The following is a 56,664-nucleotide window of genomic DNA, read 5'->3' as shown; positions in this document are numbered from 1 at the left end:
CAGACGCCTGCTCTTCTACCCGAGATTCTCGGCTCGGAGCCTATCGCCTACCGCTTATCGCCTATAGCCTGATTGTTTCGCCACAAAGAGGCGCCAAAAGGCACGATAATATACACAAGGCGGTTCTACAGGAGGTAGCAGAGAGCGCAGAGGCTTCGGCGCCGGAGGCGCCGAGTTGAAGGTGGTGGGGTTCGAATGCCACAGATCCTCCCTTGCCTCTGTTGTCTCCTGTTGAGACATATCCGGTTCGGATCTGAGCAATCAGAGGTATATAAAGGATCGTTGTTTTTACCTCAGATTACTCGGATCAAGGCAGGATATGGGTACTGAATCCAAGGCGGTCGCGCAGGAGGTGGCGGGGGGCGCGGCGGTCGTGGCGTCGTGGGCGGCGGGTCTATGGTGATGGGGCGCAAGGAGCCAAGGTTCGGCGCGAAGCCGCCGGGCGGCCCCTTCTTCAGTTTTCGCGCAGCCAAACTGGCGGGGCGAAAACGGGTGTAACGGATAGGAAAATTATGTAACGGCTGGTTTTGCTGTTGCACGAGTCGGCTGCGGCGGCTTGCGTGCGGGGCATGTTTTCGGCGCGGCGGAACGTGAATAAATACCGGGCTGGCCCGGGGCGCGTGCGGCCGCAGAAACCTCTGTCCCGCCTCGCAGGCGAGGCGGCTTTATCAACCCCATGAAATCCATCGCAGCCCTATCGATTGTCCTCACCCTTTCCGCCGGCGCCCTCCTGGCCGAACCGGCATCCACCCCGGCGGGCAATGTCATGCCGGCGCCGGCGCAGGCGCGCTGGACCGGCGGGCGGCTGGCGTTTGACCCGAGCTTCACCGCGGTGGTGCAGGGGGCGGACGACGGCCGGGTGCGCGGCGCGTTGGACCGGATGCGCCGGCTCTGGGAGCTGCGCACGGGCCTGACCTTGGCGCGGAGCGAAGCCGCGTATGCGGCGCCGGCGGCCGGCGTGAAACCCACGCTGGTGATCGAGTGCCAGGCGCTGGCGCCGGTGGTGCCAAAGGTCGGGGAGGATGAAACCTATACGCTGGACGTCACGGCCGACCAAGCGGTGCTGCGGGCACCCACGACGACGGGCGCGCTGCGCGGACTGGCGACGCTGACGCAGATGCTGCAGGCCGACGCGACAGGTTGGATGCTACCGACGGCGGAGATCAAGGATGCGCCGCGGTTCGCGTGGCGCGGGCTGCTGATGGACCCGTGCCGGCACTGGCTGCCGGTCGAGGTGATCAAGCGCAACATCGACGGCATGGCGCTGGCGAAGTTGAACGTGCTGCACTTTCACCTGACGGAGGACCAGGGCTTCCGGATCGAGAGCAAGGCGTTCCCGAAGCTGCACGAGCTGGGCTCGGACGGACTGTATTACACGCAGGAGCAAATCCGGGACATCGTGGCGTACGCGGCGGCGCGGGGCATTCGCGTGATGCCGGAGTTTGACGTGCCCGGCCACGCGACGACCTGGGTCGTGGCGTATCCGGAATTCGCGAGCGCGCCCGGGCCGTACCAGATCAACCGCCGGCCGGGGGTGCACGATCCGGTGCTCGATCCGACCAACGAGGAGTTGTATCCGATGCTCCAAAAATTCTTCGCGGAGATGGCGACGCTGTTCCCCGACGAGTACATCCACATCGGCGGCGACGAGAACAACGGGAAGCACTGGAAGGCGAACGCGAAGATCCAGGAGTTCATCCGGGCGAACAACCTGAAGGACAACCCGGGCCTGCACGCGTATTTCAACCGCAAGCTGCAGGTGATCGTGTCGGGCCTCGGCAAGAAGATGATGGGGTGGAATGAAATCCTGCACCCGAACCTGCCGGCGGGCACGGTGGTGCACTATTGGATGGGCGCGACCGGGCTGGTCGACGCGACGCGGATGGGTTTCGGCGCGGTGCTGTCGCGCGGCTTCTATCTCGATCACCAGCTGCCGGCGGCGACGATGTACGCCAACGACCCGGTGCCGGCGAACACGAAGCTGACGCCGGAGCAGCAGGCGCGCGTGCTGGGCGGCGAGGCCTGCATGTGGGCGGAGTGGGTGACGGAGGAGACGGTGGACTCGCGCATCTGGCCGCGGGCGGCGGTGGTGGCGGAGCGGCTGTGGTCGCCGCGGGAGGTGAACGACGTGCCGGACATGTACCGCCGGCTGGCGCTGATGAACGCGCGGCTGGATGAGCAGGGCCTGCGGCACGAGATGAACCGGGACATGATGCTGCGCCGCTTCGGCGACGGCGTGAGCATGGCGGACGCGCGGCGGGTGCGCGAGGCGGCGGATCTTTTCGAGGCGGGCACGCTGGGCGTGCGATTCAAACAGAACCCCACGGTGACGCAGGCCACGCCGCTGACCGGTTTCGCGGATTGCACGCGGGCGGACAGCGCGGCGGGCCGGCGGTTCGCGGCGGACGTGGAGGCGGTACTTTTTGGCGACGCGGCGACGACGCGCGCGGCGCTGACCGAGGCGCTCGGCGGCTGGCGTCAGCTCGGCCAGGACCTGGCAGCCGGCCGGATCGCGCCGGCGTCGCCCCGGGTGCGCGAGCTGGCGACGCTGGGTGAACAACTGGATGCGGTGGCGGCGATCGGGCTCGAGGCGGTGGCGGCGCTGGACAAAGGCGCGGCGGCCGGCTGGAGCGAAGCGCAGCTGGCGGCGCTGGTAAAGTTGGGAGACCCGCGGCTGGGCGTGACGCTGCCGATCGTGAAGCCGGTGCGGCTGCTGGTCGCGGCGGCCGGGCAGGCCGCGGCGCGGCCGACGCTCCCGGCGGCCGATTGGCGGCGCCAGGTGGAGAAGGCGGCGACGCCGCCGGCGCCGAAAAAATGACGGAGGTGTCGCAACGAGTGGGGCCGGCCGCGGGGCCGGTCCCGGCCTCCACGCTGCCGGCCGGGGAGGGCGGGGTGGAGCTGGAGCGGGTTCTGCGCACGCTGGTGGAGACCAAGGCGTGGGACCTGAGCCGGCCGCTGCCGACGACGCGCGAGATCGGGCAGCGGTTCGGCATCTCGAACGCGACCGTGTGCCGGCTGCTGATTCGGCTGAGCGCGGAGGGCCTGATCTGGCGCCGGAGCAACGGCCGCTACTTCCTGAACGAGAGCCGGCGGGTGTTTGAGAACGAGCCGTACGCGTGCCTGCTGCGGCGGTTGAAGAACTGGAGCCGCGTGTACCAGGGCGTGATGGGCGGGTTCAGCCAGGCCTTTGCGCGGGACCGGGCGTCGATGCTGTTCGTGCACAACGACACGCTGGTGCGGCATGCGGATACGGCCCATCCGCCGGTGCATGCGGACGCGGCGGAGCAGCGGGCGGCGCTGGCGGAGTTTTGCCGCGGGTACGAGGGGCGGTACCGTGGGGTGTTGCTGGACGAAGTCTGGCGGGACGACGTGTTGCGGGAGTTCTTGTCGCAGCTGGGCGCGGCGGTGATCACGTGCCGGCCGACGACGGTGGCGGGGCTGTCGAGCGTGAGCGCGGATTTCGGGGTGGGCGCGCTGCTGGCGGTCGGGCACCTGTTTGCGCGCGGCTACGAGGAAATCTGGCTGGCGGTGCCGTTTGCGAATTCGGCGACGGTGGACGTGCAGACGCGGGAGACGCTGGCGGCGGCGGCGATGCTGGGAAAGCCGATCGCGGCGCGAAACGTGGTGTCGGTGGCGACGCCGGTGGAACGGGAACGGTTCGTGGCGCGGCTGGTGGCGACGCGGGCGCGCGTGGGGGTGTTTTGCCTGGAGGACAACATGAGCGTGCTGCTGCGGGAGGCACTGCAGCAGGCGGGGCTGGCGTGTCCGGTGCGGGTGGGGCTGTTGTCCGGGATGGGCACGGACCTGGTGACGGAGCGGCGGATTTCGACGCTGCGGATCGATTACGAAAAGATCGGGGAGACGGCAGGGGAGATCCTGGCGTCAGGGAAGGTGCGGACGGTGCGGATCGCGCCGGAGCTGGTGGTGGGCGGGAGCAGCTGAACTTTGTTTTTTGCCGGCGGCAAAAAACAAAGTAAGTGAGGGCCAGGCTTGGCGCCGGCGGAGCCGGCTCGGGCGATCTTTCTCTTACTCCTACTCTTACTCTTTCTCTGCAGTTTTCGCTCCGCGAAAACTGAAGTGGGTATGGTCTTCGGCGCCGGCGGAGCCGGCAGCAGCTCCTACTTCGGTTATCGCGGAGCGAGCCAGCATAAAGCCTATAGCCTACAGCCTATTGCCTATAGCCATTGGCCACGAAGAGGCGGGTAACCACGGAGTTCGGGTTGGGTTTGGCCGCAAAGAAGCCAGAAGGCGCAAGAAGGAGCCGCTGATCGCGCGGCGGGTATTCGCGTCAGCGAGAACTGCGGGAGAGGAGCTCGCGAGCGCGGGCGGAAGTCGGGTCGCGGCGGAGCACCTCGTTGAGCTCGGCGGTCGCCTCGGCCGGGCGGCCGTTCTCAAGCAGGGTGGTGGCGAGGTTGAGGCGAAAATCGATCTCGTCGGGCGCGGCCTGGACGGCCGCACGGAAGTAGGCCTCGGCTTCGGCTTTGCGGCCGAGTTGGGAGAGTATGGCCCCGCCATTGTTCCAAGCGTTGCCGAAGGTCGGGGCGAGATAGACGGCGGTGTTGAAGTGTTCCAGCGCGGCGGCGGCGAAGCCGCTATTGAGGAGGGTGACGCCCTGGTTGAACTGACCCTTCGCGAGGGTATGGGCGTTGCCCCAACGCTCCAGGTTCGTGTTCTCGATGATCGGGAACCGGTGGGGCGGGTGCTGGAAGACCTGGACGTGGATCGATCCATCGGAGGCCGAAAAATCGGCGCGGTAGCGATCCCGGCCCAGATTAAAGGCCAGTTCAGTGATGCGGCTCGGGTGGCGGTCCTGAAAGTGCCACTCGGTCGCGAGGAGCACGTGGCGGCCGACGATCTCGGGATCGGAGAACAGCATGAACGGGACACAGCGGAGGTAGAAGGGGCGAACTTGGTCGATGCCGGTGGCGACGACATAGGCGCTGGAGATATTGGTTTGGAGGAACTCGGTCCGGGCGCGGTCGACGTTGGCGGCCAGGATCGGGCCAAAGCGGAGCACAGGTATTTGGACAGCCATTACGGCCAAGAGCAGAACCGCGGGGACCAGCCAGGCGCCGCGGGGAAGCCGGCGGTCGGGAGCGGTGATCGCGGGCCGCCAGCGGCCGAGCAGGTGTATGAGCCCGGCAAACGCAGTGAGGAACGTGAACGGAGCGTGGAACGTGAGAATCCGTTGCGGCCACTCCGGAATCGGAGCCGCCGGGGAGTCGACGGAAAGAAGATAGCAGAGGCCCACGACGGTGTTGAGTACCGCGAGCATGCGGAGCCAAAGCGAGCTGCGGCAGCGCCAAGCCAGGACGGGGGCGATGGCGAAGCCGATCAGGTGCAGGCTGCCCATGACCCAGAAGAAGACGGTGCTGGTCCAGGGCGTGGCGCCAAAGAGCGTCCGGACGAGCAGGGCGTCCATCGTGAACAGGTTCGTCACACGCAGCCACATCTGAGCCGGGTCGACGGTGAAGAGGATCTTCAGGCTGGCAGTGGCGGAGGCTTCGGAGGCGGGGCTGTCGCGGACGATGACGAAGCCGAAGAGCAGGACGGCGCCGGCAAAGGCGAGCGTTTGCCGACGGTGACGCTGCACGAACAGAAAGCGGAGACCGCACAGGATGAGCGCGAACGGCAGGGCGAAGGGGTGGCAGATGAGGCCGAAGCCGATGAGCAGCGCGATGGGGAGGCTGGAGCGCCGTTCGGGCTCGGCGGCTTCGCGCAGGACGAGGAACGTGGCGAGCCCGACACAGGACGCTCCGAGCGAGAACGCGAGCGGGCCGCCCCAGATGAAAACGCCGTCCCAGAACGCGAGGGTGCCAAGCGCGATGCCGACGCTGCGCCACCAGCGGTTCTCCACGAGCCGTTCGAGTGAGCGGTAAACGATCAGGAAGCAGGCGCCCGCCTGGAGCAGGTAGAGCGTTGCGATCTGGTACGGAGCGGCGACATGGAGGTCGGTGAGGAGGCGCGATAGCGCATAGTGTCCGACGTAAGTGAACTGGAAACTGTAGGTGTGAACCGGGCCGTACGAGAGCTGCGGCGGGTAGGAGTTCATCCCGACGAAAGCGACGAGATCGATGAGTGGTACCCAGGGCCCGTAGATGAGCACGGGGAGGATGAGCGCGAGGACGGCGCCGAGGGCGACGTAGGCGGGGGCGGTGGGCCGGAAACGGGGCGAAGCGGACACCGGCCCTGAAGCGGGCGGAATGTTCGGGTTCAAAGTGGGGCGACGGAGAGTTAGCGGAGAATTCTGGTTTTTGCCGGCGAAAAAAACAGGGGAGGGCTTTGGGGCGTGGAAAGCGCCGGCCGCAGCCGCGTGCCCTGGAGCGCGGAGGCGCTCGGGATGCCGGCAGGTTGCGTTTGTAGGGTGGGTTTCGAGGGTGGCTTTCTGCACATCGTTTGACGACCCGGGAGAACCCTAGGCGACACCCTAGACGCGGTCGGGAGTTGGGGCGGAAATGCCTGGGTGGATCCCCGGGATTGAAATCTGGGGTGTATTAGTAATCAACGAGTTACGAGATTTTTCCACTACAGAAGGTCCTGGGGGCGCCGCTAACGAGGGCGCCATGCCGAAGCCCACTCTCACCGCCCTCCTCACCACCCTTTTCCTGCTCGTCGCGACGTCGACGGCCCAGGCGACGACCCCGGTGCAGGTGGCGACGATCCCGGTGGCGGTGGCAGGGCGCGAAACGGCGGCCACGCTGGATCTCAGCCCGACGTCGGATCTCTCATCGCAGGAAGCGCAGATGCTGGCGGGTGCGATCTCGCAGATGAGCGGGCGCAATGTGTCGCTCGGGCGGGTGCAGGCGACGGGCAGCATGCGGCCCTATTTCGACGAGAATTCCGTGCTGCTGCTCGAGGCGACGCCCTTCGCGGAGCTGAAGGTGGGCGACGTGGTGACCTTCTATGATGCGAAGCGGAAGACGCAGCTCGTGCACCGGCTGGTCGAGAAGCACGGCAACGTCTTCTACGCGCGCGGCGACCACAACAAGCGGATGGATTCGGTGTATGTGACGCCGGAGACCTATCGCCGCCGGCTGGTCGGCGTGGTCTATTCGAAGCCGGACGTTTCGCGCGGCGGGATCCGGGTGGCGACGAGCACGATGCCGGTCAACACGGCCGGGCTAAACTGAAGCGCTTCTCGCGGACGCGAAAGCGCGGGACGATTGGGCGATGGCGCGGAGACCGCGGCCGGTTACTTCGTCGGCCGCAACGTTTGCAGCAGTGTGAGGGCACGCGCGTCGCCGGGATTGATCGCCAGCACTTCCTCGGCGTGCGTGACCGCTTCCTGCGACCGGCCGAGCTCGGCCATCACGAGCGCAAGATTCATGTGGGCGTCGACCGACTTGGGGTCGCGCTGTAGCGCGGCTTCGAAGCACAGCATCGCATCCTGCGGGTTACCGGCGCGGAAAAGCGCCGCCCCGGCATTGGTCCAAGCTTCGACGAAGTCGGGCTGGAGGTACACGGCGGTGTTGAAGTGTTGGAATGCGGCCGGATAGACACCGGCCTGGAACAGGGCTACGCCCAGATGAAACTGATCATGGGCGAGCACGGACGGCGTCATCCACGTCGTTGCATTCGTGCGTTCGCTGACGGGAAAGCGGTTGGATGGCTGCTCGATCAGTTGCACCGCCATGACCTGGCCCTGCGCACTGAATTCCGCGAGGTAGTGCTTCCGGCCGACCTGAAACGCCGCTTCGGCGAGGCGGGTGGGATGCCGCGGTTTGACATGCCATTCGGTGCTGAGCAACAGATTGCGGGCGACGATTTCGCGATCGGAGAAGAGCACGAAGGGCACTGCGCGCAGATAGAATGGATGGACGTTGTCCATACCCGATACCACCAAGTAGGCATTGGTCACGCCGGTCTTGAGGATGTCGTCGCGGGTCTTGGCGATATTGGCGGCGAGCGTGCTGCCGAACCGAAAGACCTGCGCGTGGGTGAAGACGGCGAAGGCAAGAACTAGCCCCGGCACGAGCCATGCGACCCGAGGGACACGCCAGCCCGCTCCCGCCACGCCTCGGCCCTGCTGCATGACGTAAAGGAGGCCAACGAATCCAGACATGTAGGTGTATGGTGCATACAGGGTGAGCACGCGCTGGGGCCACTCCCCGATGGGCGCGCTCGGCAGGTCGCGGGAGAATACATACAGGACGCCGGCGCAGGTGTTCAGCGTCGCAAGCATCCGGAGCCAGGTCGATTGGCGTTCCTTCACCGCGATGTACGGAGACAGCACGAAGCCGACGAGATGCAGGATGGCGAAGACGAAGAACGTGATGAGCGATCCGCTCGGCGTGGAGCCAAAGAGGGCCGTGGCGAAGCGGGCGTCCTGGGTGAAAAGGCCGCTGAGGCGCAGCCAGATTTCGGCGGGATGAAATCCAAATAGGAGGCGCAGACCACCTTCGGCGTCACCAACCTCGGCCGCGGGGCTGTCGCGAAAGATCACGAAGCCGAACACCAGCACCAGCGCCGCGAGGAAGACCGTGTGTCGCCGACGGGCGGGATCGAACAGAAACCGGACGCCGCACAGAACCAAGGCGAAGGGCAGCATGAACGGGTGGCAGCAAATGCCGAACAGAACGAGGAGCGTGACGGGAGTGCTGGCATTTTTGCCCGACTCGGCCGCATCACGGATGGACAAGTAGGTTGCCCAACTGATGAAGGCTGCGCCCATGGAGTGCGCTAGCGGGCCGCCCCAGAGAAAGATGCCGTCCCAGAATGCGAGGGCGCCCAGGGCGATCCCGACTGCCCGGAGCCACGGATCCCGCACCAGTCTTTGCAGCGAACCGTATACCACGCCGAAGCAGATTCCCACCTGCAGCAGGTAGAGCAGGGGAATCTGGAAGCGGATCGGCAGCAGCAGATCGCAGCAAAGGCGGGACAGAGCCAGCACCCCGACATACGAGAACTGGAAAACGTAATGATGCAGCGGGCCGTAGGACAACTGCGGTGGGTAGGAGTACATGCCGACGAAACCCACCAGATCGATCAACGGGAGCCACGGGCCGAGCAGGAGCACCGGCGCAACCAGGGCCACGATTGCGCCCAAGGTAACGATGCTCACTGGGGTCCACCGGCGCGGGCGAAGTCGCTGCAATTCTGCCGAGGGCGGCGGCGTTGGTCTTGTAGTGGCGTGGCTCGGTTTCGATTCAGGCAGATTCACGTGCTTTGCCCTAACGTGACGCTGTGGATACGAAGTGACGCAATCCAAGAATCTCGGCGCACGGGACCAGATGCGGGTAAACGCGAGTTGACGCAAGCCGAGGTCGGCGGACACGATGTCGGTCAACACGGCCGGGCTGAACTGAGCATTTTTCGCGGGACGCGAAGAAAGAAGGAGCGCGGCAGGTCTTGCCGAGCTCGTGCCCGCCTTCGCCTAAGGCTACGGCGCGGCATTTTTCTTTCCGCGCGCGGAAAGAAAAATGGTGGAGGTGGCGGGAATTGAACCCGCGTGCCCCTGACCTTCGCGCGCCGCGTCTACCAAGTATAGCGTGACTTTGATCTCGCTGGTGCCACGCGATCACGCGCGCTTGAGCACCCGCCAGTCCCCGGATGGAAGATACGACGCGCGGTCCGCGAACCGCTCCGCGCGCTATTCCTGCTGTCGTCGTTAGTTCCAGCTAGCAGGTGTCGCTAGACCAACGTGGCTGACATTAAGCAGCCAGAGGCATTTCTTCAGTTTTGCCGTTTATTGTTTCGCAGGGGGATTTACGAGAGGCCCACGACTCTCGACTGGCAGCGGCGCACTCCAACCAAGGGTAGAATCCAGAACACCCCCGAAAATTGAACGGCGCGGCGCAACGGTCTGGCCCAGGGGGCCGGGGTTGTGCTCGCACCTGCCGGCGCCGATGGCGCCGGCGTGCAACCCGTCAAAGAACAGCGCGCACCATGCGGCGATCGCCGCTGAATGCAACTTTGGTTTTCGCGGGCGCGAAAACCAAAGTAAGTGGGGTTCACGTCCCGGCGCCGACGGGCGCCGGTGGTAGCGCCTATATAGGTTATCGCGGCCGCGATAACCTCTTACGAGAACGAGAACGATTCCGGCGCCGCAGGCGCCGGCTTCAGCTCCCCCATAGGTTATCGCGAGAGCGAGAACCTGCGATAACCTTTACGGCAGGGTGAATTCGAGCTGGGCGCGGAGGTCGCGGGACGAGCTGCCGACGGCGAGGACGAACTTGCCGGGCTCGGCGACCCACGCTCGCCGCGCGGGATCGTAGAACGAGAAGGCCTCGCGTCCGAGGGGCAGCGTGACGACCCGGCGCTCGCCGGGTTGAAGCTGGACCTTGCGGAAGGCCTTCAGCTCCTGCGCGGGGCGTGGCAGGCTCGCCTCGACGTCGCGCACGTACAACTGGACCACCTCGGCGCCGGCGCGCGCTCCCGTGTTGGTCACCTCGACCTCGACGGTCGCGAGCGGCCCCTTGGCGTCGGTGCCGGGCACGACGCGCGCGCCGCGGTAGGCGAAGCTCGTGTAGCTGAGGCCGTGGCCGAACGGGAACAGCGGCTCGATGGCCTTGGTATCGAACCAGCGGTAGCCGACGAGCAGGCCTTCGGTGTAGGTGACGGTGCCGTCCTTCCCCGGCCACGCGCCGAGGGCGTGCGCGGGGGAGTCGGCCAGCTGCCGGGGAAAGGTGCACGGCAGTTTGCCGGAGGGATTGACGTCCCCGAAGAGCACGCGCGCCACGGCGTTCCCGGCCTCCATGCCGCCGAACCACGCCTGCAGCACGGCGGGGGTGCGCGGCAGCCACGCGCCCATGCTCACCGGCGAGCCGGAGACGAGGACGACGACGGTGCGGGGATTGGCGGCGACGATGCGCTCCAACAACGCGTCCTGGCCGTACGGCAACGCGAGCTCGGTGCGGTCGTCGCCCTCGCAGTCGTTGCCTTGCTCGTGATTGAGCCCGCCGACGAACACGACGGCGTCGGCGGCGCGGGCCGCGGCGACCGCACGCTCGGCGAGTTCGTCGGCGCTGAGTGGCGCATCCGGTTTCTGGGGACGCGTGCTCAGCCGATCGGAGTTCGGCGCCTCGTAGCCGAGGGCGTGGATCACGTTCACCGTGCGGCCGACGCGCCGGATGATGCCCTGGAGGGGCGTCACCTCGTAGAGCGGCTTGACCTCGGAGCTTTGGCCCCCGTGCGCCTGGGGGCGCGTCGCATTCTCGCCGATCACGGCGATGGTGCGGAGCTTGGTGGCGTCGAGCGGAAGGAGGCCGCCGGTGTTCTTGAGGAGGACGATCGCTTCTTCGGCGACGCGGCGGGCGACGAGCTGGTGGGCCTTCGTGTTGATCGCCCCGGGCGCGCGGCCGTCGAGTCCGCCGGTGGCGATCAGGACGCGGAGGTTGCGGCGGACCTTGTCGTCGAGCCCGGCCAGCGGGAATTCGCCGCGCGCGAGGCCTTCGCGGTACGGGCCGGCGAGGAACCAATCGGCGTAGGCGCGCTTCTCGGTACCCATCTCGAGGTCGAGCCCGTGGCGGGCGGCCTGCGCGGTGTCGTGGGTGCCGTTCCAGTCCGACATCACCAGCCCCTTGAAGCCCCACTCCTGTTTCAGGACCTGGTTGAGGAGGTAATCGTTATGGCAGCAGTGCTCGCCGCGAAACTTGTTGTACGCACCCATGACGGTCCACACACCGGCCTCGGTCACGGCGGCGTGAAAGGCGGGCAGGTAGATCTCGCGGAGCGTACGTTCATCCATCTCGACGTTGATCGAGTTGCGCAGCGTCTCCTGGTTGTTGACCGCGAAATGTTTCACCGACGACGCGATGCCGCCCGACTGCTCGCCGCCGATGAAGCCAACGGCGATCCGGCCCGCGAGGAAGGGGTCCTCGCCCAGGTACTCGAAATTCCGGCCGCACAGCGGGGAGCGCATGATGTTCACGCCGGGCCCGAGCACGATGTCCTTCCCGCGGGCGCGCGCCTCGGTGGCGATGGTGGCGCCTTCGAGGAAGGCGAGCTCGGGGTCCCACGTGGCCGCGAGGGCGATGCCGGTGGGCATCGCCGTGGAGAAATCATCGGTCCGCCCGGCGGCTTTGAACGTGTCGCGCTCGATCTCCTCGCGCACGCCGTTGGGGCCGTCGGTCAAATGCCGGACGGGGATGCCCAGGCGCGGCACGCCGGCGGTGGTGAACTTGGAGTCGCCGTGCAGGAGCGAGACTTTCTCCTCGAGCGTGAGCCGGCCCAGCAGGTCCTCGACGCGGGCCTCGAGTGGCGCCGCGGGATCGCGGTACACGGGTCGGGCGTCCTCGGCGGCGCGAGCGGCAACGGGGGACAGGAAGGCAAGGAGTGTCAGGAGAACCAGGGACGGGTGCTTCATCGGAAAATGGGGCGGGGCGGTTTGCGGCGGGCGCGCCGCAGACGGAATCGGGGAAGGCCCATCGCATCGTTCGGCAAGGTGGCGTCAACCTCGCGGACGAATGGCGGGTGGGTTAGCCACCAAAAGGCGCGAGAAGGCACGAAGAAGAATACCGCGGATCGGCAAGGCAGGGGGGCCGCAAGAAGGCGCAGAAGGCGCAAAAGCAGGGGAGCGGTGGGCGATAGGCGATAAGCTATAGGCGCTTAGCCCAAGGCGGTCTCGCAGGAGGCAAGCGAGGGCAGGTAGGGGCAAAAACGTTCTCGTTCTCGAACGGGTTTTGCGTCCGCCGGGCCCACCGGGCTTGGGAAAAACGGGATGGTCGGGTCCCTCAATCCCTCGAGAGAACGAGAACGAGAAAGAGAACGAGAACGATTAGGAGGAGGTTGCGGGGAGAGGGGGAGTGGGATTTGGGTTGGGGGCGTATGAGCTGGGAACCTACGGAAAAGGAGTTTGCCTCGGTGATGGCGGCGGATGGCCAGCACCGGTTCGAGTATTTCATCCATCGCGTGTGCGAGGCGCGCGGCGCTTGGGCGCTGGCGAACGACGGCTGGGCGAGCGTGCAGGACGAGTCGGGCACGACGCTGATCCCGCTCTGGCCGCATGAGGCTTATGCGGCGGCGTTCGCGGTCGGCGGCTGGGCCGGCTTCACGCCGAAGCGGATCAGCCTCGATGATCTGCTCGAGGAGTGGCTTCCCGGGATGCGACGGAAGGAGATGCAGCCGGCGATTTTTCCCGTTCCGAGCGGCAGTTCAGTTATTGTGAGCGTCGACGACCTGGAGGAAAACCTCCGCCGGGAGCTCGCGACGGTTTACGGAAGAGAAGGCTGAATGATGAAGGCGGAAGGCTGAAACCGGAGGCCGGGAGCCGGAGGACGGAGGACGGTCACGGAGGGCACGGAGCTCGGAGGAGCTCACGGAGTGAAGGAAGCCTGTAGCCGGAAGCCGGAGGCCAGCCGGAAGCTAGATGTCAGAGGTCAGATGTCAGCCCGCCACGGTGCGTGGTGCGTTCGGGACATCCGGTCGTTCGGCCGTTGGATAGGCCGGATAATGATGCCTCGCGGTGGGACGGGGCGGAGGGCCGCGATCACGCGGCGGCGGGGCGGGGCTCGAGGGTGAGGAGCTTGGCCACTTCCTGCAGGAGCACGTCGTTGGTGAAAGGTTTCACGATGTAGCCGCGGCTACCGAGGGAGACGGCCTGTTCGGCGGTCGTCTTCTGGCCCTCGGCCGTGAGCATGATCACGGGGATCTGGGCGAGTTCGGGGTCGGCGTGCAGCCGGGCGAGCAGTTCCATGCCGGTCATCACGGGCATGGTGACATCGAGGAGAATGAGGTTCGGCTTGGACTTCGCTTTTTCGAGTCCCTCGACGCCGTGGCTCGCTTCGATGACCTCGCAATCGAACCGCTTGAACGCGTTGCGGATGATGATGCGGACGGTCTTGGAGTCGTCGACGGTGAGGATCGTGTGCGCCATGAGTCAGTCCTGCTGGATAATGATATCGGTCGCGATGCCGTGGTCGTGACAGCGGAACTTGTAGATGTAGCGCTTGGCCGACTTGAGGGTGTGGTCGACGGCGAAATCCGTGCCGCGCACGATGGAGGGAAGCGTCAGTTTGCAGACGAAGCCGACCTCACCGATCGTATTCTTGAAGACGCCGACGATCATGTTGGCGAGCTCGCCCCAGGAATCGCTTAGTACGCCGGATTCAACGACTTCCGCGGGCGTCATACCCAGCATGTTGGCGCTGATCTCCGTGGCGATCGTGTCGTCGACGTGGATGTTGATGATGCCCTCGAGGTCGCCGATGAAGCCGACGGAGGCGACGAGATGCGGCCCCTCGATGTTCTCCGGGCGGGAGTGCAGGGGGGGATTGGGCGTGCGGCCAGCGGCCTCGGCCTTCTCACGTGCCATGGTATCAAGAACTTCCGTGACTCCCTTCACGATGGCGCTTTCGACGAGCGTGTCGGGGATGTCGGCGGTCATTGGCATGGCGGGATTCTGGTGTGTTCGGCTCGTTTGGCCGATCCCGTAGGGAAAATATTACGCAGAAGCTGCGAAGAAGCGGACGATGGTGCAGGACAACCGCTGGCTAATTTCGTGCGCCGAGCCGTTACCCGAATCGAGGTTTGGAGCTGCAAGCGGTTGGCTACGGCGGCGTCGGCGGGTGGACGTGCTTGAAGGGTCACGGACGGCATGGAGGAGGTCACGGACTGTGGGGGACACGGAGTTCACAGAGGACGGAGGAGGTCACGGAGGAAGTCAGGGGACTGGGAGCGGGGACGCGGGAGGCGGCAGGATGGCGAAGGACGGCGAACGACGGGAGCGCGTGAATGAGTCGGGGTGGACACGGAGGGCTCGGAGAGCGGAGGAGGGCACCGAAGGAGGTCGGAGGAGCGGAGCGGAACGAGGAGCGGTGGCGGCGGGCGCGGTTTGAGGGGTATCGGGTTTATCGATTCACGCCGCGATGCGGCGGTCGGGTACGTTGGCGGGCATGATCAAGACTCGTTACTCGTGGGGCGTGGCCGGCATCGCGGCGCTTTGCCTGAGGCTGGCGATACCGGCGGTGGGTGCCGCGGAGGCGCCGCTCCTGCCGCCCTTGCCGCCGAAATCGATCGTAGACCTGCACGGTCACATCGCGGGCATCGGGGCGGGCGGCAGCGGGTGCTTTGTGTCGGCCGCGATGCAGCGAAACGTGCGGTTCGGCGCCTTCCTGCGTGCGTTTGGCGTGACGCGGGAGGAACTGGAGCGGGAGGGCGACGTGCGGGTGGTGACGCGGCTGCGGGAGCGGCTCGCGGGGAGCCGGTGCGTGGGGCGGGTGGTGGTGCTGGCGTTGGACGGAGTGGTGGATGAGCGCGGCGAACTGGATCGCGGGAGGACGGAGATGTATGTGCCGAACGAATTTGTGGCGGCGCAGGCGGCGGCGCATCCGGAGCTGCTCTTTGGGGCGAGTGTGAACCCTTATCGGCGGGACGCGCTGGAGCGGCTGGAGTGGGCGAAGGCGCACGGGGCGGTGCTGGTGAAATGGCTGCCCTCGGTGCAGCACATCGATCCGGCGGACCCGCGGCTGATTCCGTTTTACCGGAAGCTGGTGGAGCTGCGTCTGCCGCTGCTGACGCACACCGGGCGGGAGCGGGCGTTCACGGCGGCGGACGATGCCCTTTGCGACCCCGCGCGCCTGCGACTCGCGTTGGAGCAGGGGGTGACGGTGATCGCCGCGCATGCGGCGACCCAGGGAAGTTACGAGGGTGAGCCGGCGCTGGACCGGCTGACGCGGCTGATGAGGGAGTATCCGCGGCTGTACGCGGACTGCTCGTCACTGACGCAGCTGAACAAGCGGACGCACTTGGCGCGGGTGTTGGCGCGGCCGGAATTTCGCGGGCGGTTGGTGTACGGGACGGACTATCCACTGCCGACGATGCGGGCGCTGGTCTCCCCTTGGTACTATCCCTGGCGGCTGTCGTGGCGGCAGAAGCGGGCGATCGCGGCGATCGAGAATCTCTGGGATCGCGACGTGGCGTTGAAGGCCGCGCTGGGGCTGCCGGCGGAAGTGTGGACACAGCAGTTTTCGCTCCGCGAAAACTGACGAGATAACACGCCAAATCTGGCGTGTTACCGGCGATAACTAGCCAGAATTGGCTAGTTATCTCGGACGGAGACCCCGTATCGGGACCTGAGAATTGCGTTCAGTCGTCCGCTCCGGCGCGATCGCCCGCCGTCGTCTCTGTCGGATGCCGGCGGCCGCGTGGTGACAGGCGCGTGCCTGGCGGGCGACGACCGACCGGCTGAGTGACCGAGAGCGGTTACGGAACGACGCCGTCCGGGCGAGGTGTGGTGGCCGTGAGGGCCCCGCTACTCCGACTTGAAGTGGATGGGGACGACGACGCGCGCGATCACGGGGCGGCCGGCGTGGGTGGCGGGTTCGAAGCGCCAGGAGGCGATGGCCTGGACGGCTTCGTAGCCGAGCGCAGGGTCGGTGGCGGAGATGGTGCGGGGGAGGCGGGCGCGACCGTCCTCGTCGATGAGGAACTCGACGACGGCTTCGCCGTCGACGGGTTTGCCGGCGAGGGAGAGTGGGATGCGGGGCGGCTGCCGGGAAATCGCGACGGGGGTCTCGTCGAGGTCCCGGCCACTCATGATCGTGTCGGCCCGCTTCCTTTCGCGGCGGAGCAGATCGAGGTCGTTCACGGAAACGACGCCCCAGTTCGGGTTTTGGGTGAACTCCTGCTCAAAGCGCAGGAGGGCGAGCGACGGGCGACCGTCCTTGAGCGCGGGTTCGTAGCTGAAGCGTTCGACGGCGGCGACGAGCGCGGCGCCGAATTCGGGCGCGCTGGCTTCGGCGACGTGGGTTTGGACGACGTGGCCCTGCTGGTCGATGAGCATGCTGACGACGGCGCGGCCGGATTTGCCGGCGACGAGCGCGGAGTAGGGGAAGACCGGACGGGCGGCGGAGCGGATCTTGGGAGAAACGTCGTACCGCAGCTCGGGGGGAAGCTTGGAGAAGTTGGGGCGGCGGCGTGTTTCCATGCCGTCTTCGCCGCCGCCGGCCTCGTCGAGCTGGAACACGATGGGCACCTGCATGTGCGTGTTGACGGGGACGTCGTTCACGCGGCCGGGCGCGAAACGCCATTTGCGGACGGCTTCGATGGCGGGGTCGTCGAAGGCCGGATTGAGCGAGCGAACGACGAACGGATTGCGCACGCGGCCCTCGATATCGACGACGAAGTCGACCAGCACTTCGCCGCGGAGTCCGCTGAGGCGCATGATGTGCGGGTAAACGGGAGGCACGCGATCGAGGGCACGCGGCAGCGTCGACTTGCCCTTGGGCATGGACTCGCGCTCGTGCAGGACGAAGGGCACGTGGAGATCGGCTTCGACCGGCTGGCCCCCGCGCCGGGCGGGAGCGAACCGCCACGCCTTGGCGGCGAGGAAGATGGGTTGGGCAAAATCGGTGGGGGTGTTCCGCACGGAGGTGATCCGGCCGTCGGTGCCGACCGTGATATCGGCGTAGACGATGAGCGGTTCGTCGGCGGCGGGGCGGGGCGGGAGCGTCTTGACCCGCGCCGGGGCGAGCTCGAGCAGGCGCGGCGAGGCGTCGGGCGCGGTGGGAGCGGCCGACGCGGGGTTCAGTACGAGGGCGAAGGTGATGCTGGTGTTGACGGGTTTGCCGTCGCGGCGGCCGGGCGTGAAGCGGAACGCAAGGTTGGTGGCGAGATATTCGCGCTGGAGGAGGGCGAAGGTGGCATCGGTGTCGAGCCGCACCGGGTTTCCCTTCTCGTCGACCGTCGCCTCGAACAGCACGTAGTTGATGTCTGGAGACGACTTGAGGTCCGCCGGGACGTTCAGGCGGGGTTGTTGCTTGAAGCCGGGAATGTCATCCGGTGCGTGGGCGGGATCGGTCCACTGGACCGGCGAGACGGTGATGTCCTGCGCGGCGAGCGGGCGGAGGCCGGCGAGAGCAAGGCCGGTGAGGCAAAGGAGAAGGGCGCGACCGGCCGTGTGGGCGAGCGTCATGGCGTTACTGTTTGCCGCCGTGAAGGTAACGCGTCAACGCCGCGTGTTGGCGTTAGGGAGCACGGCGCGCTGGAGGCCGCCGTCACACGTTGGAAGGTTGCAGGTGGGAAGGTTGGGAGCGGGCCGGCTAACCCTGGCCGCCGCGGAGGACGACGAGGTGGTCGACGCCGCTGGTTTCGAACTCGCGCCAGTAGGTGTCCTCGATTTCGGCGAGGCGGTGTTCCTCGTCGTCGTTGAGTTCGTCGCTGAGCTTGGTGGCGCCGAGTTCGTGGCGGAGGTCGCGTTCGGCGAGCCGGCCGGCGAGCTCGCTCCAGAAAGCGTCGTCGACGAACTGCTCGAGCTTCTCCTGCACGTTGCCGCCGGTGAGCTTCTCGTTGAGGAAGTACTGGCCGTTGACGTCGACCTCGACGAGGTCGGCGCAGCCGAACGGCTCCGCGAGGCCGAGGACCTTCTGGCTGATGTCGGCGTAGCGCTCCGGCATCGTGGCCGGGTCATCGGGCCGGGAGCCGGCGACCCAGAGTCCGAGGTGCACCAATTCCAGCAAGCGGGCGTACTCCTTGGCGTTGAACGAGACCTTCATGCGGAAAGAAGGAGGACGCTCAACGGCTGCAGCGCAACCGTCGGAAAAGGGAGTGAGGGAATGAGGGAGTGAGGGAGTGAGGGAGTGAAAGTGAGAGTGAGAGTGAAAGTGGGCGGTGAGGGGGGGCCAAGGTGTGGAGGCCATCTTACTCTTTCTCTTACTCGTCCTCTTTCTCTCGATCTGAGTGCGTCCCTCAATCCCTCAATCCCTCAATCCCAGGTCGGAGCGTTTCAGGACGGAGAGTTCCAGGTCGGAAAGTTGCAGGTTGGAAGGTTCGGACCGAGGGCCGAATGGGGCGGAGTCAGAACCATGGGCTGAGGGTGAAGGTGAGCGGGCAGTGAGGAGGAGGTTGGCTCCGGCTCGAATCCTCCCTTACCGCCGTTGCCTCCTGTGGGACGGATTGGGAATTGGAGATTCGAGTCACGGATTTCCAAGGCCTCCTCACAGGAGAAAAGGGAGGTAACAGAGGGCCGACCCAAGTTGTTGGCCGGTTGAACAAACCCTCCCTTACCTCGTTGTTTGCTGTGAGACGGATCGGTCTTGGGGGGAGTCACTGATTTCCAAGGCAATGTTCACAGGAGCTCGCAGAGGCTGCAGAGGCAAAACAGGAGACCAATCCAGCTCCGGATCGATCCTCTGCGCGCTCTGCGCCCTCCTGTAAGGCGGTTTGGCTGCTTGGAGATCTGAGCCTCAAACCCCGAGGCGGTCTCACAGGATCGGGGCACAGCTCAGGGCGGCGGTGGGGTGGGTGGAACGCGGTGGGCGGGCTTTACGACGGGGCGGTTGCGGATAGTGTCTGCGGCGTGAAAAAAGCTACCCCGCTTCTCCTCATGATGGTGGCGTTGGCGTTGGTGTTGGCCCCGATCGCGTGGGCTGCGACGAAAGGAGAGAAGCCGGCGGGCGGCGATCGCTCGCCGGGGGCGCCGGCGGCGCACGCGATTTCCACGCTGACGGGCATCGCGATCTCGCCGCTGCTGGGGACCGGGGCGTATGGCGCGTACCAGTGGGTGCGCGCGGGCGAGGGCGGCCGCGCGGCGCTGCCGTGGTATGCGAAGCCGCAGTTCTGGCTGCCGGCGCTGCTGATCGTCGGGCTGTGCGCGGCGAAGGACAGCCTGGGCACGGCGCTGCCGCCGATGCTGAAGAAGCCGCTCGATATCCTGGAGGTCGCGGAGAACAAGGCCAGCGGCCTGGTGGCGGCGGGCGCGGTGGTGCCCTTCGCGATGGATTCATTCACCAAGATGTTCCTCCACTCGGCGCAGGCGGCCCCCGGCGCGGTGGGGCCGACGGGGCTGGCGATGATCCCGGGCGTGGCGATGAGCTGGGCGCCGGTGCTGGACGTGCTGACGATTCCCTTCGGCGTGGCGGTGTTCCTCATCGTGTGGATGGCCTCGCACGCGATCAACGTGCTGATCCTGCTCAGCCCGTGGGGCGCGATCGACGCCGGGCTGAAGGCGGCGCGCACCGGGCTGCTCGGGCTGCTGACGCTGACCGCGACGATGAACCCGGTGCTGGGGGCGGTGCTCTCGGTGATCGTGGTGATCATCGCGTACCTGGTGGCGGGCTGGGCGTTCCGGCTGACGGTGTTCGGCACGATCATGTGCTGGGAGTTCTTCACGCGGCGGCGGGCGCGGTTCGCGCCGGCGGCGAGCGGCAACGCGCTGTTTGCGGGCGCGGCGTATCCAAAGATTCCGATACGCACCTACGGCCGGCTGGTGCGGCGGACGGACGGCGGGCTGGAGTTCGTGTACCGGCCCTGGCTGGTGCTGCCGCCGCGGACGGCGCCGCTGCCGGAGGGCCCGGCGGGGCTCGCGGTGGGCGAGGGCCTTTTCCTTTCGACCGTGGTGCGGGCGGAGGGCGGCACGCTGTTCCTGCTGCCGCCGCGGTATCGCGGGCATGAGGCGAAGCTGGCGCAGGTGTGCGGGTTTGGCGGCGGCGTGAAACCCGCGGGCCTGCGCAAGGCCTGGAGCTCCCTCAAGGAACTCGTGGGCGGCCGGACCGCGGTCGTGGCGGAGGCGAACGCGGGCAGCGCGAGCTGAGCCGCCGGCTCAAGAGGCCAGCGGCAGCGTGAAGGAGAAGGTGGCGCCGCGGCCCGGCGGGCTCTCGACCCAGATGCGGCCGCCATGGTCCTCGGCGATCTTCTTGCAGATCGTGAGGCCGAGGCCGGTGCCGTTCTTTTTGCCGTGGGTGGCGAAAGGCTGGAAGAGCGTGGTCGCGATCTCGGGGGCGATGCCGGCGCCGGTGTCCTCGACGTCAATCTGCAGCTCGGTGGCGCGGACGGTGAAGCGCAGGAGGATGCGGCCGCCCTCGGGCATCGCCTCGGCGGCGTTGTTGAGGAGGTTGTAGAACAGCCGGGAGAGCCGGGGCGGATCGATGCGGACGGTGGCGTCGGGCGGGGCGACGGTCATCTCGACGGCGACGTTGCGGGTGACGAGTTCGGCGCGGACCTCGTCGATGAGCGGGGAGAGAAAGCGGGCAAAGTTGGTCTCGCGCAGCGCGACGCGCGAGCCGCTGGGGCGGCTGAAATCGATCAGCTCCTGGAGCATGTTGGTCATGCGCTCGATCTGGCGGTGAATCTTTTCGCCGGCCTTGGCGCGCACGGCGGGTGGGGTGGACTCGGCGCCGGTGAGCTCGGCGGCGAGGCCGATGATCGTGAGCGGATTCTTGAAGTCGTGGACGATGGTGGCGGCGAAGCGGCCGATCAGGGCCAGGCGTTCGCTCTGAATGATCTCGTCGACGTACTTGTGGTTGAGGGCGCGGATGCGGCCGCTGAACTCGCGGATGAGGTTGAGGGCGAGGCGCGGCTGGCGGTCGAGGAGGTTGAGGAGCTCGGCGCGGGAGACAAAGGTGGCGCGCGTTGCGGTTTCGGCGCGGGCGGTGGCGGAGCGCGGGGCGTCGTCGAGGATCGCCATCTCGCCGAAGAAGTCGCCGGCGGAGATCGTGGCCAGGACGCGCGGCTCGCTGCCGGCGAACGGGGCGACGATCTGCACTTGGCCCGAATCGACGACGTACACGCCATCGCCGGGGTCGCCGGCGGTGAAGATCACCTGGCCAGCGGCAAACTCGCGCGGTTCGCCGGCACGGTGGAGGGCTTCGAGTTCCGCTCGGATCGCGCAGGCAAAGGTGTTTCCGTTGGCCGCCATAGGCGCGCGGGAGTGTAGCGGAGCGGACTCGCCAGTAAAGGCGCGAGACGGACGCGGGACTGAAGCGGAGGAGGCAGGCATGAAGGCGCGGGGCGAAGGGACGACGACGGATCGGAGGCGGTCGAGGGGCGACGACCGGCGCCGGGGTGGGCGGACGAGTGGGGGGCGCCGGCGTGAGGCTGGCGGGCCCGGGCAGGAGGAAGGCGGGATTCAGCGCCGCACCGGGTGCGGTTTGCCGGCGGAGTCGATGGCCACGTAGGTGATCTTGCCCTCGGTGACGCGGAGCTGGGCAGCGTCGGACCAGCGCTGGGCCCAGACCTCGACGTCGATCTTCATGGACGTATTGCCGATGTGGAGCAGCCGCGCGTAGCAGGTGACGATGTCGCCCACGTTGACCGGGCTGATGAACGACATGCTGTCGATCGCGACGGTGGTCACACGAGAGTGCGCGATGCCGCGGGCGAGGACGGCGCCGCCGAGGTCCATCTGCGAAACGATCCAGCCGCCGAAGATGTCGCCGTTGGCATTGGCGTCGGCGGGCATGGCGATGGTGCGGATGACCACTTCGCCGTGCGGAGTCGGCGGGGAGGCGGGTTGTTCGGTGGGCTGAGCGGTGGGTGGGACAGTCACGCCGCCAGCAAATGCACAGAACCGTCCGGCGCAACGTCGGGCCGTTTTCGATGCCGCAGTTTTCGCTGCCGCGAAAACTGAAGAGGGGCGGTGGGCGGCCTTACTCTTACTCTTACTCGTTCTCTTTCTCTCGAAGGCCACCGCGGCGTCGCCGCGGTGGCGCGACGTGCCGGAAGGGGGGAGAAAGAGGAAGAGAAAGAGTAGGAGAAAGAGGTGCGGCGGCCGGGCACTTTCACTCTCACTTTCACCCTCACTCCCGCCGCCGAGTAGGTGGCGGGCCTCAGGGCACGAGGGTCAGGGTGCGGTCGAGGCGGGGGCGGAGCCAGTGGTGGTAGTCGGCGGAGAGGACGACGGCGTGGACGCGGCCGATGATGCGTTCGCGCGGCATGACGCCGAAGAAGCGGGAGTCGCGGCTGTTGTCCCGGTTGTCGCCCAGCACGATGTATTGACCGGGGGCGAGCGTGAGCGGGCCGAAGTTGCGGAGGGCGGGAGCGTCTGGCTGGACCATCATGGGGTGGGAGCGGCCCGCGAGTTCCTCGCGGACGAAGACGGCGGTGGCGCGCTCGGCAGGCTCGAGGACGTTGCCGGTCGAGGGCGGAAGCGGGGCGTAGGCTTGGCGGACGCCGTTGACGAACACGGCATCGCCGCGGAGCTCGAAGCGGTCGCCCGGCAGGCCGACGACGCGTTTGACGAGCCGGGTGCCCTCGGTGGGCTCGAAACAGACGACGACGTCACCGCGGGCAGGGTCGGCCCAGTGGTTGAGCCGGGTGAACGTGAACGGCACCCGCAGATCATAGGCGAGTTTGTTGACGAAGACGACGTCCCCCTCGACGAGGGTCGGGTGCATGGAGCCGGACGGGATGTAGTTGATGTCGGCGAGGGCGGACTTGGCGGCGGTGATGAGAAGGAGGGGCAGGGCGAGCGGACGGATCCACTCGCGCCAAACGTAGGTGGCAACACGGCGGGCGTTCATGGGGTGGGAGCCAAGGGCCGGAACGCGCCGCCGGGCGAGCGACTTGGCACGAACGGTAGATTGGCCGGGATGGGTGGGCTTGGGTCTTTCTCTTACTCTTCCTCTTACTCTTACTCTCTCGAACGTGCCGTCGGCCCACCGCCGCGGCGTCGCATCGGTGGTGCGACTGACGGAGGAAGAGAGAGAGTAAGAGGAAGAGTAAGAGAAAGAGTGAGGAAGAGGTGCCCACCCCCCCATTTGAACGAGGCGGCCGGCGCCGTCCGGCCGCCTCGTTTTCGGGTTTGTTTTTATGACAGGCGCTCCAAATAGTGCGGCGCATGCTTTCCACATCACCGCACGCCGCCCTGCGCCGCCTGTTCGACGAGGTTGGGCCGGTGGACCAGGTCGGGATTGAAGAGCGGGTGGCGAAGTACACCACGCGATCGATCAAGGGCCGCGCGAAGCTCTGGGGCCTGCGCACTGCGGTCTCGATGGTCGACCTGACCACGCTCGAGGGCAAAGACACGCCCGGCAAGGTGGCCTCGCTGTGTCGCAAGGCGCTGCAGCCGCACGACGACGCCTCGATCCCGCGGGTGGCAGCGGTCTGCGTTTACCCCGCGATGGTGCGGCACGCGAAGAAACACGTGGCCGGCACGGGGGTGAAAGTGGCTTCGGTGGCCACGGCTTTTCCGAGCGGGCAGGCGCCGCTCAAGACCCGGCTCGCCGAAGTGCGGGCGGCGGTGGAGGACGGCGCGGACGAGGTCGACATGGTGATCAACCGCGGCGCGTTCCTGGCCGGCGACTACCGCCAGGTGCAGGATGAAATCGTGGCGGTGCAGGAAGCCTGCGGCGCGTCAGCGCTGAAGGTGATCCTCGAGGTGAGCGAACTCGAGACGTACGACGCCATCCGGGCGGCCTCGTTCATCGCGATGCGCGTGCTGCGCGAAGGCGACTTCATCAAGACGAGCACGGGCAAGACCTCGGTGAATGCGACGCTCGGCAACAACCAGGTAATGCTGGAGGCGATTCGCGACTTCTACCTGGCGACCGGCCGGGCGATCGGCATGAAGCCGGCGGGCGGCATCCGCAACGCGAAGCAGGCGCTCCAATTCCTGATCGCGGTGAAGGAGACGCTCGGCGACGCGTGGCTGACGAATGCCCGCTATCGCTTTGGGGCGAGTTCGCTCCTCAACGACCTGCTCCGGCAGCTCGAAAAACAGCGCACGGGGGCCTACCAGGCGCCCTATTCGTTCAGCGAAGCTGCCGAGAGCTACTGATTTTTCCAACCTGTCCGGTGCCGGACCGACCCGCGTGACGCGAGCCTGGCCGGCGGATTCGGCCGGACCGCAACGTGACCCTTCCTCCCCATTCCATGGCCTCTGTGACTGACAAGAAAGCGACCCGTCCCGCCGCCCGTCGCGGCCGTCCCGCGCCCGAGCTGATTTTTGGCGACCTGTGGGAGTTCGATCCCGCGCCGGAGACGGCGGATCCGAAGCTGAAGGCGCGCTACGAGCTGTTCATCGACGGCGAGTTCGTGGCGCCGAAGGGCGGCAAGTACTTCGAGTCGATCAACCCGGCGAACGAGAAGAAGCTGACCGAGCTGGCGCTGGGCGGCGCGGCGGACGTGGACGCGGCCTTTGCGGCGGCGCAGCGGGCGTTCGATACCGTCTGGGGCAAGATGCCGGGCCGGGAGCGCGCGAAGTACATCTACCGCATCGCCCGGCTGCTGCAGGACCGGGCGCGCGAGTTCGCGGTGGCGGAGACACTGGACAACGGGAAGCCGATCCGCGAGACGCGCGACTTCGACGTGCCGATGGCGGCGGCGCACTTTTTCTACCACGCCGGCTGGGCCGACAAACTCGAGTACCTGGCGCCGGGACGGCGCGTGCAGCCGCTGGGCGTCGTCGGGCAGGTGATTCCGTGGAACTTCCCGCTGCTGATGTTGGCGTGGAAGATCGCGCCGGCGCTCGCGGCCGGCAATTGCGTCGTGATCAAGCCGGCGACGAACACGCCGATCACGGCGGTGAAGCTGGCGGAAATTTTCCGCGATGCCGGCCTGCCGAAAGGCGTGGTCAACGTGATCACGGGTCCGGGCGCGACGGGCGGGCTGATCATGGCGCATCCGAAGGCGGCGAAGATCGCGTTCACCGGTTCGACCGAGGTCGGCAAGGTGATCATGAAGTCGATCGCCGGGACGGATAAGCGGATGACGATGGAGCTCGGCGGCAAGGCGGCGAACATCGTGTTCGACGACGCCCCGCTCGACCAGGCGGTCGAAGGCATCGTCAACGGCATCTTCTTCAACCAGGGCCAGGTCTGCTGTGCCGGCTCACGGCTGCTCGTGCAGGAGTCGGTCGCGGAGGCGGTGATCGCGAAGCTGAAGACGCGGCTGCGCGTGCTGCGCGTGGGCGATCCGATGGACAAGAACACGGACGTCGGCGCGATCGTCTCGAAGGCCCAGCTCGACACGATCCAGGGATACCTGGACATCGGCGTGAAGGAAGGCGCGGAGCTCTGGCAGCCGCCGTTCCGGCGTCCGGCGAAGGGCTTCTACCTGCCGCCGACGCTGTTCACGGAGGTGACGATGAGCCATCGCGTGGCGCGCGAGGAGATCTTCGGGCCGGTGCTGGCGATCCTGACCTTCCGCACCGTCGAGGAGGCGGTCGAGAAGGCGAATAACACCGAGTACGGCCTGAGCGCCGGCGTGTGGACCGACAAGGGTTCGCGAATTCTCAAGCTGTCGACCGAGCTCAAGGCGGGGGTGGTCTGGGCGAACACGTTCAACAAGTTCGACCCCACGTCTCCGTTTGGTGGTTACAAGGAGAGCGGCTTCGGTCGCGAAGGCGGCCGCCAGGGCCTGCTGGATTACCTCCAGGTGGTCTGAGCTGAAGACCAAACAGGCTGGTTAACCACGAATGGACACGAAGGCACACGAAGAGAAAGGCGGGCTGAATCCAGACGGTCTGGCTCAGGGTATTCGTGTCCCTTCGTGTGCATTCGTGGTTAATCCTCTCCGTTAATTTGAATCCCTTTCATGGCTAAAGCCTTCCTTACCTCCCCCATCCAGACGGATAAGATGCCGCCGGGCATTCCGTACATCGTCGGCAATGAAGCCGCGGAGCGGTTCAACTACTACGGAATGCGGGCGATCTTGGTCGTCTTCATGACCCAGTATCTGATGGACCGCAGCGGCGCGTTGGCGCCAATGACGGATAATCAGGCAGCCTTCTGGTTTCACATTTTCAACTTTGCGAACTACGCGCTGCCGGTCGTGGGGGCGATTGTGGCCGATGCGTTTTGGGGCAAGTATCGGACGATTTTCTGGATCTCACTGGTTTACTGCCTTGGCAGCATCGTGCTGGCGGTTGACCACACGCGGTTTGGCTTGGCCGCGGGCTTGGCGCTGATCGCGATCGGTTCAGGCGGAATCAAGCCCTGTGTCTCGGCTAACGTCGGCGACCAGTTTGGTCCGCAGAATCAGCACCTGATGTCCCGTGCCTTCGGCTGGTTCTATTTTTCGATCAATGCCGGCTCGTTTGTTTCGATCGGCCTTGTGCCGTGGCTGCTCGAAAGACACGGCCCGATGCTAGCCTTCGGCGTTCCGGCCATCCTGATGATTGCGGCCACGGCGGTGTTCTGGGCGGGGCGGTATAAGTTCACGCACGTGCCGCCCACGGGCCGCGAGTATTTCCGCCGCACGTTCAACAAGCAGGGGCTCAGCCTCCTGTTGCGGCTTTCGACGATCTTCGTGTTTGTGGCGATCTTCTGGTCGCTGTGGGACCAGACGGGTGGTGAGTGGGTGCTGCAGGCCGAAAAGATGGACCGAAAGTTCGACCTCTTCGGCTGGAAGTTCGAAGTGCTCTCGTCGCAGGTCCAAGCGGTGAACGCCATTCTGGTGCTCATCTTCATCCCTCTCTTTCAGTACTGGGTTTATCCGGCCATCGATCGCGTGTTCAAACTGACGCCCCTGCGGAAGATCGGCCTGGGGCTCCTGGTGGCGGGATCTGCCTTTCTGGTGAGCGCATGGATTGAGTCGCAGCTCACGGCAAAACTCGTGCCGCACGTCATTTGGCAACTGCCCGCCTACGCGCTGATTACGGCCGCAGAGGTTATGGTGTCGATCACGTGTCTGGAGTTCGCGTACACCCAGGCGCCGCGCCATATGAAGGCAATGGTACAGGCGTTGTATCTGCTCTCGATCGCATCGGGTAACCTCATCACCGCGCTGGTCCATCTGTTCACCGAGAATCCGGATGGAACCTCGAAACTTCACGGGGCCAGTTTCTACCTCTTCTTCTCTGCGCTCAGCATTGGTTGTGTCGCCGTCTATGTCTTCGTGGCAAAGGCCTACAAGCCGGCTCCGGCTGAAGGTGGCGACTCAACTCCTCCCGCGCCGCCGCTCACCGACGCGCCACAGGGCACGTGAGCCTGACTGTGCCGTTTGTTCCAACCGCAAGCATCCTTCCGACCATGACCCGACTGCCCATCACCAAGACTCCGAAACCGTACGTTGGCGGCGCGTTCATTCGCTCCGAGAGCGGCCGGACGTTCCCGATCCAGGACGCGGCCGGGAACTTCTTCGCGCACATGCCGCAGTGCACGCGCAAGGACCTGCGCAACGCGGTCGAGGCGGCGGCGAAGGCGGGGCCCGGCTGGGCGCGCCGCACCGCGTACAACCGCGGCCAGATCCTGTACCGCCTCGGCGAGATGCTCGAGGCGCGGCGCCAGGAGATGATCGACACGCTGGGGCGCTTTGGCGCCGGCGCGGCGGAGGCGGAGCGCGAGGTCGATGTCGCGATCGACCGGCTCGTCTACTACGCGGGCTGGACGGACAAGTATGAGCAGGTGCTGGGCAACGTGAACCCGGTGGCGGCACCGTACTTCAACTTCACCGTCACCGAACCGATGGGCGTCGTCGGCGTGATCGCGCCCGACCAGCCGCCGCTGCTCGGGCTGATCACGCTCGTGGCCCCGGTGATCGCGAGCGGCAACACCGTGGTGGCGGCGGTCTCGGAGAAGGTGCCGTACCCCGCGATCCTGCTCGGCGAGATGCTCGCGACGAGCGACCTGCCGGGCGGGGTGGTCAACCTCCTGACCGGTTTCCGGGCGGAGCTGGTGCCGACCTTTGCGACGCACGAGCACCTGCGGGCGCTGAGCGTGGTGAGCGCGTCGCCGGAGGAGCGGAAGACGATCCGGCTGGGCGCGGCCGACAGCGTGAAGCGCGTGCATTTCACGGACGCCGCGACCGACTGGTTCGCGGACGAGGCGCAGAGCGTGTACGCGATTCGCGCCTTCCTGGAGTTCAAGACCACCTGGCACCCGGTGGGGGCGTGAGGGGTTTGCTGGCGGGGTGGGGTGGCTCCTGCGGCCCGCCGCCCGCCGAACGTCGGGTTCGCCCCCGGCCTGAACGCGCCGGACGTGACGGACAGCGCCGGAGTTGGGGTTGAGACCCCAACGCGGGCACGAGCACAGCGTGGGGGCGTGACGGTCGATGACCGGCATGAAGAATCCTCCCGCCCGGATTATCCGCCGCGTGCGTGCCTGGCCGCGTCGGGTCTTGGTTGGGATCGCGGTCGCGTTGGCCGTGCTGGTGGCGGCGCGGGTGGCGCTGCCGTCGGTGATTCGCCACCAGATCAATGCGCGGCTGGCGGCAATCCCGGGCTATCGCGGGCAGGTGGAGGAGATCGACCTGAGCCTCTGGCGCGGAGCCTACGCCTTGCGCGGCGTCAGCGTTTTCAAGCGGAACGGCGAGCAGGAGACGCCGTTCTTCCTCGCCCGGACCATCGACTTCTCGGTGGCGTGGCGGGAGCTGCTCCACGGGAAGGTGGTGAGCGACATTGTGATCGAGCGGGGCGAACTGACGTTCGTGCAGGGGCCGTCGCCGGAAAGCAGCCAGAAGGAGGTGGACCGTCGATGGCAGGAGGTGGTGCAGGACATCTTCCCGTTCGACATCCAGCATCTGGAAATCGATCACGGCTCGATCCGCTACAGTGACACGACGAAGACGCCCCATGTGGACCTGTTCGTGACCGATATGCGCGCGACGGCGACCGGGCTGAGAAATCGGCGCGAGGACACGAAACAGGAGTATCCCGCGAGCATTGATCTGGAGGGAAACAGCATTGGCGGCGGGCGGTTGACGCTGTTTGCGCAGGTGGAGCCGCTGGCGGCGAAACCGCATTTTCACCTGAGCCTCAAGCTGAGCCGGGTGGCGTTGCCGGCGCTGAACGAGTCGCTGAAAGCGGTGGCGAACGTGGAGGTCGGGCGGGGCGAGTTTGAGCTCGTGCTCGAAATGGGGGCGCGTGACGGGGCGTTCGAAGGGTACGTAAAGCCGTTCTTCAACCACCTCGATTTCACGAGCGTGGAGGACAAGCGGAAGAACCTGGGCGAACGCCTCTGGGAGAAGCTGGTCGCGGGCCTTGCCTGGCTGGTGAAAAACAAGCCGCGCGACCAGGTTGCGACGCGGGTCCCGTTTCGCGGCGAGTTTGGCGATTCGCAGGTGGGCCTGTGGGCGACGGTGCGCAATCTGTTCCGGCACGGCTTCGTCCAGGCCTTCAACCCGGTCGTCGAGGGCTCGGTGGACCCGGACAAGGTGAAGAAAAGGGAGTGAGGGAACCTTCGGAGTGAAAGTGAAGGTGAGAGTGAAAGTGGGTGCGGAGGGATTGGCCGATGGAGTGAGATTTGAAGTGGGGAGGGGAAGCGGGCAGACGGGAGGTCGGGGGCACTTTGCACTCCCGTTCAGCTGGGGGCGCCGCTTGTCCTGAGGGGGCCCCGCTCATCATGGAAGGAGCGCGACGGACGGAGCGGTCTGCTAACTCAGGAGCGCTGCCCCCGCTGCGGGGTTCCCTTTTCGATTTCGACCGGTAATTTCGCGCTCATGTCGTCCCGTTCTTCCGCTTCCGTTCGCTCTCCGGCCCGCCCAGGCCGCGATCGGACGAAGGAGCGTCTGTATGTGATCTGCCAAAGTGGCAGCTGGCTGCTGATGCTCGGCCTCCAGCTGTTCTTCTCGCTGGCGCTGATGCCGCGAAAGAAGGTGACGACGGAGCAGATCCTCGGGGATGTGGCGTTGGTGACGATGGTCATCGCGCTGGGCTGGCTGATTTCGCACGGCGGACGGATGCTGGTGGCGCGCTGGGGTTGGAAGCAGCTGAGCTGGCGGGCATTGGCGCCGCGAATCCTCGCCATGTCGGCGGCGCAGTCGGTGGTGTGGGCGGCAATTGGATACGGGTATCCGTACCTGGTGCTCGGGCTGGAGCAGCCGGCGCAGCCGTCGATCCCGATGCTGGCGATGATCAGCTGGATCAACGGGACGATCATCTTCACCGGCTGGTGGTTCGTGTACTTCTTCTACCACCTGTCGGACCGGTTCAAAGGCATGCAGATCGAGCAACTGCGGCTGGCCTCGGCGGTGAAGGAGGCGGAGTTGCGCGCGCTGAAATCGCAGGTGAACCCGCATTTCATGTTCAATGCGCTCAATTCGGTGCGCGCGCTGATCGACGAGGACCCGGCGCGGGCGCGGCTGGCGGTGACGCAGCTGGCGAACCTGCTGCGCTACTCGCTGCAGTCGGCGCAGGCGGAGACGGTGCCTTTCGAGGACGAGCTGCGCGTCGTGAACGATTATCTCGCGCTGGAGCAGGTGCGGCACGAGGAGCGGCTGCGGCTCAAGCTGGACATCGCGCCCGAGACCCTGGGCCTGGCGGTGCCGCCGCTGGTGCTGCAGACGCTGGTGGAGAATGCGGTGAAGTACGGTATTTCGCCGCGGCCGGAAGGCGGCGTGATCGAGATCACGGCCTGGTGCGAGCACGGCGAACTGCGGCTGCGGGTGACCAATCCGGGAGACCTGGCGACGGAGCCGACCGTTGTCCCGAGCCAGCGGTCGACGGGACTGGGACTGAAGAACACGGCGGAGCGGCTGCGGCTGCGGTTTGGCGAAGCGGGTCGGTTGCGGGTGTGGGCGGAGCGGGCAAAGACCTTGGTGGTGGCGGAAGTGACCGTGCCGGCGCAGTCGGCCCGGGCCTAACGGAGACTTGGCATGAAGACGCTGTTGATTGACGACGAACGCCTGGCGCGCGCCGAGTTGCGGCGGTTGCTGGCGGCGCATCCCGACATTGAAATCGTCGGCGAGGCGGCGAATGCAAAGCAGGCCCGGGAGATGATCGCGAGCCTCGCGCCGAGCCTCCTGTTCCTCGACGTGCAGATGCCGGCCGAGACCGGTATCCAGCTGCTGGAGTCGCTGGAGCCGCCGGCGCCGGACGTGATCTTCACGACGGCCTACGACGAGTTTGCCGTGAAGGCGTTCGACTTGAACGCGCTGGACTACCTGCTGAAGCCGGTCGACCCGGCGCGGCTGGCGGCGGCGGTCGGCAAGCTGCGGGAGCGGCTGGCGAAGACGGCGGCGGCACGGCCGAGCGCGGCGACGGCCCGGGAGCGCCTGGCGGCGGAGGACAAGGTCTTCGTGCGGGAAGGCGACCGCTGCTGGTTCGTGGAGGTGAAGTCGATCCGGCTGCTCGAGAGCGAGGGCAACTACACGCGCGTGCACTTCGACACCGCCCAGCCCCAGCTCTTCCGGTCGCTCAACGCCATGGAGGAACGGCTCGATCCCAAGTTTTTCTTCCGCGCGAACCGCCGCCAGATCATCAACCTGGCCTGGATCGACAAGATCGAACCCTGGTTCAGCGGCGGGCTGCTCGTGCACCTCAAGGGAGGGGCGAAGGTGGAGCTCAGCCGCCGGCAGGCGCAGGAGTTTCGCGAGAAAATGAGTTTATGATCGAAGCCCACAACCTCACCAAAACCTTCCGCGACAAGAAGCGCGGCGAGGTCCGCGCCGCGGACCACGTGTCGTTCCGCGTCGTGCCCGGCCAGATTTACGGCCTGCTCGGCGCGAACGGCGCCGGAAAGACCACCACGCTCCGCATGCTTGCGACGCTGCTCCGCCCCACGGCAGGCACGGCGCAGGTGGCGGGGCACGACGTGGTGGCGGCCCCGGACCTGGTGCGGGCCAACGTGGGGTTTCTGGCCGCGAGTACGGCCCTGTACGGGCGGCTGACCGCGCGCGAGTTCATCACCTATTTCGGCCGGCTGAACGGCCTGGAGGATCGCGAGATCGCGGCGCGGACGAAGCGGCTGGCCGACGAGCTGGACATGCACGAGTTCCTTGACCGCCGCTGTGACAAGCTTTCGACCGGCATGAAGCAGAAGACCTCGATCGCCCGGACGCTCATCCACGACCCGGCGGTGATGATCTTCGACGAGCCGACGCTGGGGCTCGATGTGATGGCCGCGCGGGCGATCGTGCACTTCGTTCGCCAGTGCCGGGCCCGCGGTAAGACCGTGGTGTACTCGACCCACGTCATGAGCGAGGTGGAGAAACTCTGCGATGTCGTGGGCATCATCCACGACGGCCGCCTGCTGGCGGAAGGCACGCTGGCCGACCTGCGTACGCGCTACGGCGAGCAGGATATGGAAGAGATCTTCGTGAAAGTCGTCACCGCCCCCCTCGCCGCCTGACCATGAACGCAAAGAACATTTTCACGGTTTTCGGCAAAGAGCTGCGCGACATGCTGCGCGACCGCCGCACCCTCATGTCCATGATCGTCGTCCCGATGCTGCTGATGCCCGGATTGACGCTCGCGGCGGCGCTGGTGGCGGGCAAGGTGATCAAGCAGGCACGGGCCGCGACGCCGACGGTGATGATCGTGGGCGGCGAGGATTCACCTGGGCTGCGGGCGGCGCTGGCCGAGAACAAGAAGATCAAGATCGTCGCCACGACGGCGGACTGGAAGCAGCGGATCGCCGACAAGCAGGTGCGCGCGGCGGTGGAGATCCCGGCGGGCTTTGATGCCGCGCTGGCGGCCGGCACGCCCACGACGCTGAAGATCTTCAACTATGACGGCGAGATGCGCTCGAGCTTCGCGGTCGGCGAACTGCGCCGGTATCTCCAGGATTATCGCGAACGCGTGGTTGTGACCCGCCTGGGTGAGCGCGGACTGCCGCCCGAGCTGGTGAAGCCCTTTGAGCTGAAGACGGAGAACGTCGCCCCGCCGGAGAAGGTCGGTGGCAACGCCATCGGGGGCATGATCCCGTACTTCTTCCTGCTGCTCGCCTTCACCGGCGCCATGTATCCGGCGATGGATCTCACGGCCGGCGAAAAGGAGCGCGGCACGATGGAGACGATTCTCTGCAGCCCCGTCGCCCGGATCGATCTGGTGCTGGGCAAGTTCCTCATGGTCCTGGCGGCGTCGCTTGCGACGGTGGTCTGCTCGGTCATCTCAACTTTCGTGACGCTGCTGATCGCCGGTTCATTGATGAGCGGCGCGGGAGCGGCCACGGCAGCCAAGGCCGGGGCGGCGTCCGGCATGACGATGCCAGCGATCGACCCGGTCGGGCTCATGGCGGCGGTGGCCATGGTGCTGCCGATGGCGGTGTTGTTTGCGGCGGGGCAGTTTGCGCTGTCGCTCTTCGCCAAGAGCTTCAAGGAAGCGCAGAGCTACGTGTCGCCGCTGATCGTGGTGATCATCCTGCCCGCGGTGATTGGCATGCTGCCGGGCGTGGAGCTGAATACCCGGCTGGCGCTGGTACCGATCCTCAATGTCTCGCTGGTGAGCAAGGAGCTGGTGTCGGGCGTCTGGCATTGGGACATGATCGCGCTGATCTTCGGCTCCAGTTGCGTGTACGCCGCGGCGGCGCTCGCGCTGGCGGTGCGGATGTTCAACCGCGAAGACGTCATCTTCCGGGCGTAAAATTCCCTCTAAGGGGGACGGCCGCCGGTAAACGCGGAGTAAAATCCCCGTGAACCCGTAGCAGCGGCCAGGGAAGGTCGGTATGATCGGCGCGCACGAAGCACCGAACCTTTCCCGCGCCATGAACCAGCCAATCTCCTTTCCTTCGCCCGCACCGGATCTCCGTTTGCCGCGACCCTCGACGGAAAAGTGGGCCGCCACGCTGGCCGAGGAACGGCGCCGCCTGCAGGAAGACCAGGATGCCCTCCGCGACCGCGAGAAGAACCTGCGCGACTACGAGGAACGACTGCGGGTGTGGCAGTCGCAGCTCGACGCCACCAGCCACGGCGTGATCCCCGCCGCGCGCGGTCTGCGGGCGAGCCTTCCCGGGCTTTCCTACACGCCCAGCGCCGCGGTGCCGGGCGACGAGGCCGCCCTGCAGGCCGGGTGGGAGAAGCTGCACCGGGCGCGGGAGATTCTCGAGGCGGAGCAGAGTCACCTGCGCGACGACCGCATCGTGCTGCGGGAAGCCGATGCAGCGGTGCGGCAACGCGAGGAAGCGGTGTCGCGGCGCGAGGCCCTGGTGGCGGAGCGCGAGCGCCTCGTCCTGGCGGCGCAGGCGCCAGCCCCGGTCGTGGTTGAGGCTCCGGTGATGGAGGAAGAGGACGCGTCGGCGGTGAAGCGCCTGACGCGTGCGCCCTTCGAATTTGCGCGGTCCGTCCTGGGCCGAAAAGCCAGCTGAACGCGCCCCCGCCGCCGGTCGGAGAATGACCGGTGGTCGTGTCATCCGTAAAATTCCGCTTGCGCTCCCGCGCGGGGCGCCCCATTTCCCAGCAACTTGATGAATTCCTTCGTCCACGCCCGCGTTGCCTCCTCCGTCTCCACGACGGTGGCCAAACGCGCTCGCTGGCATCGGTCGGCTTGGCGACGAAGCACCGCGCGAAACTAACGCGCAACAGCCCATAAAACGCTGAAAATCTTCGCCAAGCCCGACTCAAAACGAGTCGGGCTTTTTGTTTTCACCCTTCCTCTTTCCACCTCACGCCATGCCACTCCTCGCAGCTCCTCCTCCCCGCCAGCTCCAACCGTTCCGGCCCAGACGGGCGCCGGCGGCTTCTGTCGCGCCGGCGCCTGTCGTCGCGTCCGTGCCCTTTCACGGCCGGTCGCTGATGGAATATGTCCGCTTCTTCGACCTCGAGATCGAGGCGCTGCGCGGACGCGACGTGCTCGACGTGGCCGCCGGCCCGTCCTCGTTCACGGCGGAGGCCTGCGCACGCCGCATCGATGCGGTGGCGGTGGACCCGATGTACCGCCGCCCGCTGGCCGATCTGACGGCCACGGTGGAAAGCGATTACGCGCGCGTGGAGGCGGATACGCAGGCGCGCCGGCGGCAGATCCGGGTGCGGGATTGCGAGGCGGTGCATCCCGACCTGCCGGACGCGATGGTCTTTGGCTCGCTGACCGAGGCCCTGGCCGACCGGCGGCTGTCGGCCCAGCGCTTCCTCGCCGATTTCGAAACGCATTGCCCGCATGGCCGGTACGTCGGCGCGGCGCTGCCGTTCCTGCCATTCTTCGACCGGACCTTCGATCTCGTGCTCTGCGCGCACCTGCTGTTCGTCGAAGCGGCGCGCTTTGATTTCGAGTGGCACGTCGCCGCCTGCCGTGAGCTCGTGCGCGTCAGCGATGGCGAGGTGCGGATTCACCCCCTGTGCGGGCCGGAGGGTCGGCCGTATCCGAAGCTGCCGGCGCTGCGTCGGGAGCTGCGGGCGGCCGGCATCGCGTCCGAGGTTGTGGCGGTGAACTACGAGTTCTTCGCCGGAGCCGACACGATGCTCAAGCTGCGCCGGGCGCCCACGGCGGCGTAGCCGGCGGCGCCGCGCCAGTCCGGGGTTGCGCGCGGCCGGGGCCGCGGGTTGAGTCCGGCCATGAGCGTAACGACCGTGTTTCCCCAGCATGTGATCGCGAAGAAGCGCGACGGCGGCGTGCTGTCGCGCGATGAAATTGCCGGCTTTGTGCGCGGCGCGACGGACGGCTCCTGGGCCGACTACCAGCTCTCCGCGATGCTGATGGCGATCGTGTGGCGCGGAATGACGCCGCAGGAGACGGCGCACTACACGGAGGCGATGATGCACTCCGGCGTGGTGGCGGATCTCTCGAGCGTGAAGCAGCCGAAGGCGGACAAGCACTCGACGGGCGGCGTGGGCGACAAGGTTTCCTTGCACCTGGCCCCGATGGTGGCCGCGTGCGGCGTCGCGGTGCCGATGATCAGCGGCCGGGGTCTGGGCCACACCGGCGGCACGCTGGACAAGCTGGAGGCCATCCCGGGCTTTCGCGTGAACCTCCCGCTCGCGGAGTACCGCGCCGAACTGGAACGGATCGGACTCTCGCTGATCGGCCAGACCGCGGACCTGGCGCCGGCGGACAAGAAACTCTACGCGTTGCGCGATGTGACGGGCACGGTGGAGAGCATCCCGCTGATCTGCGGCAGCATTCTCTCGAAGAAACTGGCCGAGGGCATCGACGTGCTGGTGCTGGACGTGAAGTTCGGGCGCGGCGCGTTCATGAAGGACAAGGCCAAGGCGCGCGAACTGGCGCAGGCGCTGGTGTCGGTGGCGACGCAGATGGGCAAGCCGACGCGCGCGGTGATGACGGCGATGGAACAGCCGCTCGGCCGCGCGGTGGGCAATGCGCTGGAGGTCGTGGAATCAATCGAGTGCCTCAAGGGCCGCGGACCGGAGGACACGATGGCGGTGACGTATGCGCTGGGAGAGCAGATGCTGGTGCTCACCGGCGCGGCGAAGACGACGGCCGAGGCGCGCGAGCGGCTCGAGCAGAGCATCTCGCGCGGCACCGCGCTGCAGAAGATGCGTGAACTCGTCGCGATGCAGGGCGGGGATGCGGTCGTGGTGGACGAACCCTCGCGGCTGCCGCGCGCGCGGCTGCGGGTGCCGCTGGCCGCGCCGCGGGCGGGATTCGTCGCCGATGTGGACGCGATGGCCGTCGCGCTGGCGGCACTGCGCTTGGGCGCGGGCCGGGCAAAAGCCGAGGACAGCGTCGATCACGCGGTCGGCGTCAGCGATCTCGTCAAGATCGGCGAGCCGGTCGCCGCCGGCGCCCCCTTGTGCGTCGTGCATGCAAACGACGAGAAGGCGCTGGCCGAGGCCAATGCGATGCTGACGAAGGCGATCGCGATCGGATCGAACGCGGTGGCGGCGCCGCGGCTGGTGGACGAGATCATCGGCGCCTGAGGCGGCGGTGGCTCGCACCACAGCGTGGCGTCAGCGCCGGGGCGGCACGATGGGCCAGCCGGCGGAGGCGAGATCGCCGATGCCGCCGGCGTTGGTGGCCGTCACGCCCTCGGTCGCGAGCAACTGCGCGACGCGGGCCGAGCGCATGCCGGACGCGCAGTAAACGAACACTTCCCGGCCCTTGGCCTGCTGGAGGAAGCTGCGCCACTGCGCGCGCGGGCCGCGGAGATCGCTCATCGGGAGCAGGTGCGCGTGTTCGCCGACGCCGCCGGCCCACTCGTCGGGTTCGCGGACGTCGACGAGCAGAATTTCGCCCGCCTGGACGCGCGGGGCGATGGAGGCGAGGTCGAGGCGGGGACTGGGGGAGAACATGGCTTTGAGGGATTGCAGGAACGACATGGAAAGGGCGGGAGGGAGACGGGAATGAGGTGAGGCGCGCCGCGGGCGCTCAGGTGTGCGCGGCCTCGACCGGAGCCGGGCGAGCCTCCTTGGCCGCGGCTTCGCGGGCGTGGATCATGTAGTAGAGCAAGGGCACGGCGAGCGGGCTGATCACCAGCGAGGCGATGGCGCCGAAGAGGAGCGAGATGGCGAGACCCTGGAAGATGGGATCGGCCAGGATCACCAGCCCGCCGACCACGACCGCGAAGGCGGTCAGCATCATGGGCCGGAACCGGACGGCACCCGACTCGATGCAGGCATCGCGCAGGGAGCGGCCATGGCTGAGACGCAGCTCGATGAAGTCGACGAGGATGATCGAATTGCGGACCACGATGCCGGCGCCCGCCATGAAGCCGATCATCGAGGTGGCGGTGAAGAATGCGCCGAGGGCGGCGTGGGCGGGCAGAATGCCGATGAGCGAAAACGGGATCACCGTCATGACGATGAGCGGGGTAATGTAGTTTTTGAACCACCCCACCATGAGCATGTAGATCAGGATCAGGACCGCGGCGAAGGCCAGGCCGAGGTCGCGGAAGACTTCGATGGTGACCTGCCATTCACCGTCCCACTTGAGGGCGGGCTCACGATCGGAGTCCGGCATGGTGGCGTTGTACACGCGCACGGCGCGCTGGGTGCCGCCGAACTCGCGGCCGTCGAGCCGGGCGAGGGCGCGGTTCATGGCGAGAATCGCGTACACCGGACTCTCGACGACGCCGGCCACGTCGCCGGTCACGTAGGTCACGTTCTGCAGGTTCTTGTGATAGATGTTTCGCTCGCCCGTGGTGGACTCGACTGTGACCAGCTCGCGCAGCGGCACGAGCGGGGCCTGTGGGTTCATCTCGGAGCGGACCGGCAGGGCGAGGAGATCCTCGGGGCGCGCGCGCAGGGCGCGGGGCAGCTCGACGACGATCGAGACGTCCTCGCGGTCGGCGGAGGAGTGAAGGAGCGTCGCGGGATATCCCTGGACGGCGAGCTGGACGGTCCGGGCGACGGTGGACTCGCTGATGCCGAGGAGGGCGGCCTTGGCCTTGTCGACGCGCAGGATGGTCTTGGGCTGGAGGTCCTCGATGTACCAGTCGACGTCGACCACGCCGGGCGTGGCGCGGAAGATCTCCCGGACTTTCGTGGCCAGCGCGAGGCGGGCCTCCTCGGTGGGACCGTAGACCTCGGCAACGAGCGTCTGGAGAACGGGAGGGCCGGGTGGCACCTCGGCGACGGCGACGGCGGCGCCGTACTTGTCGGCGATCGCGGTGAGCCGGGGGCGGATGCGCTTGGCGATGTCGTGGCTTTGCGCGGCGCGCTCGTGTTTGGCCACGAGGTTGACCTGCAGGTCGGCGACGTTGGGGCCGCGGCGCATGAAGTAGTGGCGCACGAGACCGTTGAAGTTAAACGGCGAGGCGGTGCCGGCGTAGACCTGGTAATCGCGGACCTCGGGCTCGTCGCGCACGGCGGCGGCCATCTCTCGCGCCACGCGCGCGGTCTGCTCGAGCGAGCTGCCCTCGGGCATGTTGAGGATGACCTGAAACTCGGACTTGTTGTCGAAGGGCAGCATCTTGACCTTCACGCCGCCGAAGCCGACCAGGGCGAGCGCGCCGACCGTGGCGGCGGCGACCAGGGCGAGGAACGCCCAGCGCCAGCCCCGATGGCTGAGCAACGGCCCCATGACCCGCTGGTACAGCCGGGTGAACCAGGTGTCCGGCAGCGCCTCGTCGGCCGCGGCGTCGGCGTCGCGCAGCGGCGCGTCGATGAACTCGTCGCGGTGGCCGTGCTGCTTGTGATGGCCTTGCAGCATTTTCAGCGCGGCCCAGGGCGTGACGGCGAACGCGACCAGGAGGGAGAACAGCATCGCCGCGCTGGAGCCGATCGGGATCGGGCGCATGTACGGCCCCATCATGCCGCTGACGAAGGCCATCGGCAGGACGGCCGCGATGACGGCCCAGGTGGCGAGGATGGTGGGATTGCCGACCTCGTTGACGGCCTCGACCGCGATCTGGCGGAGCGACTTGCGGCGGGAGCTAGGCAGCGCCTGGTGGCGGACGATGTTTTCGACGACGACGATGGCGTCGTCCACGAGGATGCCGATCGAGAAGATCAGGGCGAAGAGGGTGATCCGGTTGAGGGTGTATCCGTACAGGTAGAACACGAGCAGCGTGAGCGCGAGGGTCACGGGGATCGCGAGCAGCACGACGAGCGATTCGCGCCAGCCGAGGAAGAGGAGGATGAGGATCGCGACGCCGAACACGGCGAGGCCCATGTGCAGCAGGAGCTCGTTGGACTTCTCCGCGGCGGTGGCGCCATAGTTGCGCGTGAGGGCGACGCCGACATCGGCGGGGATGAGGGTGCCCTTGAGTCCGTCGACCTTGGCGGTGACGGCGTGGACGAGATCGATGGCATTGGCGCCGGGACGCTTCGCGATGCTCAGGGTGACGGCGGCCTCCTCGGTGGCCGAGGCCTGGCCGGTGGCGTGCCCGCGACCGGCGCCGTAGAGGACGTAATTGGCGGGATCGAGCTGGCTGTCGTCGACGGTGGCGACATCGCGCAGGTAGACGGGCCGGCCCTCGTGGACGCCGAGCACGACGGCCTCCACGTCACGGGCGTCGCGGAAGAAGGTGCCGGTCTGCAGGAGGGTTTCGCGGTTATTGGCGGTCTGGCTGCCGGTGTGCGTCTGGGCGTTGGCCTGCTGGAGCATCGGCACGAGCTGGCCGGGGCTCAGATTGCGCGAGGCGAGCTTCTGCGGATCGAGGAGGACGCGGATGGCGCGGTTTTGTCCGCCGATGACGGTCGTTTCGGCGACGAGCGGCACCTGCTTGACGAGTTCGTCGACCTGGGTGGCGAGTCGGTGGAGGGTCGCGTGGTCGTACCGGGCGCTATGGAAGGTGAGCGCGAGGATCGGGACGTCGTCGATCGTGCGCGGCTTGACGAGGGGTGGAGTGACGCCGAGCGGAATGCGGTCGAAGTTGGCCTGCAGCTTCTGGTTGAGGCGGACGAGGGCGGCCTCGAGGTCGGTGCCGACCTTGAAGCGGACGATGGTCATGTTGCCGCCGGGCTGGGCGGTGGAGTACAGGTACTCGACGCCGGGAATCTCCCAGAGGAGCTTCTCCATCGGCCGGGTGACGCGGTTCTCGACCTCCTGGGCGGAGGCGCCGGGCATGCCGACGAGGATGTCGATCATCGGGACCTTGATCTGCGGTTCCTCCTCGCGCGGGAGCACGAGGATGGAGAACAGGCCGAGGAGCAGCGACGCCGCGACGACGATCGGCGTCAGTTTTGACGCGATGAAGATCGAGGCGAGTCGGCCGGCGAAGCCGGAAGGGGCGGACTCGGGGTGGGGGAAAGGAGACGCGGAACTCATGATGGCAGTGAGGGAGGACGCGGACGGGGCCCGGGCCGGTTAGCGGGCGATTTCGAGCGGCTGGCCTTCGCGGAGACCGGCGGGGGCGGCCGCGACGACGGATTCGTTGGCGTCGACCCCGGCGAGGATCTCGACCCGATCGCCGCGGGTGGCACCGGTTTTCACGAGCCGGAGCGTGGCGCGGTTCTCGGCGCCGACCACGAAGACGCGCTGCATTTGACCAACCTGCGTGACGGCCGATGCCGGAACGGTGAGCGTGTTGATCGTGGCGCCGGGGACGGCGACCCGGGCAAACTGGCCGGAGCGGACCGCGATGCCGGCAGGGACCGTGACTTTGGCGAACACGGCGTGCGCCAGCGGGTCGGCGGCCGAGGAGATTTCGGCGATGCGGCCGTCAAAGCGGGTGTTGTCCGCGGGAATGGCGATGGAGAGCACGGCGTCAGGCTTGAGCGCGCCGGCGAGGGAGTCGGGGATGGCCACCTCGACGACGAAGGTGGCGGTACCCTCGAGCTCCAGCAGCGGGAGACCCGGGGCGGCGAGGTCGCCGGCGTTGGCCAGCTTGCGGGCGATCACGCCATCGAACGGGGCGCGAATCTCGGTGTAGCCACGCATCGTCTCGGCCTCGCGCACCATGGCCTCGGCGCCGGCGAAACGGTCCTCGAGGCCGCGGACCATGTCGGTCGTGCTGGCGCCCTTGGTGAGGAGGCTGCGCTCACGTTCGAGATCACGGCGGGCGGCGTTGAGCTGGGACTGGGCCTGGGCGACGCGGGCGGCAATCTCGGCGGCGCTGATCCGCAGCAGAAGGTCGCCGCGTTTGACGGACTGGCCGAGCGTGACCGGGAATTCCTCGATGGCGCCCATGATCTTGGCGGCGAGTTGCGCGCGCTGGAGCGGGCGGACGGTGCCGGTGACCTCGGTCTCGTCGGGGAGGGATTCGGCCCGGACGGCGGCGAGCTGGACGCGTGCGGCGGGCAGGGACGCCTTGGTGGCCTGGGCGGGCTCGTGCCGGGAGCAACCCACGAGCGCGGCGGTGAGGGTGAGGCTGGAAAGGAGCAGGAGACGGTTCATGGCAGGAAGGAAAAGGGGAAAGGATCAGCGGGTGGTGATGGCGGCGCTCGTGCCGAGGGGGTCGAGCCCGAGGGCGCGGCGCAGGTCGACGAGGGCGATGCGCTCGTCGGCGAGGGCGACGGTGCGGCGGAGCCGGGCCTCGAGGAGGCGGCTCTCGGCGCCGATGAGGTCGGCCCCCAGGAGGGATTCCCGTTCAAAGCGGGCGCGACTCAGGGCGGCGCTTTCCTCAGCCTGCGCGACGGCCTGGGCGGTGACGTCGCGGCGCTCGACGGCGTCGGCATGCGCGAGGCGGGCCTGCTCGACCTCGAGGCTGATGCCGAGGGTGAGTTTGCGGAGCATTTCCCTGGCTTGGGCGAGCTCGGCGCTGGCTTGGCGGACGCGGCCGGAGGTTTGTCCGCCGTCGAACACCGCCACATCCACCGCGAGGCCGGCGAGCCAGCCGTCGGCGTGGCGATCGAGTTTCCAGCCCTGATCATACTGGTAGCTGGCAAAGGCGTTGACCGTGGGGCGGTGACCGCCGCGGGCGGCGGTGACCATCGCCTCGGCGGCGCGCACGCGGGCCTGCATGGCGTCGAGTTCCGGGCGGCGGGAGAAATCGGCGGTGGCGGGAGCGCTTAGTTGGGCGAGCGCCGGATCGTCCGCCACGAACTCGACGGGCTCCTCGGTTGGCTCGAGTCCGAGGACGAAATGGAAACCGCGGGCGGCGAGGGCGGCGCTGTGGCGGGCGCTGGCGAGCGCCTCGCGGGTCTGGGCGAGCTGGACCTCGAGGCTGAGGAAGTCGGCCTTGAGCAACTGGCCGGCCTCGAAGCGGGCGCGGGCGACTGTGACGGCGGCTTCGTAGGCGCGGACGCCGCCTTCGAGGGCGACGACGGCTTCGCGGGCCTTCTGGAGGTTGAGGGCGGCCTTGACGACGGCGGCGGCCAGTTGGTGCCGGGTGGCCTGCAGGTCTGAGCTGGCGGCCTCGACGCCGGCGCGGGCGGCGTGGCGCCCCGCGGAGGCGCGGCCGCCGCTGTAAAGGTTGTAGGCGAGCGTGCCCGTGGCGTTGAGGTTGTCGATCTGACCGGGGTGGTTGAAATCGAGGCCAAAGCTGAATGCGCGCTGGTTCAGGATGGAGCCGAAGGCGGGCATCGAGCTGTTGGTCGCGGTGTAGCGGCTGGAGAGGGAGAGCTGCGGGAGCCAGGCCGCCTGGGCCTGTGTGACCAGGGCCTGGGCGGCGTCGATGCGCGCCTGGGCCACCCGGGCGTCGGGGCTGTGCTCCAGGGCGGTGGTCACGGCCCGTTCGAGCGTCCAGGGCGCGGCGAGGAGGCTGGCCGGCGCGAACACGGCGAGGAAGGTGAGGGTGCGGGGCAGGGTGGCAGCGGTCATGAGCGTCAGGCGGAGCGGGAGGAGGTGGCGCCGAGCAGGAGGCCGAGGGAGGCGCCGTAGAGGGCGCCGCGCCACCAGGTGGAGGTGAGAGGGCAGGTGCCGGAGGAGCACTGGCCATAGTAGCCCAGGGCGGCGCCGAGGAGCGCGCCGACGGCCATGGGCAGGAGGAAGCGCAGGAACATGGGCTTCACGGGGTTAGTGGGTGGCGGGCCGGCCGCCCCAGTGGATGACCCGGTTCTGGTCCACCCAGCCGAGCTTCTCAAGCACGAGGGTGGGCGGGCAGAAGCCGGTGAAGGCGGATTGGATGAGGTTGAGGCCGACGAAGGCGGGGAGAAGCAGCCACCAGGGGCTGACGAGCCAGGCAAGGCCGGTGCCGAGGAGCACGAAGGTGCCGGCGAGAACGCGGATGAAGGAATCGGTGGTCATGTTCATGCTAGACAAATATGCGCAAACACTCATATAGTTGATCGCGATGTCAAGCCTGAGTTCAGTTCCGCCCTGCATGCCTCCGAAAGGATCCCGTCATCTCAACGCCGAAGCCCTCGACTTGGTGGCCCGGCGCTTTGCCGTTCTCGCCGAGCCGATGCGGCTGCGGCTGGTGCACGCGCTCTTCGAGGCCGAAAAGAGCGTCAACACCCTGGTGGCTGAGACGGGCGGCACGCAGGCGAACATTTCCCGGCATCTGCAGACGCTCGCCAACGCGGGGGTGCTGACCCGGCGCAAGGAGGGACTGCAGGTCTTCTACGCGATCGGAGATCCCTCGGTGTACAAGCTGTGCGACCTGGTCTGCGGCAGCCTGGAGAAGCAGCTCGCCAAGCAGGCGGGGTCCCTCGGTGGCGGGGGGCGTGCGGTGGCCTGATCAGGTAGGCCAGGCGGAGAACGCGAGCCAGATCGCCGCGGCGACGAGCAGCAGGCCGCAGGCGCGGCGCAGCCAGGTGGCGCCAGCGGTGCCCTGCTGCCAGTCGAGCCAGCGCTGAACCCAGCTGCTGGAGGCGCCGGCGAAAGCGATCACGGCGCAATGTCCAAGGGCGAACAGCGCCAGAATCCCCGCCGCAAGCAGCGGGGCGGACCCGGCAAGGCTGAAGGTCAGTCCGAGCACGGGCGCCACGAAGCCGAAGGTGCAGGGGCCCAATGCCAGGCCGAACACGAGGCCGAAAAGCAGGGCGCCGCCGGCACCCCGGCGTGGTTGCCCCAGAGTTGGTCGCCAGGCGTCAGGCAGGGGCAGCGTGCCGGCGAGGTGAAGGCCGAAGATGAGCAGCAACGCGGCCACGACCCACGAGACGCCGGGCCCGATGTCGCCCAGCAGGCGTCCGGCGGCCGCGGTGAGCGCGCCAAGGACGGCGAGTGATCCGAGGATGCCGAGCGCGAACAACAGGGAGAGCGTCGCGGCGCGTCGCGGGGCGACGGGGCTGCCGCCCTGCAGATAGCCGACGATGAGGGGAATGCTCGCGAGATGGCAGGGACTGAGGACGATGCTTAGCACGCCCCAGACAAAGGCTGCGCCCAAGGCCACGAGCGGAGCGCCGTGCAGCGCGTGCGTCAGTTGGGTGAACAGCGACTCCATCGACCTATTTCGCCTTCGCGCCGGCCTCCGGCTTCAGGGCGACACCGAGTTCGCGGAACTTCGCGAGGATGTCGGCCTTCGGCATGAAGCCCTCGTGGCGGAAGCGTTCCTTGCCCGCGGCGTCGTAGAAAATCTGGGTGGGGATGACGCGGATGCCGTGGGTCTTGGCGGCGGTACGATCCTGGCCGATGTCGATGAAGATCACCTCAAACGAGGACGCATGGTCCCGGCGGAGCTCCTCGAGGATCGGGGTCATCATGCGGCACGGGACGCATTTGCCCGAGCCGAGATCGACGAGCCGGGGGAGCGCGACGGGAGCGGGCTGTTCGGCGGCGCGTAGACCGACTGCCAGGACGGCACCCAGCAGCAGCCAGCGGAAAAGCGATAGCGGTTTCATGAAGCCGGAGGAAGTCGCCCGACATTTCGCGAAACAGCGAAATCGGCAAGCCCCGATCTTCGGCTCCCTGGGCGGGTAAGCGGGGGCGGACGAGGGTACGACGGGGGCCGGGGCCTGCGGGATGGCCGGGGGGACAAGGCCGCGGCCTCGCGCCGCGGCTATTTCGCCAGATCGTAGAGCGCGTAGCCGGCCAGCAGGTTGGGCAGCGCGCGGCACGGGTCGTGCCAGTTGCCGCCGAGGTGCACGCGGCGGACGATGCGGATGCCCTTCACGACGCAGAAGTGCTCGAAGTCGGCGATCGTGACCGGATTGGCGGGCTGGCTCTCGAACCACTCGGTCGTGTAAACCTCGTTCCGAATCTTGCGGCCGCGGAGCAGCATGTTCACGCGGTTCTTCCAGAAGCCGTGGTTGACGAAACCGACGGTAAGCCGCCGCCCCACACGCAGGGCCTCCAGGATGACGACCGTGGGATCCGAGAGCTCCTGCACCGTGCGCGAGCAGATCACCCGATCGAAGTGCTTGTCGGGAAACGCGCGGAGGAACTCGGTCATCTCCCCCTGGTACGCCGAGAGGCCGCGACGGACGCACGCCGTGATCTGGCGAAAGTCGAGGTCCACGCCGACGGCCGACACCTGCTTCGATTGCACGAGATAATCGAGGAGCGCGCCCGCGCCGCAGCCGAGGTCGAGCACCCGCGTGTTGGGCTCCACCCAGTCACCGATGATCTGCATGTCGACGGTACGCTTCTCGACCGGCTGGGCGGCGGTCGCGGTCACGGGCGCGGCGCCGGCGGGCGAAACGGAGCTGGAGGTGGCGGACGACATGAACGCGGAAGCGCGGGGGCGCCTAGATGGTGAAATCGAACGTGTACTGGTTGTCGCGTTCGATGAAGGCGCGGACGAGGGCGTAAAGCTCCTCCGACTCGAGCAGGAAGGAGTCGTGGCCGAGATCGGTGGACAGCTCGGCGTAGGAGGCGCGCTTGCCGGCGCGCAGCAGGGCCAGCGCGAGGTCGCGATTCTGCTCGGGCGGGAACAGCCAGTCGCTGGTGAAGCCGACGACCAGGGTCTCGGCCTCGACGGGAGCGAAGGCCGCCTCGAGCGAACCATAGGCCTGCGCCAAGTCGAACTGATCGAGGGCCCGGGTGATATAAAGGTACGAGTTGGCGTCGAAACGGTTGATGAAGCTGATGCCCTGGTGCCGCAGGTAGCCGGCGACTTCGAACTGCGGCTCGAACGTCAGCGCATCGGCGCCCGTGACCTCCTTCTTCCGGCGGCCGAACTTCCGGTCCATGCTGGCGTCGGAAACGTACGTGATGTGCGCCATCATGCGGGCGATCGCGAGGCCGACGCGGGGGCCGCCGTCGCGTGGGTAGTCGCCCGCGTTCCAGGCCGGGTCCTGCATGATGGCGTGCCGGCCGACCTCGTTGAACGCGATGGCCTGGGCGCTTTCGCGCGCGGTCGTGGCCATGGCGAGCACCCGCCGGGTGAAGCGCGGGTACTCGATCGCAAACTGCAGCGCCTGCATGCCGCCCATCGAGCCGCCGATCACGGTGTGCAACTGGGTCACGCCGAGATGGTCGAGCAGGGCCTTCTGGGCGTGGACCATGTCGCTGATCGTGACGAACGGGAAACTGACGCCGTACGGCCGGCCGGTGGCGGGGTTGATGGACAACGGCCCGGTGGATCCCTGGCAGCCGCCGAGGACGTTGGTGCAGACGACGAAGAAGCGGCGCGTGTCCACCGCCTTGCCCGGGCCGATGAGGTTGTTCCACCAGCCGGGCTTGCGGTCCTGTTCGGAGTGCCAGCCGGCGCAGTGGTGGTCGCCGCTCAACGCGTGGCAGATGAGCACGGCGTTGTCGCGCGCAGCGTTGAGCTGGCCGTAGGTCTCGTAGCGGATTGTGAACCCCGGGATCTGCTGCCCGCTCTGAAAAGTGAACGGCTGGGTATAGACAAAGTCGTGCGGCGCCACGAAGCCGACATCACCGGGCGCGAGCCAGCGGGGCGATGCCAGCGGGTCAGCCTGGACTTCGACGTCGTCGGTCATCGGAGCGGAAAGAGAACCAGCTTGCGCCCCCGGGTGCAAGGGGGCGCTGGGTTATGACGCTTGCCTTAAGACACGCCCCGCGGGGCGTTACTGGGCGGCCGCGGCGAGTTCGTCGGCGATCTCTTCGTTGGAAAAGAGCGTCTGCACGTCATCGATTTCCTCGAGGGCGTTCTGCAGCTTGAGGATGCTCTTCGCCACGTTGAGATCGGTGACCGGGACGGTGGTGGTCGGGATGTAGGCGACCTCGGCGTTCTCGGGCTTGATGCCCTTCTGCTCGAGGGCCTGGGCAACCCGGTCGAAGGCGTTCACGGGGCAGCGCACCTCGAAGCCCTGCTCGCTGGCGATGACGTCGTCGGCGCCGGCATCGAGGGCGATTTCCATCAGGGCGTCCTCGGTGGTGCGGTCCGGCGCGATGAGGAACTGGCCGGCGTAAAGGAACTGGAAGGCCACCGCGCCGGAGCTGGCGAGATTGCCGCCGTGGTGGGCGAAGGCGGCACGCACGTCCTGGGCGGCGCGCTGCTTGTTGTCGGTCGTCACCTTGACCATGAAGGCCACGCCGCCGGGGCCGTAGCCCTCGTACGTGATTTCCTCATACACCACGCCCGGGAGCTCGCCGGTGCCCTTCTTGATCGCGCGGTCGACGTTGTCGGCCGGCATGTTGGCATCGCGGGCCTTGAGCACGAGCGTGCGCAGGCGGGCGTTGCCCTCGGGATCGCCGCCGCCCGCCTTGGCGGCCAGGGTGATGTCGCGGGAAAGCCGCGAGAACACCTTGCCCTTGCGGGAATCGGTGACGGCCTTGAGCCGCTTTACTTTGGACCACTTGTTATGGCCGGCCATGGGGAGAGAGGGCGGTTGGGGGAGAGGCGGGCGGCCGCTCAGCGCTTGCCGCCCTTGGGGGTGACGTTCTTGACGGGCCGGCCGGAGCCGGTCGGTTTGCCGGGCACGGCGGCGGGCGTGGCGGGATCGCCGTCATCGCGCATGCGATTGATCACGAGCTGCTGCCCGATGCTGAAGAGGCCGTTGATCGTGGAGTAGAGCGCGAGGGCGCAGGAGAAGTTGTAGCAGAACGCGATGAAGACGATCGGCATGAACTTCATCATCATGGCCTGGGCGTTGTCCATCGACGGCTGCGGGGTGAGTCGCATCTGGATGATCATCGTGGCGCCCATGAGCAGCGGCATGATGTTGATGGGGAAGCCGAAGAGGTGGCCGATGGTGTCGGGCGCGGAGAGGTCGGACGCCCAGAGGAAAGGCTGGAAGCGCAGTTCGGCGGCGCTGATCAGCATGGCGTAGAAGCCGAAGAACAGCGGCATCGTAATCAGGATTGGGATACAGCCGCCGACCGGGTTCACCTTGTGGGCCTTGAAGAGCTCCATGGTGGCCTGCTGCTGCTTCTGGGGGTTGTCCTTGTACTTCTCGCGGAGCGCCTTGAGCTCCGGCTGGAGCTTGGCCATGCGCTTGGCCGAGCGGGAGGCCGCGATGGTGAAGGGCAGGCTGACGATCTTCAGCATCAGCGTCATCAGGATGACCGCGATGCCCCAGTTGCCGACCCACTTGTGGGCGAGGTTGAGGAGGGTGTTCTCGAGCGGGGCGACGTAGCCGCTGAGGAAGACGCGGGAGATGCCGCGGGCGTACTGCATGACGCCGTCCTCGCCCTTCGCGAACTTCGCGATGCGGGTGTATTCCTTGGGCCCGACGTAGAGGGCACCGCTGAGCTTGGCCTCGGCCTTGGGCGCGAGGGCGGGGAGGTCGAACCGCTCGGCGCCGGTCATGCCGATGTTGGGCCGGCCGGAACTGGGGAAGGGCGGGAGCTCGATGCGCCGCGCGATCGTGCTGATACCGGGCTGGTCGGGCGTGTAGACGCTGGCGAAGAACTGGTTCTTGACCGCGGCCCAGACGACGGTGCCGGGCTTCTCGAGCACCGGACGGACGGGCTTCGGCTTGCCGAACCAGGAACCGATGCCGCCGCCCTCGAGCTCACCGCGATCGGTGTAGGTCTGGCTCTTGCCGTCGTGCGAGGTGACGTTGAGGTAGATGCCGGCGTCAGCGGCGTTGACGAGGGTGGCGGTGCCCAGGCTGAGCGCCGCGCGCGGCAGCGGCAGCGTCGCGTCGGTCAGATTGCGGAAGGTCGTCTCGTGCTGGAGCCGGTAGGGGTCGCCGCCCTCCTTGGTCGGATCGGTGAGCGCGTAGCGCCGGGTGACCTCGATCTTGCCGTCGAGCACGGCGCGGTAGACGACCTCGGTGCTCGTCGCGCGGACGAGTTCATACGGCAGGTCGCGGCCGAGGCCGGGAAAATCGGCGAGGGCGAGGATCGGATCCTCGTGCAGGCGGTTGAAGACGTAAGGCTCGGGCTTGCCCTGGATCTCGGGGTACTTCTTGAACGCGACCTCGCGGATCGCGCCGCCGAAGTTCGTCAGCCGGGCCTCGATATAGTCGTTGGCCAGGATGGTGATCCGGGCGTTGGCGGCATCCTGCGCGACGGTGGCAAAAGTCGTCGAAGGGGCGGGCGTGACCGCGCCGTTGCCGGCGGCGACCGGCGCCGCAGCCGGCGTGCTGGACGAGGTGGCTGACTGGGCGATGGCCGGCTGGGTCGTGGGCGCGGAACGCGGAGCCAGGAAGAAGAGGGCAAACGCGGCGATGAGCAGGCTCGCGCCGATGATGGTGTTCTTTTTGTCCATTACAGAAAGGGGGCGTCAGTTGGCGAAGGCGGCGGGGCGGCAGACCGGCTTCCGTCGGTCGCGGCGCGGGGGCACGGGGTCAAAACCGCCGGGGTGCAACGGGGTGCACTTCAGCAGACGGATGACGGCGAGCCAGGTTCCGACGATGGCGCCGTGGGTGCGCACGGCATCGGCGGCATAGTGGGAGCAGCTCGGGCTGAAGCGGCAGGCGCAGGCGCCGAGGGTGACGACGGGCAGCGCGGGAGAGATGAGCCGCTGGTAGAACCGGATCGCCCCGAGCAGGATCGACGCCGGGAGGCGGGTGAGCGCGTGCCAGGCGCGGGAAAGGGCGGAGGCCGCAGGGGCGGATGGGGTCGGAGCCGAGGACGTCATGACCGGCCCGGTTGGCGTGCCGAACCGATCCGGCCGCACGCATCAAAGAAGGTTTTCTCCAAGTCGGACATTGCCCAGTCGAAGATCGCCCGCCGCGCGATGAGGAGCAGGTCGCAGTCGGCGGGCACGGCTTGCTGCTGATGGCGGAAGACCTCGCGCAGCCGGCGCTTGGCGCGATTGCGCCGGACGGCATTGCCGACGGCGGCGGTGGAGGCGATCACGCAGACGCGAGCGTTCGCGGCCGTGAGGGTAGGAGGAACGGGAGCGGTCGGGGGAGCCGCCGGATCCGCCAGGGCCGGGGTGGCCCGCTGTTTCCACCAGAGTGTGAAGGCACGACATTCCAGCCGCTGCCCCTGCTCGCGAACGGCGCGGATGTCATTCGGACGCCGAAGGTGCTGCTCAGCGCGGAAACGCATGCCGTAAAAAAGGCTGAAGGGCTGAAGGACCGAAAGTGGATCGGCAAAAGACTCGCAGGAAGCGAGCTGCCGGGCGCACGCCATCAGGGGCGGGCCGGATCCGGACCTTCAGGTATTCAGCCCTTCAGCCTTACCTAATCAAACGACAGTCAGGCGCTTACGGCCCTTGGCGCGACGGGAATTGATAACTTTGCGACCACCGCGGGTGGCCATGCGGGCGCGGAAGCCGATCTGGCGGGCGCGCTTTTTGCGGTGTGGGCGGAATGTCGGTTTCATGATCTTTGGAAAAAAAGAGGGTCACAGGTGCCTGAGCACACGGGGGGTGTCAAGGGTGGCGTTTCGTCGGTGAAACGTGCAAGGCCCGAAACGCCAGATCCTCGGGCAGGTGGCGGACGGCGTGGGCGACGACCTCGGTCGTGCCGGTGGGGTCGGGGCAGCGTCGCGCGACGCCGGCAGCTTTCGGCTGGGCACGGGGCGGGCTTCAAGGCAACTAGTCGACGAATGCAAGTGACGAAAGAGACCCCGAAGGTGCGTTGGCTGTTGATGATCGCGGCCTGGCTGGCGGTCGGGACGATGGCCTGGCTGCACAGCGCGTACTTTGACGCCCATCGGGAGATGCTGGACCGCACGGGGACGCGCGGTCCCGGCGCGCCGACGACGCCGCTGCAGCGGGTGGTGCCCACGATGTATGCGGACACGCAGATGTGGGTGCGGCATGCGCTGGCGGTGACGGAAGGCGAGGGGCCGCGCATCCGCTTCACCCATGCGGACAACGCGCCCCAGGGGCGGGAGGTGCACTGGAGTTCCGCGATCACCTGGGCGCTGGCGGGCGAGGGCCGCGTGGCGAGCTGGGTGACGGGCAAGCCCGTGGCGTTGTCGATCGAGGATGCGCTCTCCTGGTTCAATCTCCCGCTGTTCATGGCGTGTGTGGTGGGTTTCTCGGCCTGGGTGGCGCGTCGCGCGGGCGCGGGCGCGGGCGTGTTCCTGGCGTTCGCGATGATCGGGGCCAACGGTTTCTACGGCGGGTTCGGTCCGCTGTACGTGGATCACCACGGCATCCTGGCGGCGGCGGTGCTCGGGCTGGTGCTGGGCGCGATGTTCATGGGCGTTGGGTTCTGGCGGGCGACGGACGAGGCGGCGCAATTTCTGCCCCGCTCGGCGGCCGACGCCCGGCGCGCGGCGGTGTTTTCGGCGGTGTGCGGTGGCGTGGGCCTGTGGTTCAGCGCGGCGACGCTGACCCCAGCCATCGCGATCGTCGGTTTTGCCGGCGTCGCCGCGATGGCGTTGTTTGGCCGGCCGTCGGCGGGTGTGCAGTGCGATCCCGGCATCTGGCGGCTCTGGGGCCGCGTGGGCGGCGCGATGAGCCTGGGCTTTTACCTGTTGGAGTACGCGCCGTTCCACCTGGGTTGGCGGCTGGAGGTCAATCATCCCGCGTACGCGCTCGCGTGGTGGGGTGGGAGCGAGATCATCGCGCAGTTCGCGGCGTGGCGGGCGGGGTTGCCGGCGGCGCAGCGCGGCGGATCGCGCTGGCTGATCGCGGCCCTCGTGGCGGTCGCAGTGGCGCCGACGATCGTGCTGGTGGGCGGCGCCAGGACCTTCGTGGTGTTCGATCCGTTCATTTCGCGGTTGTCGAAGTTCGTCGCCGAGGGGCTCCCGATCGGGAAGGCGATCCAGTTCTTCGGCCTCGGACGCTACATCATTGATTTCATCTGGATGGGCGTGGCGCTGCTGGCGGCGGTGGTGGCTTGGTGGCGTTGCCGCGGGGCCGACCGGATCGTGATCGTGTTCAGCGCGCTCGCCACCGGGGCGTTCAGCCTGATGGCGCTGGCGCAACTGCGCTGGGGCGCCAGCGCGAGCGGCCCGCTGATGGGCATGGTGATCATCGGCGTCGCGAGCCTGGCGGGGGCGCGCTGGCGCTGGCTGCGTTGGGCCGTCCTCGCGGCCGCGATCGGCGGGCTCACGCTGCCGACGTCGATCGGGCGCATCACGCAGATCCGGCACGCGAACGAGCATCGGGTCGTGGACAAGATCGATGCCCTGCAGCCGTTGTACCGCGACATCGCGGCGGTCCTGCGGGCGACGCAGCCGACGGGGCAACTGACGGTGCTGGGCAGCCCGAACGCCTCCGTGGCGATCGGCTACTACGGGCGGTTCCAGACGATCGGCACGCTGTATTGGGAAAACCTGGACGGCACCAAGGCCGCGGCGGAGATCTTCTCGGCGCAGACCGAGCTGGAGGCGCGCCGGCGGATGCGCGAACGCGGCATCACCCACGTGGCGATGATCATGGATGAGAATTTCCTGGCGGAGTATTACGAGTTGCTGGCCCCCGATCCGGCGACGTCGAGCCTGGCGCAATCGTTCGGCCGCAAGCTGCTGATCGACCTGCAGGTGCCGTACTGGCTGGAGGAGATTCCGTACCAGATGCCGCCCAACCTGCCGTACCAGCCACAGCGGGTGCTGCTGTTCCAGACACGCTTCAGCCCGGTCACCGAAGCCGAGAAGCTTTACGAGGACGCGCTGGCCGACTTTGCGGCGGATCGGGTCGCGGCTGGCGACGCCAAGCTGGACGCCGCGCTCGCGCGCCAGCAGGGCTCGTCCGAGCTCTGGGTGGCGAAGACGAATCGCGCCCTGCAGCGCGGCGAGGCGGTGGTGGCGAAGGCGGCCGCGGAGCGGGCGTATGCGACGGCGGAACCGGGCCGGCGCTTCACGCTGTGCACCGGCCTGGCGGCGCGCTTCTACCAGGCGGGGGCGCACGAGATCGCGGCGCAGCTCTTCCGGGCGGCCCTGGAGGTCCGGCAGGACGCGGCCACGATGAACAATCTGGCCTGGCTGCTGGCCACGAGCCGGCAGGACGCGGTGCGGGATCCGGCGGCGGCCCTGGCGCTGACCGATCGCCTCGCGGAATTTCGCGGCGAACTGGTTTTCCTGAATGCCCGCGCGGCGGCGTTGGCGGCGAACGGGAGGTTTGAGGAGGCGGTGGCCGTCGGCGCGCAGGCCCTCGAGTCCGCGCAGAAGGCCGGCGACGCGGGGGTGACCCAGCTCAACCAGAAGCGCCTGCAGGCATATCGGGCGGGACAGCCTTGGCGGGAATAGGAGGAGCGATGCACATCGCCGTCATTTCCGACACGCACGACCAATATGCCCCGGGATTTCCGGAGCGGCTCCGCGCCGCCGATGAAATCTGGCATCTGGGTGACGTGTGTGACCCCAGCGTGCTGGTGGAATTCGAGCAATTGGGACGCCCGCTTTCCGTCGTCCACGGCAACTGCGACAACCATCCCGGCTGGCCCGAAGCGCTCGATCTGGTCCGTGAGGGCGTCCGCTGTCACCTCACGCACATTCCGCCGCGGCGGGCGCCGGCGGGCGCGCGACTCGTGTTGCACGGCCACACGCACGTGCCGCGCGATGAGACGGATGCCGCGGGCGTGCGCTGGCTGAACCCGGGCTGCATTTCCCGGCCGAACCGCGGCGCGCCCGCGAGTTTTGCCTGGCTCACGCTCGAGCCCGGCGGGGGCGTCACCTGGAAGCTCGTCGTCCTGTAGCCATGTTGACGACCAAGATCCTGCCCAACCTGGTGAGCGGCGTGCGGATCGCGCTGATGCCAGGCGTGCTGATGTCGGCGCTGGCAGGGTCGAGGCCGTGGTTCGTGGCGCTGCTGGGCGTGTCGCTTGCGACCGATGCGCTGGACGGATTTCTCGCGCGCCGGCTCAACGCGTATTCGGATTTCGGTCGCAAGCTCGATAGCGCGGCGGACTACGTGACGCTGCTGACCGGAGTCGCGGGCATCGCGCTGCTGTGGCCGGACATCATGCGGCGCGAACTGCCGTGGGTGCTGGCGGGCCTGAGCGGCTTCTTTGCGGTGCTGGTGTTCGGGTTCGCGCGCTTCGGGCGACCGCTCGGCTACCACACCTGGGCGACGAAGATCCTGGCCGTGGCGACGGCGATCAGCCTCGTGCCGCTGCTGGCGGAGTGGTCCGACGGGCCATTCCACTGCGTCGTCGTGCTGCAGATCGCCGCCAGCCTGGAGCAGGTGGCGATCGCGCTGATCCTGCCGAAACATCGCGGCGAAGTGCCGACGCTGTGGCATGCGTGGCGCATGCGAGGGAATGAGGGAGTAAGGGAGTGAGGGAATGAGGGAATGAGGGGCCGAAAGTGAGAGTGAAGGTGAAGGGGAGAGTGGGACGGAGCGCGGGGGGCGAGGCGGCGGCGGCGAATTGGCATGGAACGTGTTGCGGGAGTGGCGGTGAACACGTCGCTGCTGCAAAGCCCGCTTTCCGACAACGACCGACGCGACCTCGTTGCGCTTCTCCAAGCCTGCGTCGAGGGCGGCGCGTCGATCGGCTTCATCGCGCCATTGGGCGTCGTGGACGCGGAGGCGTATTGGCAACGCGTCGAGGCGGAGCTGCCGGCGGAGTATCGGCTCCTGTTCGGGGCGCGTGACGAAGCGGGACGGATTGTCGGCACAGTGCAACTGGTGGCGGAGACCCGTCGCAACGGCCGGCACCGTGCGGAGATTCAGAAGCTGTTGGTGAGCCCGGCGCACCGGGGGCATGGATTGGGGAGCCAGCTGATGGCGCAAGCCGAGACGACCGCGCGGGCGCGTTCGCTGACCCTGCTGTTCCTGGATACGAGCGAAGGCCCGGGCGGCGCGCGGCGATTCTACGAACAGCTTGGCTATCGGTATGCCGGCGGGATCCCCGGGTACGCGCTGGATCCGGACGGGACGCTGCGGGCGAACGCGATTTTCTACAAGACGCTCGCCGCGGACGGATGAATTGTTTCACTGCGGGCCGGACGTGAGTTCAGCGCAGCAACAAGACTTTTTCGCCCTGTTTGTCCCGGAGTCGGGCGTGCACCATGCACCGCCGGTTCCGCCGCGACCGACTCCGCCTGCGCCCGTGTCCGCCTCCGCTCCGGTCGCGCCGCCAGTTCCCGCGCCGATGCCGGCCCCGGTTGCGACCCGCGAGCCCGAACCGGCGATGCGGCTGGGGGAGGCCGACATCGTCTTCGAGCGGAGCCTGCGGGCGAACAACTACCGGCTGACCTTGCGGCGTGACGGCACGGCGGTGGCGACGATCCCGGCGCGCGGCTCGGAGCGCGAGGCGAGGCGCTTTGTCGAGGAGCACCGCGAGTGGCTCGAGCGGGCGCGGGCGCGGCAACGGCATCGGCCCCGGGCGGCCGAGCGGTGGGTCATCGGCACGCACGTGTTGTGGCGCGGCGAGATGACGGAGATCCGCGTGGCCTCGGTCGGGGACAAGCCGCAGGTCTGCCTGGCGGCGGACGTGTTTCGCGTGCCGCAGGTCGAGGGTGACCTGCGGCCGACGCTGGAGGCGCATTTCATGCGGCGGGCGCAGGTCGAGTTGCCGGCCCGCACGTGGGAGCTCGCGGCGGCGACGACGGTCGAGGTGAAGCAGGTGAGTGTGCGGAACCAGCGGTCGCGCTGGGGCTCCTGCTCGGCGAACGGCACGATCTCGCTGAACTGGCGGCTCGTGCAGACGCCGGACTTCGTGCGCGACTACATCATTTTCCACGAGCTGATGCATCTGCGGGAGATGAATCACTCCGACCGCTTCTGGGCGCGCGTGGAGGAAGTCTGTCCCGACTGGCGCGAGGCCGAGCACTGGATCAAGCGCAACGGCAGCCTGGTCGGGCTGTGAGAAGAAAAGGCTGAAGGTCTGAAAGACTGAAAGCTGAAGTCGGCCCGCTCTCCTCGCGGGTTTCGGCCCGGGTGTATCCGCCGGCGCCGTTGCATTCGATCGGCCCGTTCAGCCTTTCAGCTCTTCAGTCCTGCTATGAGGCCGATTACGGCAAGCGCAAAAAGTCCGCCCGCGGCGCACGAGTAGTGCGCA

The 56,664-nt window shown here is 67.5% G+C and carries 49 protein-coding genes and 1 other RNA gene; 24 read left to right on the top strand and 26 right to left on the bottom strand.

Translation table 11 applies throughout. The features are described 5' to 3' along the window. The first annotated feature begins 676 nt into the window (after nucleotides 1-676). Nucleotides 677-2,818 carry a family 20 glycosylhydrolase gene (locus tag DB354_RS01085; RefSeq protein ID WP_107833583.1) on the top strand — a complete coding sequence of 714 codons (2,142 nt, stop codon included), beginning with the start codon at nucleotides 677-679 and terminating at the stop codon, nucleotides 2,816-2,818. 5 nt (nucleotides 2,819-2,823) lie between these two features. Then, nucleotides 2,824-3,942 carry a substrate-binding domain-containing protein gene (locus tag DB354_RS01080; protein WP_158277306.1) on the top strand — a complete coding sequence of 373 codons (1,119 nt, stop codon included), beginning with the start codon at nucleotides 2,824-2,826 and terminating at the stop codon, nucleotides 3,940-3,942. Nucleotides 3,943-4,288: 346 nt separating this feature from the next. Here DB354_RS01080 and DB354_RS01075 read toward each other — a convergent pair whose 3' ends face one another. After that, nucleotides 4,289-6,184 (bottom strand): tetratricopeptide repeat protein, encoded by a 1,896-nt coding sequence (locus DB354_RS01075; protein ID WP_107833581.1) that lies wholly within the window; start codon nucleotides 6,182-6,184, stop codon nucleotides 4,289-4,291. 379 nt (nucleotides 6,185-6,563) lie between these two features. Here DB354_RS01075 and DB354_RS01070 point away from each other — a divergent pair, with 379 nt between their 5' ends. Then, nucleotides 6,564-7,130: a hypothetical protein gene (locus tag DB354_RS01070; RefSeq protein ID WP_158277305.1), complete on the top strand. Its 567-nt coding sequence runs from the start codon at nucleotides 6,564-6,566 to the stop codon at nucleotides 7,128-7,130. 62 nt (nucleotides 7,131-7,192) lie between these two features. Here DB354_RS01070 and DB354_RS01065 read toward each other — a convergent pair whose 3' ends face one another. The 3 genes from DB354_RS01065 to DB354_RS01055 form a co-directional block, all read right to left on the bottom strand. Beyond that, nucleotides 7,193-9,061 carry a tetratricopeptide repeat protein gene (locus tag DB354_RS01065; RefSeq protein ID WP_146180052.1) on the bottom strand — a complete coding sequence of 623 codons (1,869 nt, stop codon included), beginning with the start codon at nucleotides 9,059-9,061 and terminating at the stop codon, nucleotides 7,193-7,195. A 359-nt stretch (nucleotides 9,062-9,420) separates the two neighbouring features. Continuing rightward, nucleotides 9,421-9,775: a transfer-messenger RNA gene (gene ssrA, locus DB354_RS01060) on the bottom strand. A gap of 330 nt (nucleotides 9,776-10,105) precedes the next feature. Next, nucleotides 10,106-12,304, bottom strand: a complete 2,199-nt coding sequence (locus tag DB354_RS01055; protein ID WP_107833578.1) for a glycoside hydrolase family 3 C-terminal domain-containing protein — start codon at nucleotides 12,302-12,304, stop codon at nucleotides 10,106-10,108. A 461-nt stretch (nucleotides 12,305-12,765) separates the two neighbouring features. On the opposite strand from DB354_RS01055, the gene DB354_RS01050 reads away from it, so the two are divergent. Then, nucleotides 12,766-13,170, top strand: a complete 405-nt coding sequence (locus DB354_RS01050) for a DUF2750 domain-containing protein (RefSeq protein WP_107833577.1) — start codon at nucleotides 12,766-12,768, stop codon at nucleotides 13,168-13,170. A 256-nt stretch (nucleotides 13,171-13,426) separates the two neighbouring features. Here DB354_RS01050 and DB354_RS01045 read toward each other — a convergent pair whose 3' ends face one another. Both DB354_RS01045 and DB354_RS01040 read right to left on the bottom strand, forming a co-directional pair. Further along, the gene (locus DB354_RS01045) at nucleotides 13,427-13,813 is read right to left on the bottom strand and encodes a response regulator (protein ID WP_107833576.1); all 387 of its coding nucleotides are present in this window, start codon (nucleotides 13,811-13,813) and stop codon (nucleotides 13,427-13,429) included. 3 nt (nucleotides 13,814-13,816) lie between these two features. After that, nucleotides 13,817-14,323, bottom strand: coding sequence for a chemotaxis protein CheX (locus tag DB354_RS01040; protein ID WP_158277304.1), 507 nt, complete (start codon nucleotides 14,321-14,323; stop codon nucleotides 13,817-13,819). Between the two features lie 508 nt (nucleotides 14,324-14,831). Between DB354_RS01040 and DB354_RS01035 the strand changes: the two genes are divergently transcribed. After that, on the top strand, nucleotides 14,832-15,923 hold the full coding sequence (locus DB354_RS01035; RefSeq protein WP_107833574.1) for an amidohydrolase family protein: 1,092 nt from the start codon (nucleotides 14,832-14,834) through the stop codon (nucleotides 15,921-15,923). 266 nt (nucleotides 15,924-16,189) lie between these two features. Here the strand turns inward: DB354_RS01035 and DB354_RS01030 are convergent, their stop codons facing one another. Both DB354_RS01030 and DB354_RS01025 read right to left on the bottom strand, forming a co-directional pair. Continuing rightward, nucleotides 16,190-17,851, bottom strand: coding sequence for a TonB family protein (locus DB354_RS01030; protein WP_107833573.1), 1,662 nt, complete (start codon nucleotides 17,849-17,851; stop codon nucleotides 16,190-16,192). A 127-nt stretch (nucleotides 17,852-17,978) separates the two neighbouring features. After that, nucleotides 17,979-18,431 (bottom strand): hypothetical protein, encoded by a 453-nt coding sequence (locus tag DB354_RS01025; protein ID WP_107833572.1) that lies wholly within the window; start codon nucleotides 18,429-18,431, stop codon nucleotides 17,979-17,981. An 803-nt stretch (nucleotides 18,432-19,234) separates the two neighbouring features. On the opposite strand from DB354_RS01025, the gene DB354_RS01020 reads away from it, so the two are divergent. Beyond that, on the top strand, nucleotides 19,235-20,467 hold the full coding sequence (locus DB354_RS01020; protein ID WP_107833571.1) for a hypothetical protein: 1,233 nt from the start codon (nucleotides 19,235-19,237) through the stop codon (nucleotides 20,465-20,467). A 9-nt stretch (nucleotides 20,468-20,476) separates the two neighbouring features. Here DB354_RS01020 and DB354_RS01015 read toward each other — a convergent pair whose 3' ends face one another. The 3 genes from DB354_RS01015 to lepB form a co-directional block, all read right to left on the bottom strand. Continuing rightward, nucleotides 20,477-21,571 carry an ATP-binding protein gene (locus DB354_RS01015; RefSeq protein ID WP_158277303.1) on the bottom strand — a complete coding sequence of 365 codons (1,095 nt, stop codon included), beginning with the start codon at nucleotides 21,569-21,571 and terminating at the stop codon, nucleotides 20,477-20,479. 210 nt (nucleotides 21,572-21,781) lie between these two features. Next, nucleotides 21,782-22,114, bottom strand: coding sequence for an acyl-CoA thioesterase (locus tag DB354_RS01010; protein WP_107833603.1), 333 nt, complete (start codon nucleotides 22,112-22,114; stop codon nucleotides 21,782-21,784). A gap of 367 nt (nucleotides 22,115-22,481) precedes the next feature. Next, nucleotides 22,482-23,174 (bottom strand): signal peptidase I, encoded by a 693-nt coding sequence (gene lepB / locus DB354_RS01005; RefSeq protein WP_107833569.1) that lies wholly within the window; start codon nucleotides 23,172-23,174, stop codon nucleotides 22,482-22,484. Between the two features lie 317 nt (nucleotides 23,175-23,491). On the opposite strand from lepB, the gene deoC reads away from it, so the two are divergent. The 12 genes from deoC to DB354_RS00945 all read left to right on the top strand — a co-directional run bounded on the left by deoC (nucleotide 23,492) and on the right by DB354_RS00945 (nucleotide 37,119). Continuing rightward, a complete protein-coding gene (gene deoC / locus DB354_RS01000; RefSeq protein WP_107833568.1) occupies nucleotides 23,492-24,430 on the top strand; it encodes a deoxyribose-phosphate aldolase in 939 nt (312 codons plus the stop codon). A gap of 176 nt (nucleotides 24,431-24,606) precedes the next feature. Further along, nucleotides 24,607-26,037 carry an aldehyde dehydrogenase family protein gene (locus DB354_RS00995; protein WP_107833602.1) on the top strand — a complete coding sequence of 477 codons (1,431 nt, stop codon included), beginning with the start codon at nucleotides 24,607-24,609 and terminating at the stop codon, nucleotides 26,035-26,037. A gap of 150 nt (nucleotides 26,038-26,187) precedes the next feature. Continuing rightward, a complete protein-coding gene (locus tag DB354_RS00990; RefSeq protein ID WP_107833567.1) occupies nucleotides 26,188-27,579 on the top strand; it encodes a POT family MFS transporter in 1,392 nt (463 codons plus the stop codon). Nucleotides 27,580-27,623: 44 nt separating this feature from the next. Further along, a complete protein-coding gene (locus tag DB354_RS00985) occupies nucleotides 27,624-28,487 on the top strand; it encodes an aldehyde dehydrogenase family protein (protein WP_107833566.1) in 864 nt (287 codons plus the stop codon). A 166-nt stretch (nucleotides 28,488-28,653) separates the two neighbouring features. Continuing rightward, entirely contained in the window at nucleotides 28,654-29,763 is a 1,110-nt protein-coding gene (locus DB354_RS00980) for a DUF748 domain-containing protein (protein ID WP_158277302.1), read from the top strand. Nucleotides 29,764-30,030: 267 nt separating this feature from the next. Then, nucleotides 30,031-31,173, top strand: a complete 1,143-nt coding sequence (locus tag DB354_RS00975; RefSeq protein ID WP_107833564.1) for a histidine kinase — start codon at nucleotides 30,031-30,033, stop codon at nucleotides 31,171-31,173. 12 nt (nucleotides 31,174-31,185) lie between these two features. Then, nucleotides 31,186-31,920, top strand: coding sequence for a LytTR family DNA-binding domain-containing protein (locus DB354_RS00970; protein WP_107833563.1), 735 nt, complete (start codon nucleotides 31,186-31,188; stop codon nucleotides 31,918-31,920). Next, nucleotides 31,917-32,660, top strand: coding sequence for an ATP-binding cassette domain-containing protein (locus DB354_RS00965; RefSeq protein ID WP_107833562.1), 744 nt, complete (start codon nucleotides 31,917-31,919; stop codon nucleotides 32,658-32,660). Before DB354_RS00970 ends, DB354_RS00965 begins: the two co-directional genes overlap by 4 nt. Nucleotides 32,661-32,662: 2 nt before the next feature. Then, complete coding sequence (locus DB354_RS00960) at nucleotides 32,663-33,892, top strand: ABC transporter permease (RefSeq protein WP_107833561.1); 1,230 nt, start codon at nucleotides 32,663-32,665, stop codon at nucleotides 33,890-33,892. A 121-nt stretch (nucleotides 33,893-34,013) separates the two neighbouring features. After that, nucleotides 34,014-34,613: a hypothetical protein gene (locus DB354_RS00955; RefSeq protein ID WP_146180051.1), complete on the top strand. Its 600-nt coding sequence runs from the start codon at nucleotides 34,014-34,016 to the stop codon at nucleotides 34,611-34,613. A 304-nt stretch (nucleotides 34,614-34,917) separates the two neighbouring features. Beyond that, a complete protein-coding gene (locus tag DB354_RS00950) occupies nucleotides 34,918-35,736 on the top strand; it encodes a methyltransferase (protein ID WP_146180050.1) in 819 nt (272 codons plus the stop codon). A 60-nt stretch (nucleotides 35,737-35,796) separates the two neighbouring features. Then, nucleotides 35,797-37,119 (top strand): thymidine phosphorylase, encoded by a 1,323-nt coding sequence (locus tag DB354_RS00945; protein WP_107833558.1) that lies wholly within the window; start codon nucleotides 35,797-35,799, stop codon nucleotides 37,117-37,119. A gap of 30 nt (nucleotides 37,120-37,149) precedes the next feature. Here DB354_RS00945 and DB354_RS00940 read toward each other — a convergent pair whose 3' ends face one another. The 6 genes from DB354_RS00940 to DB354_RS00915 are packed head-to-tail and all read right to left on the bottom strand — an operon-like array spanning nucleotide 37,150 to nucleotide 43,768. Beyond that, nucleotides 37,150-37,518, bottom strand: coding sequence for a rhodanese-like domain-containing protein (locus DB354_RS00940; RefSeq protein WP_107833557.1), 369 nt, complete (start codon nucleotides 37,516-37,518; stop codon nucleotides 37,150-37,152). 49 nt (nucleotides 37,519-37,567) lie between these two features. Further along, the gene (locus DB354_RS00935) at nucleotides 37,568-40,909 is read right to left on the bottom strand and encodes an efflux RND transporter permease subunit (protein WP_107833556.1); all 3,342 of its coding nucleotides are present in this window, start codon (nucleotides 40,907-40,909) and stop codon (nucleotides 37,568-37,570) included. Nucleotides 40,910-40,948: 39 nt separating this feature from the next. Beyond that, nucleotides 40,949-41,977: an efflux RND transporter periplasmic adaptor subunit gene (locus DB354_RS00930; protein WP_107833555.1), complete on the bottom strand. Its 1,029-nt coding sequence runs from the start codon at nucleotides 41,975-41,977 to the stop codon at nucleotides 40,949-40,951. A 24-nt stretch (nucleotides 41,978-42,001) separates the two neighbouring features. Then, complete coding sequence (locus tag DB354_RS00925) at nucleotides 42,002-43,342, bottom strand: TolC family protein (protein WP_107833554.1); 1,341 nt, start codon at nucleotides 43,340-43,342, stop codon at nucleotides 42,002-42,004. Nucleotides 43,343-43,347: 5 nt separating this feature from the next. After that, nucleotides 43,348-43,524 (bottom strand): DUF6132 family protein, encoded by a 177-nt coding sequence (locus tag DB354_RS22445; protein WP_233256514.1) that lies wholly within the window; start codon nucleotides 43,522-43,524, stop codon nucleotides 43,348-43,350. A 13-nt stretch (nucleotides 43,525-43,537) separates the two neighbouring features. Then, nucleotides 43,538-43,768, bottom strand: coding sequence for a DUF2892 domain-containing protein (locus tag DB354_RS00915; RefSeq protein WP_107833601.1), 231 nt, complete (start codon nucleotides 43,766-43,768; stop codon nucleotides 43,538-43,540). A 76-nt stretch (nucleotides 43,769-43,844) separates the two neighbouring features. Between DB354_RS00915 and DB354_RS00910 the strand changes: the two genes are divergently transcribed. Further along, entirely contained in the window at nucleotides 43,845-44,201 is a 357-nt protein-coding gene (locus tag DB354_RS00910) for a metalloregulator ArsR/SmtB family transcription factor (protein WP_107833552.1), read from the top strand. On the opposite strand, the gene DB354_RS00905 is transcribed toward DB354_RS00910, so the two are convergent. From DB354_RS00905 to rpmH, 9 genes are all read right to left on the bottom strand, one after another. Beyond that, a complete protein-coding gene (locus tag DB354_RS00905) occupies nucleotides 44,202-44,906 on the bottom strand; it encodes a cytochrome c biogenesis protein CcdA (RefSeq protein ID WP_107833551.1) in 705 nt (234 codons plus the stop codon). Between the two features lie 4 nt (nucleotides 44,907-44,910). Next, the gene (locus tag DB354_RS00900) at nucleotides 44,911-45,303 is read right to left on the bottom strand and encodes a thioredoxin family protein (RefSeq protein ID WP_107833550.1); all 393 of its coding nucleotides are present in this window, start codon (nucleotides 45,301-45,303) and stop codon (nucleotides 44,911-44,913) included. 158 nt (nucleotides 45,304-45,461) lie between these two features. Next, nucleotides 45,462-46,127: a methionine biosynthesis protein MetW gene (locus DB354_RS00895; protein ID WP_107833549.1), complete on the bottom strand. Its 666-nt coding sequence runs from the start codon at nucleotides 46,125-46,127 to the stop codon at nucleotides 45,462-45,464. 22 nt (nucleotides 46,128-46,149) lie between these two features. Continuing rightward, on the bottom strand, nucleotides 46,150-47,346 hold the full coding sequence (locus DB354_RS00890) for a homoserine O-acetyltransferase (protein WP_107833548.1): 1,197 nt from the start codon (nucleotides 47,344-47,346) through the stop codon (nucleotides 46,150-46,152). Nucleotides 47,347-47,433: 87 nt separating this feature from the next. Beyond that, nucleotides 47,434-48,183 carry a YebC/PmpR family DNA-binding transcriptional regulator gene (locus DB354_RS00885; RefSeq protein WP_107833547.1) on the bottom strand — a complete coding sequence of 250 codons (750 nt, stop codon included), beginning with the start codon at nucleotides 48,181-48,183 and terminating at the stop codon, nucleotides 47,434-47,436. Between the two features lie 38 nt (nucleotides 48,184-48,221). Then, entirely contained in the window at nucleotides 48,222-50,024 is a 1,803-nt protein-coding gene (locus DB354_RS00880) for a YidC/Oxa1 family insertase periplasmic-domain containing protein (protein WP_107833546.1), read from the bottom strand. Nucleotides 50,025-50,039: 15 nt separating this feature from the next. Then, the gene (yidD, locus tag DB354_RS00875) at nucleotides 50,040-50,396 is read right to left on the bottom strand and encodes a membrane protein insertion efficiency factor YidD (protein ID WP_107833545.1); all 357 of its coding nucleotides are present in this window, start codon (nucleotides 50,394-50,396) and stop codon (nucleotides 50,040-50,042) included. Then, nucleotides 50,393-50,812 (bottom strand): ribonuclease P protein component, encoded by a 420-nt coding sequence (gene rnpA / locus DB354_RS00870; RefSeq protein WP_107833544.1) that lies wholly within the window; start codon nucleotides 50,810-50,812, stop codon nucleotides 50,393-50,395. Before rnpA ends, yidD begins: the two co-directional genes overlap by 4 nt. 138 nt (nucleotides 50,813-50,950) lie before the next feature. Then, nucleotides 50,951-51,088 (bottom strand): 50S ribosomal protein L34, encoded by a 138-nt coding sequence (gene rpmH / locus DB354_RS00865; RefSeq protein ID WP_107833543.1) that lies wholly within the window; start codon nucleotides 51,086-51,088, stop codon nucleotides 50,951-50,953. A gap of 231 nt (nucleotides 51,089-51,319) precedes the next feature. Here rpmH and DB354_RS00860 point away from each other — a divergent pair, with 231 nt between their 5' ends. The 5 genes from DB354_RS00860 (at nucleotide 51,320) to DB354_RS00840 (ending at nucleotide 56,472) form a co-directional block, all read left to right on the top strand. Then, a complete protein-coding gene (locus DB354_RS00860; protein WP_233256513.1) occupies nucleotides 51,320-53,908 on the top strand; it encodes a hypothetical protein in 2,589 nt (862 codons plus the stop codon). Nucleotides 53,909-53,916: 8 nt separating this feature from the next. Continuing rightward, a complete protein-coding gene (locus DB354_RS00855) occupies nucleotides 53,917-54,357 on the top strand; it encodes a metallophosphoesterase family protein (RefSeq protein ID WP_107833541.1) in 441 nt (146 codons plus the stop codon). Nucleotides 54,358-54,359: 2 nt separating this feature from the next. Then, nucleotides 54,360-54,941: a CDP-alcohol phosphatidyltransferase family protein gene (locus DB354_RS00850; protein WP_107833540.1), complete on the top strand. Its 582-nt coding sequence runs from the start codon at nucleotides 54,360-54,362 to the stop codon at nucleotides 54,939-54,941. Between the two features lie 93 nt (nucleotides 54,942-55,034). Further along, nucleotides 55,035-55,589: a GNAT family N-acetyltransferase gene (locus tag DB354_RS00845; RefSeq protein WP_107833539.1), complete on the top strand. Its 555-nt coding sequence runs from the start codon at nucleotides 55,035-55,037 to the stop codon at nucleotides 55,587-55,589. 124 nt (nucleotides 55,590-55,713) lie between these two features. After that, nucleotides 55,714-56,472: a SprT family zinc-dependent metalloprotease gene (locus DB354_RS00840; protein ID WP_233256512.1), complete on the top strand. Its 759-nt coding sequence runs from the start codon at nucleotides 55,714-55,716 to the stop codon at nucleotides 56,470-56,472. The last annotated feature ends 192 nt before the right edge of the window (nucleotides 56,473-56,664 follow it).

Origin of the sequence: Opitutus sp. ER46 (assembly GCF_003054705.1) — a bacterium.
In the GTDB taxonomy this organism is placed as follows: domain Bacteria; phylum Verrucomicrobiota; class Verrucomicrobiia; order Opitutales; family Opitutaceae; genus ER46.
This window is presented reverse-complemented; position numbering and strand designations above follow the sequence as displayed.

Excerpts from the sequence above, each read along its gene's own strand:
- DB354_RS01085 (WP_107833583.1), top strand. The coding sequence starts at position 677 with ATGAAATCCATCGCAGCCCTATCGATTGTCCTCACCCTTTCCGCCGGC.
- DB354_RS01070 (WP_158277305.1), top strand. The coding sequence starts at position 6,564 with ATGCCGAAGCCCACTCTCACCGCCCTCCTCACCACCCTTTTCCTGCTC.
- DB354_RS01055 (WP_107833578.1), bottom strand. The coding sequence starts at position 12,304 with ATGAAGCACCCGTCCCTGGTTCTCCTGACACTCCTTGCCTTCCTGTCC.
- DB354_RS01050 (WP_107833577.1), top strand. The coding sequence starts at position 12,766 with ATGAGCTGGGAACCTACGGAAAAGGAGTTTGCCTCGGTGATGGCGGCG.
- DB354_RS01045 (WP_107833576.1), bottom strand. The coding sequence starts at position 13,813 with ATGGCGCACACGATCCTCACCGTCGACGACTCCAAGACCGTCCGCATC.
- DB354_RS01040 (WP_158277304.1), bottom strand. The coding sequence starts at position 14,323 with ATGACCGCCGACATCCCCGACACGCTCGTCGAAAGCGCCATCGTGAAG.
- DB354_RS01035 (WP_107833574.1), top strand. The coding sequence starts at position 14,832 with ATGATCAAGACTCGTTACTCGTGGGGCGTGGCCGGCATCGCGGCGCTT.
- DB354_RS01030 (WP_107833573.1), bottom strand. The coding sequence starts at position 17,851 with ATGACGCTCGCCCACACGGCCGGTCGCGCCCTTCTCCTTTGCCTCACC.
- DB354_RS01025 (WP_107833572.1), bottom strand. The coding sequence starts at position 18,431 with ATGAAGGTCTCGTTCAACGCCAAGGAGTACGCCCGCTTGCTGGAATTG.
- DB354_RS01015 (WP_158277303.1), bottom strand. The coding sequence starts at position 21,571 with ATGGCGGCCAACGGAAACACCTTTGCCTGCGCGATCCGAGCGGAACTC.
- DB354_RS01010 (WP_107833603.1), bottom strand. The coding sequence starts at position 22,114 with ATGCCCGCCGACGCCAATGCCAACGGCGACATCTTCGGCGGCTGGATC.
- lepB (WP_107833569.1), bottom strand. The coding sequence starts at position 23,174 with ATGAACGCCCGCCGTGTTGCCACCTACGTTTGGCGCGAGTGGATCCGT.
- deoC (WP_107833568.1), top strand. The coding sequence starts at position 23,492 with ATGCTTTCCACATCACCGCACGCCGCCCTGCGCCGCCTGTTCGACGAG.
- DB354_RS00990 (WP_107833567.1), top strand. The coding sequence starts at position 26,188 with ATGGCTAAAGCCTTCCTTACCTCCCCCATCCAGACGGATAAGATGCCG.
- DB354_RS00985 (WP_107833566.1), top strand. The coding sequence starts at position 27,624 with ATGACCCGACTGCCCATCACCAAGACTCCGAAACCGTACGTTGGCGGC.
- DB354_RS00980 (WP_158277302.1), top strand. The coding sequence starts at position 28,654 with ATGAAGAATCCTCCCGCCCGGATTATCCGCCGCGTGCGTGCCTGGCCG.
- DB354_RS00975 (WP_107833564.1), top strand. The coding sequence starts at position 30,031 with ATGTCGTCCCGTTCTTCCGCTTCCGTTCGCTCTCCGGCCCGCCCAGGC.
- DB354_RS00970 (WP_107833563.1), top strand. The coding sequence starts at position 31,186 with ATGAAGACGCTGTTGATTGACGACGAACGCCTGGCGCGCGCCGAGTTG.
- DB354_RS00965 (WP_107833562.1), top strand. The coding sequence starts at position 31,917 with ATGATCGAAGCCCACAACCTCACCAAAACCTTCCGCGACAAGAAGCGC.
- DB354_RS00960 (WP_107833561.1), top strand. The coding sequence starts at position 32,663 with ATGAACGCAAAGAACATTTTCACGGTTTTCGGCAAAGAGCTGCGCGAC.
- DB354_RS00955 (WP_146180051.1), top strand. The coding sequence starts at position 34,014 with ATGAACCAGCCAATCTCCTTTCCTTCGCCCGCACCGGATCTCCGTTTG.
- DB354_RS00950 (WP_146180050.1), top strand. The coding sequence starts at position 34,918 with ATGCCACTCCTCGCAGCTCCTCCTCCCCGCCAGCTCCAACCGTTCCGG.
- DB354_RS00945 (WP_107833558.1), top strand. The coding sequence starts at position 35,797 with ATGAGCGTAACGACCGTGTTTCCCCAGCATGTGATCGCGAAGAAGCGC.
- DB354_RS00940 (WP_107833557.1), bottom strand. The coding sequence starts at position 37,518 with ATGTCGTTCCTGCAATCCCTCAAAGCCATGTTCTCCCCCAGTCCCCGC.
- DB354_RS00935 (WP_107833556.1), bottom strand. The coding sequence starts at position 40,909 with ATGAGTTCCGCGTCTCCTTTCCCCCACCCCGAGTCCGCCCCTTCCGGC.
- DB354_RS00930 (WP_107833555.1), bottom strand. The coding sequence starts at position 41,977 with ATGAACCGTCTCCTGCTCCTTTCCAGCCTCACCCTCACCGCCGCGCTC.
- DB354_RS00925 (WP_107833554.1), bottom strand. The coding sequence starts at position 43,342 with ATGACCGCTGCCACCCTGCCCCGCACCCTCACCTTCCTCGCCGTGTTC.
- DB354_RS22445 (WP_233256514.1), bottom strand. The coding sequence starts at position 43,524 with ATGTTCCTGCGCTTCCTCCTGCCCATGGCCGTCGGCGCGCTCCTCGGC.
- DB354_RS00915 (WP_107833601.1), bottom strand. The coding sequence starts at position 43,768 with ATGACCACCGATTCCTTCATCCGCGTTCTCGCCGGCACCTTCGTGCTC.
- DB354_RS00910 (WP_107833552.1), top strand. The coding sequence starts at position 43,845 with ATGCCTCCGAAAGGATCCCGTCATCTCAACGCCGAAGCCCTCGACTTG.
- DB354_RS00905 (WP_107833551.1), bottom strand. The coding sequence starts at position 44,906 with ATGGAGTCGCTGTTCACCCAACTGACGCACGCGCTGCACGGCGCTCCG.
- DB354_RS00900 (WP_107833550.1), bottom strand. The coding sequence starts at position 45,303 with ATGAAACCGCTATCGCTTTTCCGCTGGCTGCTGCTGGGTGCCGTCCTG.
- DB354_RS00895 (WP_107833549.1), bottom strand. The coding sequence starts at position 46,127 with ATGTCGTCCGCCACCTCCAGCTCCGTTTCGCCCGCCGGCGCCGCGCCC.
- DB354_RS00890 (WP_107833548.1), bottom strand. The coding sequence starts at position 47,346 with ATGACCGACGACGTCGAAGTCCAGGCTGACCCGCTGGCATCGCCCCGC.
- DB354_RS00885 (WP_107833547.1), bottom strand. The coding sequence starts at position 48,183 with ATGGCCGGCCATAACAAGTGGTCCAAAGTAAAGCGGCTCAAGGCCGTC.
- DB354_RS00880 (WP_107833546.1), bottom strand. The coding sequence starts at position 50,024 with ATGGACAAAAAGAACACCATCATCGGCGCGAGCCTGCTCATCGCCGCG.
- yidD (WP_107833545.1), bottom strand. The coding sequence starts at position 50,396 with ATGACGTCCTCGGCTCCGACCCCATCCGCCCCTGCGGCCTCCGCCCTT.
- rnpA (WP_107833544.1), bottom strand. The coding sequence starts at position 50,812 with ATGCGTTTCCGCGCTGAGCAGCACCTTCGGCGTCCGAATGACATCCGC.
- rpmH (WP_107833543.1), bottom strand. The coding sequence starts at position 51,088 with ATGAAACCGACATTCCGCCCACACCGCAAAAAGCGCGCCCGCCAGATC.
- DB354_RS00855 (WP_107833541.1), top strand. The coding sequence starts at position 53,917 with ATGCACATCGCCGTCATTTCCGACACGCACGACCAATATGCCCCGGGA.
- DB354_RS00850 (WP_107833540.1), top strand. The coding sequence starts at position 54,360 with ATGTTGACGACCAAGATCCTGCCCAACCTGGTGAGCGGCGTGCGGATC.
- DB354_RS00845 (WP_107833539.1), top strand. The coding sequence starts at position 55,035 with ATGGAACGTGTTGCGGGAGTGGCGGTGAACACGTCGCTGCTGCAAAGC.